Below are 56234 nucleotides of genomic sequence, written 5' to 3' on the forward strand. Positions count from 1 at the left end.
TTGAAAAAATTCGATAACTCCATGCAAAAATGTTTGCGCATAAATGGCTGTTTTTTCATGCCATGATCTATTATCTTCCTGCTCTTGTAAGTTCATTTCTTGTTTTTGCAAAGTAATTTCTTTCATCTCGTTTTTTCGAGCTGTTTCTTCTATAATCCCCTGAATCGAACTCACCCAATCCATATTCAACCGTTGTGTACTAAACGTACCACTCACAGGACTAAATCCTTTCCCGCTTTGCACTTCAGCGAGTCCGGCTGTGATGCTAGCTGCTAATTGGAGGGCGGTGCTGTAGTTGTTGCTGGATGAATGATTGAATTCATATAGACGCTCTAGTTTTTCTTCTAGTTTTTTTCTCATTGCAATTAAGACTGCAATAATTGCGTCTACTCCAGGCATTGGTGTAAGTACTTCGATTGCTTCTATACTTGCAATGGATTGATTGATTTCTTGTATTTGTTGTCTTATTTCATGTTCGATAACATCTGTTGAAGCAACTTTTGCTTGGAAATCGTTTGGGAATGCTTCGTTTTGGCGAATTAATTCTTCACATAAGCATATAATCCCTTGCGCTAATGGCCGAAATGTTTGGACAAGGTAGGCTTTTGCACTACTGTATGTTTGTCCTTGTAATACTGTGTCTATCGCAAAGGCATCAATAGATTGAATGGCTTGTTCCATACTTTGAATCGTAGCATTACATATAGCGTTCATACTTTGAGTTTGACTTTGTACTTCTCCCAAATACATGTTTAAACTCATGTATTGACCTCCCTTTGTAGTTGCTGCTGTTCATAGGAAAGGTCGTTTTCTTTCTCACTGAGATGCCGTTTTTCTTTAAGCAACGTCTCTTTTTCGTTTTCTAATTCGAATGTAAGTTTTCTTTCATACTGTCCGATCTCTTGCCGCATATTCGTAAAAAGGTGAAATGCATCTTTGTCACCATACCAAGTTTCTAGTATTCGGTTAAATAAACGATTATTTCTATTTTTCCATTCATGAAAACTAACCTCAGCTCGTTCTTGATTTTGCAGCGCGATTCGGTTTTCATTTTGTTCTTCAAATATAATTCGTAATTTTTGATTACATTGACTGATTCTCGTTTCAATTTCTTGACTCATCTTTTCTCCCTACCTTTTCCCCTTTACGTAGGTTGTTACATTATTGAAAAGTCTTTTGAAGTCCGGTATCCATTTTCTCAAATTCATTTGCTACGGAATGGATATTATCAATTGTTTGTTGAAAAGCAACGCAAAATTGTTTCGTGATCTGTAAATTTTGTTGATTTGCTTCTTGTGCTTTGAAGTTCACAGATAGTGTCGTACGCGTTGCCTTATTTATAGAGCGACTAGTAGCACTTTGCATTCTATCTGAAGCATTTCTCATTTTCGTTGCAAGTTGCGTTGCTCTATGCAAATTACTTTGAAATTCTCCCATCACTTACTCCCCTCTACCTTATATTTTCAAGAAAATTATACCATGGAAAAATATTCTAATAAACCGAATGTTCGAATTTAATAAACAATTAACCACTGTTCCTGAGGATACGAGCAACACTTACCTATCAATATAACTGGATCCAAAGTGGATTCTACTTATACAAAAAAAAGATGACCTCAGCCATTCGCTAAAGTCATCTTTTTCTACCTTATTATTTCACTAACTCTCCATTATAAGCTTTTATATCAAGAGGAGCAGTTAAATACTGTTTTGCTTTGCTAACGAAAGATGTGAAGTGTTCACTCGTATTATGACTCGCAACCGCTACTTCATCTTTCCATACTTCTACCATCGTATACACATTTTCTTTTTCTGTATCTTTATATAAATCATAAGACACATTTCCACTTTCTTCTCTTGAACTATGAATTAGCGGATGAATTTCTTCTAAAAATGATTGTTGTTTCGCTGGATCTACTTGAAATATTGCGTGAATAATAATCATGGTGTTTCCCCTCTCATATTTCACTTATTTCTTTAAAATTACTTCCACTCTGCAACTTTTTCAATTGGAAGACGTACTGATTGGTAACCACTGTCAGCCGCTTTTCCGACTGAAATTAACATAACTGGTACGTAACGTTCTTTATCTAATCCGAACGCTTCAGCGATTTGGTCTTTTTCAAAACCACCAATTGGACAAGTATCATAACCGTGAGCACGAGCTGCTAGCATAAATTGCATTGCTACAAGACCACCATCAATAAGTACAGTATCTTTCATTACTTCTGGTGTAACCATTGAGAAGTAAGCTGAAAGTTTTTTCATCTGGTCTTCTTTTACTTCTGCTGGCATGAAACCGCGCTCTACTGCTGTACCGTAAATTTCTTCTGCGTTATCAAAGTTGTTTAAATCACCAAATAAAGCGATCATTGCTGAAGATGTTTCTACTTGAGATTGATTGAATTTCGCAAGTGGCGCAAGTGTTGCTTTCGCTTCGTCACTTTCAATCACTACGAATCTCCATGGTTGCATATTTACTGAAGATGGTGCAAGTGTTGCTTCTGTAAGAATTTCTGTCATTTCTTCTTTGCTAATTTTCACTGAAGGGTCGTACTTACGAATTGAACGACGTCCTGTTAAAATTTCGTTAAAATCATTTGTTTTTACTGAGTTAGTCATAGCTGTATTCTCCCTTTTTTAAAGTTCTTTTATATTTTCTTGAATGTGAATTAACATATTTAAAAGATTATCGCGTTCTTCCTCACTTAATCCTTTAAATGCAGATGCTGCAAAACGTTCTTTTTCCTCTTGAAACGCCTGAATTTTATTTCGTCCCTCTTCAGTAAGAGAAACTAACGTAATTCTGTTATCGTCTGGATTTTTACGTCTTACAATCATTTCATTAGCCTCAAGCTGCTTTAAATGCCTCGTAATCGCCGCATTATCAATGTTCACTTCTTGCTGAAGTGCTTTTTGACTAATTTCACCTACTTCAAATAACTGAAGTATAAGCTCTAAACGAGATTGGCTCATACCCGTACACCCTTCAAACTTCGAACTTACTTCCTTGTTTAGAAAGTGTAATTTATATAAAATAATCGCTTCTTTTGAGCATGAACTTGTCAAATTACCCCTCCTTTACATCCAATTTTAAAAATCATTTGATATATCAATAGTTGATACGTCAATTAATATAATCTATATCGATTTAGAATGCAAGCATTTTGTTTTCATTTTATTTTTTCCAAATTAAGGCGCTTTGTAGCGTTACAAAAAATGTAAATTACATTATAATAGTAATAATTTAAATGACTGGAGAGTGATTGTAATGCGGCAATACACAAATAGAAATGAGGAAATGAAAATGGAAAATGAAATGAGGATATTGATATATGACAACAATAAATATAGGGATTGTCGCGCACGTAGACGCTGGCAAGACGAGTTTGACTGAACGTATTCTTTATGAAACGAATGTGATTAAAGAAATTGGCCGAGTTGATGGCGGAAGTACGCAAACAGACTCAATGGAATTAGAAAGGCAGCGCGGAATTACGATTAAAGCATCCGTCGTTTCTTTCTTTATTGATGACTTAAAAGTAAATGTCATCGATACACCGGGACACGCTGATTTTATCGCTGAAGTGGAGCGATCATTCCGCGTTTTAGACGGTGCAATCTTAGTTATTTCTGCCGTTGAAGGTGTGCAAGCACAAACGAAGATTTTAATGCGAACGTTACAGAAACTAAACATACCGACTATTTTATTTGTAAATAAAATTGATCGTCGTGGTGCAAATAGTGAAAAAGTTGTAAAGCAAATAAAAACGATTCTTTCAAATGAAGCATTCCCCTTTTACTCTGTCCTAAACGAAGGAACAAAGGAAGCTCGTATTATTGAATATAAATCATATGATGATTGTATAGAACGATTAGCACCATATAATGAATCGTTACTTGAGTCATATGTAAATAACGAAATCGTAACGGACACAATGTTAAGAGAAGAACTCATTAAACAAATAGCGCAAGCAAATGTGTATCCGATTTTCTTCGGTTCCGCAATGACGGGTATAGGAGTATCTGAACTACTTGAAAATATTTCAACCTTACTTCCAGCTAATAATCTGTCTCAAGACGAAAAATTGTCCGGTATTGTTTTTAAAATTGAACGTGAACCTTCTGGAGAAAAGATTGCATATGTAAGAGTTTTTTCTGGTAACTTACACGTTAGAAAATATGTTGATATACAGCGCGATCAGTCTCTACCACATAAGGAAAAGATTAAAAAAATGTGCATGTTTCATAATGGAGATGCTGTTCAAACTTCTACCGTTCCTAGCGGAGAATTTTGCAAAGTGTGGGGACTAAGTGATATTAAAATTGGTGATATTATCGGTGCACGGACTGATTATATAAAAGATATTCACTTTGCCGAACCACAAATGGAAGCTGCCATCGATGCAGTACCTAAAGAACGAATTCATGATTTATACGCTGCTCTTATGGAACTATGTGAAGAAGATCCACTCATTAAAGTGTGGAAAGATGATGTTCATAATGAACTATACATTCGCCTTTTCGGTCAAGTACAAAAAGAAGTAATTGAAACGACTCTTTTTGAGAAATATAATTTGCAGGTTACTTTTTCAAATACGCGAGTTGTATGTATTGAGAAGCCAATTGGCATTGGGATTTCCGTTGAAGTAATGGGCGAAAAAACGAATCCATTTTACGCAACAGTTGGATTCAAAGTCGAACGTGGTGAACTTAATTCTGGCATAACATATAAATTAGGCGTTGAACTTGGCTCACTACCTTTAGCATTTCATAAAGCGATTGAAGATACTGTATTTCAAACGTTAAAACAAGGTTTATACGGTTGGGAAGTTACGGATATTTCTGTCACGTTAACGCATACAGGTTATGCAAGCCCTGTTACAACAGCGAGTGACTTTAGAAACGTAACGCCACTCGTTTTAATGGATGCTTTAAAGAAAGCTGAAACATATGTATATGAACCAGTAAATGCGTTTGAATTAACTGTACCGGAGCAGGCAATTAGTACCGCAATGTATAAGCTCGCTGCTATTCCAGCAACTTTTAGCGAGCCGATATTCAATAATGACTCATACCATTTAACAGGATCGTTACCTGTTGCGAAAACAGAGAATTTTCAGCGAATGCTTCATTCATTCACTGAAGGAGAAGGCATATTTACAACGAAGCCAGCTGGTTTCACAAAACTGAAACCTCCCTTCCCTACTCGAAAACGTGTTGATTATAATCCGCTGAACCGGAAAGATTATTTGCTTCATGTGTTGAAGGCTTATTAAAATAAAAGAGGTGCAATTCGCACCTCTTTTTGCATGTATTGATAAGTTAGTTTTCCCTAACAATTTCTTTAAGTTTTTCTATTACTTTCGCTATCGCTTCAATTGAATTCTCTGTTTCAAATCCTCCAACATTTAAAGAATGGTTTGCGTTTTTGATGGCATCGATTTTCAAATTCGTTTTATATAACTGATCAATTTGATTTGCATTATAATGGTGATCTTTATCCCCAATAACTAAAAGCCCTTCGTGACTACTATGTAAAATAGATTCAAAAATAGATTCAAAAGTTAGTAAAGGTGTAAGTACTATCATTTTCGACTTTAAAAAATTGTCTCTTCTCATTAAATCATTTGCAATCGGAATTGTTCCGAGTGACTTCCCTAAAAACATCGTCTCGTTGTATTGCTCATCTTTTAATACTTCATTCATTATAGGATTAATATCATTCATCATTACTTTCGTTAGTTCTTCTATTGGTTTATTCATTACCTGTTCGTCGTAAGAGTAATGAATATGTACAACATCAATTTGATGTTCAAGCATAAGCATCGTCGCGTAATAAAATAACGGCTTATCGTAATTATATCCTGAACCTGAGAACATAAAGCAAACCGTACTGGAACCTTTTTCGATATGTGTGTAACGAATTACTTTGTCATTTATATGTACCTCTTTTTTAGTCCCCTTCATCGTTTCTCCCTCCGAATACATTTACTTTTGTAGTACGATATGTTCTGTGTGAACTGATACATCCTTTACTTTCTCTTTTATAAATGCAGGCTGTAAGTTATATGTATGCAGTTCTTCTACTGGCACCCATCTAAACAAATACGTTCTACCCTCTTCTTCCAAAATATATTGATCCGCTCCATTTGCAGGTAATTCATGTAGCTCTACTTCATAATAAAAACTAATCTCATGAAACTTTCGCTCAGAAAGTGTAAAGAAATTTTCTACTGACCATATTAATCTTTTCCTTTTAATAGGAACACCTATCTCTTCCGCAAGCTCTCGTTTTAATGCATCTTCTCTATTTTCTAGCATTTTCACTCTACCGCCTGGTACGTACCAAAAATCTTCACTGTCACCTTGCAGAATAAGTATTTTATTATCATGTTTACAAATTGCTCCGCCGCGGTAGTTAAAACATGTTTTCTCAACTTTGAACGTAAGATCCACAACGATTGTCCCCTATACTTCATTTAAAAATCGCTATAAAACTATTATGTATGTATCGTACAAATAAGATTACTAAATTTTTCTAGTTCGTTCAATAATTTTCGAACTTTCCAAAAATTATACACATCATTTGTCATCACAAGTATAAATACATATGTCACAATTACTGCGCACACTTTGGAAGCAGTATGGGGGACGAATGCATCTATCTCTATCAATATACAAAATTGAAGAATCAAATAATTTTCAAGAAATCATTGTAAAAGATAAAGTGAAACATCAATAAGTGGAGTTTTTATCTTTTTCCTGTTGTTTTTAAATATAGTTAAGACATTATTAAAAAGACGCAAGGTCAACTTATGTGCTAATTAATTCTTTTTCTAGAAAAAGCGTCTTTTATTGCACTTGTTACTACATTTAGGAATAATAAAATAGCCATAACTGCCGTTAGTACATTAAATTGCTTTGTTTTATAAGGAGCGAACCATTCCGTAAAGAACTCTGAATTAACGAGACGATCCCCAACTCCTCCTTCCTTGAAGTTCGGTATCCACGAATTCATGTCAAGGATGATAAAAATTAGTTGCATAACGAAAAATGCTCCAATAGTTTTCAGCCAATTTCGTATTCGACTAGGACGCTCTTTTTTTAATTTCATTTAAACCATCCTCCTTTTAGAACTTGCTATTAAAGAGCCTTGTTCTGATAGATACGAATAGATAATATCCATGAAACCCCATAGCACCCCACTGCTATGACAGCAAATAAAAGAAATAATTTCAAATCTGAAATCTCTTTTAAAAAGGTCAGTACGCCATTAGCATATTTATTTAATAAATATGGAGTATTTTTCATTAAATATATAACTCCAATAGATAAAAATATAAAAACTGGTACAAGTGTTTTCACTTTAAATGCAACAAAAAATGGGATGTAAAATGCTGTTATCAGCATGACTGCCAAGAAGCCTAGTATGTAACTTTCTATGGAAAGTTGAAATTCCATGCTGTCTAAAATGAAATATTTTCCAACTAAACAAAATGGGATGATTACTATTGTAAAAAGTAAAGTTCCAACGTATTTTGAACTTATAATTTCCTTCCTAGTATACGGTAATGAGTTTACTAAAATATTAGCATTATCTTTATCATCAGATTGATATGTGTTAATTACAAAAACGGCACTACAAATGATTATGACATATGCTACATCCATGCCGGCCCACAAATAGGTAACTAGAAATAAGAGATAAGCAGGCAAGAAAGTTTTTTGTAAAATCAAATCCTTTTTAATTAAATTAAGCATCTTGAATCCCTCTTTTTCATGAAATACATAATATCCTCTAAACTCGGTTTTTCAATCACCACATCCTTATCAAATAAATTTTCGATAGAATGTGCATTTTCAATCAATCCCTCGAAACCTGTATTTGCCTTACGTACAGAAATAAATTCACGCTCAGTATCAAACTTTAACAAATCTAGTGGTCCTTTGACTAAAACATAATCCTCTGCAATGGCATAAATATCTTTTGTGAAAATATGCTTCCCATTTTGAATAAATGTAATATAATCGGCAATGCGGTCTAAATCCGTTGTAATATGTGATGAGAAAAAGATAGTTTTCTCTCCATCCTGCATAATATTTTGTAGAACATCCAATAATTCTCTTCTGAATACAGGATCAAGTCCAGATGTAGGTTCATCCATAATAATTAGTTCAGCATGATGTGAAAGGGCAATTGCGAGAGAGGCTTTCATTTTCATTCCTTTGGAGAATGTTTTCATTTTTTTGTTTAATGGTAATTCGAACAGCTCTTTATAATATGTAAATTGGTTAAAATCCCATTTTTTATAAGCAGGTGCAATAATTTTAGTAATTTCCTTTAATGTGAGTTCATCATAAAACACATTATCGTCATAAACGAAGCCAATTCTTTCTTTAATTCGTTTCGCATCAGTCGAATAGTTCATGCCAAATAAGGAGACGTTTCCACTATCCGGGTTTATTAGATTCATAATCATTTTAATTGTTGTAGATTTACCTGATCCATTTCCTCCAATAAAACCCGTAACAAATCCTTTTTTTACTTCCATCGAAAAATTGTTTATTTGAAACCCTTTAAAAGATTTACTGACATTTTGAAGTTCTATTACGTTTTCCAAGAGTTTTCCTCCTCGTATAAAATTGTAAGCATTTCTTTTAGCTCATTTAAAGAAACATCCATTTGCTTAGCATTTTGAATCGCTTCACATAACTTTTCTTCAACTGTTTTTAATTTTTCTTCTTTCATAGTTTCAATGTTTTGTTCTGCTACAAAGGACCCTCTTCCGACAATTGAATTAATAAAACCGTCTTTTTCCAGTTCTTCATATGCTCTTTTCGTTGTAATAATACTTACTCGTAAATCTTTTGCTAACTGACGCATTGAAGGAAGAGCATCTCCTTGTTTTAAATCACCTAGTAAAATAAGCTTTTTTATTTGGGCACTAATTTGTTCATAAATAGGTTCCTTTGAAGTGTTCGTAATAGTGATTTGCATGCAAATACCTCTTTTTAAAAATATTGTATATATACTTTATATACAATATATACTATCGTACATTGTAAATCAACAGAAAATTTCCAAAATATAGTCGCAAACACAATCTAATAATAAATGTAATTCATACAACTTATTTTTACGGGTCTTCCTCGTATTTGCTCGATTTTGAGGTGGATGGATGTCTTACTGCTATCTAATGTGGTATAAAGACTACGTTGTGTTTTACGGAGAAATTGGCACAGTTGGTATTGTGAAAGCAAAAGAGTTTGAAACAGAAGAACATTCTGAGGAAGTTGATATCAAGTTAGACTGGTATGAAGATGACGAGGAAGGATTGAAAAAGATGTTTCCTATGCTATGGGAAATGTATGGAGAAAAACCGATTGAGTGGTAGATTTATATACGAAAAACGCCTTGTTTCTTTATTAACAAGGCATTTTTTCTTGATACTATGTTTAAATTGTTATCTTTCCACTCTCCCACCACACCATAAAAATCTTTAAAGAAGGCGCAACCCACGTTCTGCTATCATTTTCATGATTCCATACATATATATCATCTCTTTGCACGATTCCGTTCAAAATAGAATAACCAAACAAATCACCATTTCCGCCATCAGCAAAAAATAATAAACAGTCAAAAGGCATATATAAATCCTTGAAATCAACTATATTTCTCATATTTATATTTTCAGTTTTAATTTTTGAAGCAGACCATATAAAGTCCCCGTATTCACCTTCTACACCGTTTGTTTCCTGTAATAATTGATGTAAATCATTCGGCAACTCCACATGTAAACAGTTTTGTATATCAGTTAGTTCATCCGTCATAGCTGGTTGTTTCAAACTTAAGTTTGGTGAGATACTGTGAATGGTGTTTTTCCACATCACCTTTTCTCCTCCTTATGTGCAATCAAGTATATTCAAAGAGCTCATCTAAATTTATTGATACCACTTTTCTAACAACTCTTTCTCCCTCTCGCCTGAAATACCTGCTTTTAATTCCCATTCGTCCACACTCTTCATCCACTCATACACGTCTGTAACTGTATGTTCTAACCTTTTAAAAGTAAGCCCTTCTTTCACAGCACTATCTATACTAATAGAAAAACCACCTTTCCACGGCTTCGTTTCACCTTCTAATGAAAAAGTTTCTGGAATCCATAAAGGCATCTCTGTCCAAGGCTGCACATTATGTTCACTCATAAACGATTCGTCTACCCAAACGAATTCAGCATCACTATACGTAATCTTTTTACACGTATTTAATAGTTCTTCCATCGTCAAATCATAATTTGGACCTGTTACATTGAATATACCTGCATTTTTGTTTTCTGCCATGTTTAGTCCCCAATTTGCGACGTCTTTTATATCAACTATCTGCACTGGACGGTCTTTTCTTCCTGGAACTAACACCTTATCTCCTTTTGCTACACGCTGAATCCAATATGGAAGCCGATCTGTATAATCAAACATTCCTGAAAGAAGTCCTGCTCTTACGTGTAAAACACGCCGAGGCCAATACTTCTCTGCTTCTTTTTCACATAATACTTTCAGCGCACCGTAATACTCATAAGGAGATATTTCACCATTTTCTACAGCCTTTATTTGCTCACCCGTCGGTTCAGGTTGTAATATATAGTCTTCTTTTATATGATGCGGAATCCAATCTTTATATACGGAAAGGCTTGAGATGAATATATAGTGTTCAATATTATCTTTAAGTACTTCTCCAACATTTCTTATGTGATGTGGAGAAAATCCACATGTATCTATGACAACGTCCCATTTACGATTTTCTAAACTTGATACATCACCATTTCTGTCACCGATAAGCTGCTCCACTTCAGGAAAAATTTCTTTGTTTGTTCCGCGGTTAAATGATGTAACTTCATGCCCTCTCTGTAAAGCCTCTTCTACAAAAGCTCTCCCTAAAAAACGTGTACCACCTAGTATTAAAATTTTCATGGTTCTCCCCCATTCATCATTGAAAAATCCTTTCTTTTGTTAAACGAATTTCAGTCGTAAAAAGTTACGGTGGATTTGTTATTTAACTTTAATTCTAGAAACAAAAATAGAATCCATTTTGAAAAATCAATCAACATGGATTCTTAAATAAAAAGCAATTTTTTTGATGTATCTTAGTTTAATTGTTAACTCTGCACAATTTCCCCATCAACTAACTCAATAATTCTATTACACTTATTCGCTACTTCCATATCATGCGTTACAATAATAATTGTTCGTCCTTCTTCATTCAATTGTAATAGCAAATTCATAATTTCTTCTCCTGTTTTTCTATCTAAATTTCCGGTCGGTTCATCTGCCAATATTAATTCTGGTTCACCTACTAACGCTCTTGCAATTGCGACGCGCTGCTGTTGTCCACCTGATAGCTCGTCGGGTGTTTTATACATATGTTCTTTTAAACCTACTTTTTCTAAATAGAACTTCGCCTTATTTTCTCTTTCTCGTTGCTTTAGCTTTCTATATGTGAGTGGTAGCACTACATTATCCAGTACAGTATGTTCTTTTAACAATGCAAAATATTGAAAAATAAATCCGATCATTTCATTTCTTGTTTTATGAACTTTATTTGCTCTAATTTCAGTTAATGATTTTCCATTTAACGTATATTCACCCTCATTTGGCATATCAATTAACCCGATAACATTTAGTAATGTACTCTTCCCTGAGCCTGATCGCCCCATTACCGCTATAATTTCGCCCTTATATATCGTTAAATTTATACCGTTTAACGCGAACGTATTGTGATTCTTATTACTATACACCTTCTTAATATCTTTTAGTTCAATTAACCCCATTATTCCATCCCACCTATTAATGTTTTCGGTTCAAGCTTTCTAATAAACAAGAAGACAGTTACATTCGAGACAATGATAATCAATAATAAGAAAAGAAATACTAAAAACAATATAGGCATATCCAATTTAAAGTCTAATACCGTTGCTTCCTTTAAATCCTTCGACATTTGTAATAGAACCCCATACCTCCATGAAAAGTAAGCTATTGACATTCCTAAGCCAGTTATTGCTACAATAATGTTCTCTAAAACAATTTGAATAAACATACCAAATTTACTTTCGCCAAAAGCTATTTTTATACCAAATTCCCGCTTTCTCATCAAGATAGAAACAATGGTCGTTACTACAATTCCGACAATCGAGAATACAATGAATAAGATTCCTACTATAAGTTGAGGTATTTCAGAATAGCCGTTAAGAGTAACATCTTCATTTATTTCATCACCTAAACTTTTCAAATGAAACGTACCGCCGTTTCCTTTAAGTTGAATTGATTCTTCTAGTTTCTTTACATCTGCACCTTTTTGTAAATATAAAACTGTACTTTGATGCAGTCTTAAAAACATTGCTTCATATTTTTCAAATCTATCAAATGACATAGGCATTATCATTGCGTAATCCAACTTCAAATATGTGTTCGTCGTATTATTATTTACGATAAATTTATTTTCTGGCAAAAACCCTGTAATTGTATATTGATTATTAATTGTATCCCCAACTTGAAAATATTTCTTAAAGTAAGAACCCATTAAAACTTTTGTTTTTTCTTCACTATTTTTTTGAAAGTCATCATAGGAGAAACCTTCTTCAGGTTTTAAAGGTAAATGTAACATTTTATAGTAATTTTCATCTACAAAAATTGTTTTAATAGTAGGTCTTTCGTCGTGAAACGTTTTATGTTTCAAATCCGTAATCATACTGTTTTGAAATGGTCTATTACTTGACTCTATTTCAATAACTCGCTCCTCGTATGTACCATACGAAATCACATCTTTATTTTGATGAATTGTATTATAAACCGCTTGAATTTTCTCTTTATTAAATTGATTGCTTTGTAATCTATCTGTCGTCATTTCAAAAGTAACTAAATATGTTTTATCCCCATTTAATACCGAGCTGGATTTATCGTTTAGGTAGTTTAAATTATAAAACACATTAATTGAACTCGTTATAGTTGCTAATCCAAATGTAATCTGTATTAGAAGAAGTACGGAAAATAGAAACCTCTTTTTTAATGCTATGAACGCACTTTTTATTCTCATCGTTTTTACTCCTTTAATGCTTTAGCAGGTTCACTTTTAAGCACATATACAAATGGTATTACAGAGAGAATGAAAGCTATAGTAAGTGAAAGAAATACACACATTACAATATGAGTAGACTGTAAACTAATATTATAGCTTGTAAACTCTATAATATTTTCACTCAAAATGCTAAAAATCCATTGTATGCATATTGCACAGGCTGATGCAGTGATTGCACATAAAAATAATTGACTAAATATAAAAATAAAAAGATTTACATTACTTGCTCCCAAAGCTTTCCTTAACGACAAACTTTTTTTCTTCGTATAAATCCAATAATAACTTACTATGATACTAGTAATGAAAGCTATACATAAAAGCCTATATGGAAAACTGAGTAACTCTTCTACGGCTTCACTTGAGTTTTTTTCCTTCTCATAGTTCTCTTTTTCACTAATCACTTTAGCATTTATATCTTTATTGTTCTGTTTCATATGCTGTATGAAAGTTTCTATTTCCTTGATAGGGTTTTCGTTAGAACGAACAATCATTTGGAATGTATTATCTTTTTGTATCATCTGTTTCACTTCATCTGGCATGTCATTTAGAGAGACGTAAATTTTAATATTATACTCATATCCAGTATTTTCTCCAGCTACGCCTTTAACTGTATATTCCTTATTAAATAATTTTATTGTTTCCATATCCTTATAAATTTTCTTCCCCACTATTACACTATTTTTTTCATCTTGTCCTATCTGAGAACCTTTTAGTAAAGGTGGAGACCAATTTTTATTAAGGAGACCATTCATTATTACGTGGCCGATATCCGGAATAGTAATACGAATATCATTTGTAATCACACTAGCGTTTTTAAAATCAGATTCTACTAACGTCTGAAATTGTTCGAAATTGATTTCCCCCATATTAGTAAGTCGAACAGAATAGTAATAATTAAAATAACCATTCTTACTATCATAAAATTTCTCATCATAATAATCTCGCGTCGATATTGCAATCAGGATTGGCCATATTGTCAATACAAATCCAATAAATAACATAATGAATATTGTTTTGTTCACCACTATTTCTTTTAATACTAGATTCATATATCCTCCTCATTTTAAAAACCGTGAAAATGGTATTTATCCTTTTTCACGGTTTTTGTTGATTTTTATTTAATTACCATTTCCTTAGAAGTGTACGCACTATCCCCTACCATTCTCCATTCATGACCCGAATAACCTCTGGTCACCGGTCCTTTGGATGCAACGCTAACGTTTATACGATCTGAAGTTTTAGCATCATACAATGCTAACTCTTTAGAAGTCCCATCATCAAAGCTAGCTCTTACAGTCATCTTGTAAAAATGAGGTTCGTTCTTTTTCGCAGTATAGGCAGTTGCCTTAGCTTTTGCTCCGCTTCCTGACCACCTTGCACTATTATCCCAACTAATCGAAGCAAATGAAACGGAAGAAACCATACCTAATAAAGAAGCAGTTAGTCCTGTAACAGCTAAAGTTTTTTGAAGTAAGCTTTTCATATATCCTTAATCTCCCTTTTTAAAATATTCACTTAAATATTTAAGTATTTTTAGGCCTTGTCCTCATTATACATAAAAAAAATAACCTCATACCTATAAAACCTAATATTTACATTATTTAATATTTCTCTTACATTCCCCTGAACTTTTCGTCATAAAACAAAAAGATGGTATGAAACTCCAATTCACACCATCTTTTTACTAAAATTATTTATTTGACCGTATACAAGGAAGAATACATTTCACAATTAATTCCCATCTATCCCGTGCATTTGGTATAACTTCAGAAGCAATTACTACAACCAAATCCTGCTTCGGAATACAACAAATCACATTCCCACCATCACCCATTGCACAGTATAAAAAGATTCCATCCTCTTCTCGTAACCACCATAAGTAACCATATTGATTTTGGTTCATTGTTGTCGATTCTTTTATCCATGATTTTGATAAAATTTGTTTTCCATTATGAATACCTTCATTCAAATACATCTGTCCAAACTTAGCCATATCTTTAACTGTTAACGTTAGTCCCCAGCCGCCTGTCGAAATACCATTTGGATCATGAACCCATCCTTTTACATCTTTTCCGAATAAGTCATCAAATCCAAACGCTTTCATATTGTAGTTTGGAATTTCTCTCATGTCGAGTGGCTGAAATAGCTGTTCATTCGCAAATTCACGCGCACTTTTTCCTGTTGCACTCGTGATAATTGCTGATAGTACATGCGCTCCTGCAGATGAATATTTAAAAGTTCCAATCTCTCCGCCGTTCCCCATTCTATGAAGTGTATACTGTACCCAGTCTGGTTGTGTACATAATTCTTCTAACGGTTCCTGCCAGTCTACAAAAGGATATGGAGCTGTCATTGTAAGTAAGTGTCGCACTGTTATTTCAGATTCCTTACGTTTATATTCAGGAAAAAACTCTATTACTTTTTGATCAACGCTTTTTATATAGCCTTTATCTATACATATCCCAATTAGGGCCGAGATTATCGTTTTTGTGACTGACGCTACATGAAATGCATCATCTGGACCATGACCGTTATAATATTTTTCAAAAATAACATTACCTTTCTGCACTACTAACATACCATTCATGTTTTTATATTCTTCTTGTATAATCTGATCTAACTTTTCAGCAGTTTTCATTATCCCTTCCCCTTTAACCTATAATTAAAAAGGTTCGATAGATACATATATATCAACTATATGTTTATTTTCTGGGTGCTGCCTTGGGTCATTTTTATACATTTCAAAAGGATACGCATCTCTCGGTTTATATCCGCTATTTGGTAGCCATTCACCGTATAAAAAATCCCATGCTCCTTTATATTCATCTTGTTGTATTTCAAAATGACTTACCGCATACTTTCCAGAAGGTATTACCATTATTCCAATGTTGTTCGTTTCTACTGCGGATTCATCCGGAATTGTTATACATAAACTAGTCCTTAACTGATAGTCCTCTGTAAATTCATGATGATCGTGGTAAATGGTTAATACTTTCGTATCCTCAAATACATGATAGTTTTGCTTAGCTGCGTAATGAAATAATTTCTCTATCATTTTTGGAAAAGCTATAGTTAACTCCCTATATGTACCGATATGTCTTATGTATGCAACGTTTATATCGTCCGCTGTTACAATTTCAACATTTCCTCGAACCTTCTTACATTCATTGTATTGAGAAGTTCTTCTTACGTCTTTGCAATTCTTGCTATTATAGTTTCGATATTGAGACGGACTTACTCCGTAATAATTTTTAAATGTACGGGAGAAAACTGCCGAATCTGTGAAACCAAAATGGTAAGCGATGTCAGTAATCGTCATATCCGAACGGTATGTAAGAAGGTTTGTTGCCCTTTCCAGTTTCAATCGGTTTACATACCGAGATAATGGTTCATCTACTATCCCTTTAAAAATTCTATGAAAATGATACTTTGAAAATCCTGCTACATCGGCTAGCTCTTCAATAGATAGTGAACTATCGATGTTGGATTCTATATAATCTTGAACCTTATGTATGCGTCTTACATACTCATTTCTACTTTGTTTATTCTCCATACTTGTTATCTCCTCACAACAAAAAGGCTAACTTTGTGCTAGCCTACTTTTACACATGTTTCAAAAATAAAACTCTACTCCCGCCGTTCCCATCATAATTTGTATGTACCGATACACCCTCTACCTCATCATCCCCAGCCTCAATTCGAAAACCGATTTCTTGATGAAACTGTATCGATTTTTTATTAACTGGTGACGTAATTGCTTTTACAACTTTACGATTATTTGCACGTGCGACATCAAAGAAATACGAATACAATGTCGATGCAATTCCTCTTCTTCTATACTTCGGATTTACCCCGATAAAATGAACGTACGCTTCCTCTTTATGCGTTTGCGAAAAGAATCCGCATAAGAAACCTAACGTTTCGCCATCTTCTTCAATGATAAAACTCGTTTCTTGAAAGTGAACGAAAAACAATTTTGGCAACATGGCAGCCATGTCTCTCCCGCCCCACCAATCATTTAAAACAGAATGAATCTTTACATAATCTTCCCCTTGGATGTTTCTTACTCGCATATGTTTCTCCCTCTCACTCACTTCATTTTTTCATAAATTTTAATGACTGTTTCTACTAAAAGGATAAGTACCCATATCCCGCAAAATACAAGAACTGACTGAAATATAGAACCTAACATAACAATACTTATTAAACCTAATTCTGATCCTGAAATGGATATTTCATCAAACCCAAGATTATGTATAAATGGACCAGTTGAAAAAGCCATTAAAATAGATCCTATTAAATAAATCACACTCATTATTTTTAATATTTTTATAGAAAGATATGAAGTTTGTTTTTCTTCCACTTGTGATAATTCGATTTCTCCACTCGCAATTCCTTTTTGCAAACAGTCCTCACATAGAAATTCTTCCTTAATTTTTTTACCACCGTGCAATGTACCTGTAATTTCTTTACAGCGAGTACACTTTCGATTTATCATTTTGTTATCACTCCAATCTATTAAGATTGTACTTATATAATTCTAACCTTACCTTATTATTCCTTTTATGTATTTTATAGAGAGGTGACGTGTTTTATGATATCTAAACTTACTTTTGGTTATAAAAAGCCTACTGAGCAATATGTATTACGCCCTAGTTGTTATGCAATTATTTTTAACTCTACTTCTTCAAAAATTGCTGTTATCCAAAAAGGAGACCGTTATTTTTTACCTGGCGGCGGTATGGAAGGTAACGAAACAAAAGATGAATGTTTACATCGCGAACTACTAGAGGAATTAGGTTGGGCAATTGAAATTGATCAATATATCGGTAATGCAGCGCGATATTTTTATGCGGAAAAGGAAGATACATATTATTTAAATAATGGGTTCTTTTATATTGCGAACATGGTGCAGAAACGAACTGGAAACTGTGAGGAGGATCATGTTTTAAGGTGGATGTCTCCATTACATGCTATAGAATATTTACTTCACGATCATCAAAAATGGGCGATTGAACAAGCACTTTTATTACGAAATGAAAAATGATCTCCTTCTATATGAAAGAGATCATTTTTACTGTTAGCTTACCTTTTTCAAATTGAGAGCTGGCTTTTTGATTCCACCTTTTTTTACAACATATAGACCCACAAAGATAATAAGTCCGCCAACCAGTTGCATCATATTGATTTGCTCTCCTATTGTTACTGCCGCAAAAATAACTGCGAACAACGGTACAAGATACATATAAACCATTACTTTCGTTGAGCCTATTTGACTAATACCGACATACCACATTGCAAGTCCGAAGATGGTCGCAAAGACAATTGAATATGCTAGTGATCCCCAGCTTGGCGTATCTACTGGCCACGTTAATGTATTTACGTTGAATAAACAATATATAACGAGAGGTACAATTCCAATTAAAGTAGACCAAGATGTGACTCTCATTGCGGAGTATTTTGTAATAAGAGGTTGTGCTAATATTGGATACCATCCCCAAGCAATTGCTGCGACTAATCCAATTACATTTCCAAGCCACGCATACTCGTAAGTAGCTCCTCCTGTATGTCCTGTTAATAAAACGAATGCTGCACCAATAAACGCTACTATTGAACCAATTTGTACTTTCATCGAAAAACGTTCTTGTTTGTGTAATACTGCTAATATCCCTGTAAATATAGGTGACATCGCAATTAATAATGAGGCGTTCGTTGCTGAAGTATATTTCACAGATAGCATAAACATCGTTTGATACATTGTCGTTCCAACGATGCCGACTGCTACTAATCGTAGCCAATCTTTTCTTTCAATACGTAATGAGCGTTCCATCATAAAAGTAATAAGTAATAATACTGGTGATGCTACTAAAAATCGTAAACTATTAAATTGAATGGATGACATAAATGCCACACCATACTTTCCTATTGTATAATTTGCTCCCCATACTAATGCAACTGATACTAGGAGCCATTCCATTTGCCATCGTTTCATCCGAATCTCCCCTTCCATATTTAGCATAGTAAAATTGGCTGGATAAAACACCGTCCAATTGGCTGTTTTTTTACCCAGCCAATTTGCTATACTGGATGTATATAAGAGATACGGAGGCGTTTTTTATGGAATGGAAGCTAGATAGTGACAGTAAAATCCCTATTTATCAGCAAGTTGTTGACTTTATTGAAAAACGTATTACATACGGAGAACTTCCTCCAGGTAGCTTCCTACCTTCCGAACGGAAATTAGCTACACAGTTAAATGTAAACCGTAGTACAGTAACGACTGCTTATAATGAACTACGTGCTATGGGAATTGTAGAAAGTACGACTGGTAAAGGAACACGTGTGAGTACACATATGTGGGGCGTTTCTCCAACATTAACGCCGAACTGGAGAAATTTCGTAGAAGGCGGTACGTTCTTACCAAACTTGCCGTTACTTCGCCATATTCGGGCAGAAGTACAACAAAATGAAAACATTATTGATTTTGCAAACGGAGAACTCGGTTGTAATCTTTATCCTCACGATCAACTACAAACGATTTTACGGGAACAACCGTTAACACATTCATTAAGTTACGATCATCCGCAAGGCTATCTCCCGCTTAGACAAGCGGTAGTAAAATATATGAAAGAACATTTAAAAGTTGAAGCGACTGAGCAATCCATAATGATTACATCTGGTGCACAGCAAGCACTTCACCTTATCGTACAATGTTTATTAAATCCGGGTGATGCTGTCGCTTTCGAAAGTCCTTCACACTGTTATTCCTTACCTTTATTCCAATCAGCGGGTATTCGTATTTTCCCATTACCTGTCGATGAACACGGTATTAATCCGGATGATGTGCAAGAGCTATATAGAAAGCATCGTATTAAAATGATCTTTTTAAATCCAAATTTCCAAAATCCTACGGGCACAATGCTGCATCCAAACCGTAGAAAAAAACTATTATCGCTTTGTGCAGACTTACGAATTGCGATTGTTGAAGATGATCCGTCTAGTTTACTTACGTTAGAAAAGAAACAACCTTGCCCTACTTTGAAATCGATTGATGAAAATGGAACTGTCATTTACGTGCATTCTTTATCAAAAATGATTGCACCAGGATTACGAGTTGGTTGGCTTGTCGCTCCGCAGTCTGTAGTAGAAAGGTTATCCGATGCAAGACACCAAATGGAATTAGGGATGAGCATTTTCCCGCAGTGGCTTATGCAGCAGTTTTTTGAAACCGTACCATTTCAGTCTCATATCGTACCGTTACGAAAACAACTAGCAGAAAAAAGAGACGTTATCGTCCGCGCTCTAAACGAGCAACTTCACGATAAAATCTCTTTTTCAAATCCGACCGGTGGTATATACATATGGGGGAAATTAAAAGAACCGATCAACGAAAAACAACTCATTATGCAAAGCTTAAAACAAGAAATTGCTTTTATGCCTGGTAGTATTTTCGGCGCGAAAGATGGTTATATACGTTTATCTTATGGAAAAGTGGATATTGATCAAATTGAGGAAGGTATTTCTCGCTTGCGTGAGGCTATTTTGGTTTGTGAAAAGTAACTTTAGATACAAACCCTCGTTTGACAAAACCTAAATCTACCATTATCATCAACACGAACCTAGTTATAGGAGTGATACCAATGAAAATCTATGTTGATGCAGATGCTTGCCCTGTAAAAGATGTAATTATTTTTGAAGCTACGAAGGCAGAAATTCCTGTTACCCTCGTTACAAGCTTTTCTCATTATTCTAATGCAGAGCAACCAAAAGGCGTGGAAACAATTTATGTTGATTCTGGAGCAGATGCTGCGGATTACCGAATTATGCAGTTAGCCCAAAAAGAAGATTTAATCATAACACAAGATTACGGTCTTGCTTCGCTTGCTTTAGCAAAAGGTTGTATCGTACTACACCATAAAGGCTATAAGTATACGAATGATAACATTGAACAATTGTTACAAACACGATATTTAAGTGCAATGGTTCGAAAAAGTGGTAAACGTACAAAGGGACCGAAACCATTTACAGCAGAAGATAAAGAAAAATTTAGAGCACTCTTTAAAAGTTTTATCGCACGTTAAAAATGAACCGTCTATTTGCAAGAAAAACTTCGTAAAATAAAGAAGAGAATATCCAAATGAACATTCTCTTCTTGGGGTTTACCCGTTTAAAATGAAGGTAAATTATCTAAGTTATTTTCTTTTATTCCATCAGGTTCGCTACGTATAATATCTCTGCCATACTTATGAAATACGTCCACATGAGCTAACTTCCCTGATTTTGCTTCACTAAGAGCAGTCATATAATCTAACTCTCTCCCGCTACTTGTTTTAAAAGCAATTAAATCCCCATCATCATTTTTACGAACTGCAACTATTTGTTCTGCTCCTGTATTAACTTCATGGTCTACTTCGAATTGAGCTTGTTCTTCTCCTTGATATAAATAATCATTATACACTTTTTCAAAATCTTTTTTGTCCATTAAACTCACCTCCAACACATTTTATTAGTATGGTTGGGAGGTGCTGGTTTTATGTAATTTCCTTTTAGCAAAATGGATTTTTAATACCTACGCAAATCCTTCAAAGTTTCCAAAATATCATCTGTAAAGGCTGTACTACCCTCTGTCTCTAAAACTCTAAAATATAAACTTCTTAAGAAAGCTCTAATATTTTGTACTAAAATATCATACTGAGGATGCGGGATGTCTTCAACAATTGCTATACTATGTAACCAGTTGCTCCACTCTTCTTCTGTTAAAAGATTTTGATTACGTAACGACATAATTGGCGTTACTAATCTCTCATCCTCAAAGTGTATGTAAACATAGTCATTTAGGCGAACTTTCTGACGAACAGCTGCAAGAATCGCATATGAAAACTCACGATTTTGTATTGTACGTGCTAACGCATCGAGCGCATCTGCTGCATGTGCAGTAGAGTGTGCCCATCCTTTTCCTTCTACATAACCTCTTACATCTTCTTCTAAATATACATATTCCAGCACTTGTTCTGCTACGCTGTATAGTTGTTCTTCTGATAACAACGGTTCTCTTTCATGAACAGATAAAATAAGTGGTGGAATTAATACAGAGAATGCACGTTTAAAAACAGAGTCTGTTCCCTTTTCACCAATTTTATAAAATAAATAATCAGGACTAATTGCTTGTAGCATTAATCCCCGTAATTCTTTTTGTCTAAATACATCATTTGTAATCCATGTGTGAAGCGTACTATAAATTAAATCATCGCGTAATTCAGCATCTGGTGATCCGATATAATCTAGCATCCACTGCGCATATGGATAAGCATCTACGTCTTCTGGTACAGCATAATTATTATTTTTAATTTGTAGTAATTCTTCTTTTAATTCTAGTACTTCATTCATTCTATTTTTTCTCCCCTTTTTGCGTTTCTTATTGCCTTATCCCCCGTTTTTCACTTTCTAAAGCTAATATAATTATACGAGAATTATAACTATTAATAAAAGGCTATACATATACTTTTGATTGTGTATTTCTTCCGCTACTTCGTTTGCAAATGTTGTTTTTCCTGATGCTGTAATACCGCTTACTCCAACTCTTGTTGGGTGAGTTAAGTTTAATTTTAAAATATGATCTACAATTTCTTTAATTTGTTGTTTTCGGCTCATGATATTTCCCCCTTCATTTAGTTTACATAACAAAATTATAATTAACTTTATATGTCACTATTTGTCGGTAAGTCGATATCCTATGTCGAATCGTCGATAAATCGAAAAAATCGTTGATATATTTTAAGTTACGATAGATATATTTGAAAAATCGTTGATATATTTTGATTAGCTTACTTCCCCTTAAACCCTCGATATACAGCAGTCCGTAACTCTTGTTTGTATTCTTCAATTTCTGGCATATCGAGCTCTTCTGCCAGCCTGATAGCTAATTCAATATCGTACGGTACACGTACGAGTTGTATGGAAAAGCTCGCTGCTTCTTTTTCATTGTAAATCCCTTCGAATATTAAATAGGAAGCTTGTGTAATTTCAAGCGGATTTCCTACGCTACCAGCATTACATAACGTTTTCCCTCTGAAATTTTGAACGAATGCTTGGTGAACGTCACCGTAGCAAACGACATCTGGTTTTCTTTCTTCTTCTATATTCTCCGCGAGCTCACTGTTTTCGAACATACTAATACGCTCTTCTCTTGAAGCGTGTGGTTGTATTCTTTCATATAAACTTCTCGGTGAAGCGTGAAACATTCGAATGAGTTTTCCACTCATATAAAACTCGATTGAAAATGGCAAGCTTCTTAAATAGTCATTTTGTTCTTCCGATAGTTGTTTTTGATGCCATTTTAATGCTTCAAATTCAGTCGGCTTTGTAATAAAATCATCCCAGTTTCCCATTACGACTACTTCACATTCTTTACGAATGATTTCAATTACTTCGCTAGAATGAGGACCTTTCCCTACTAAATCTCCAAGACAAATTATGCGTTTGATTCCTCTCAATTTAATGTCTTGTAGTACAGATTCTAAAGCTGGAATATTACCATGTATATCTGAAATTACTGCTATTTTTTCCATATAAATTCCTCCGTTATTTATTAAATTCACTTGATTGATACCATTTTGGAATATAGGATGAAAATTGATTATGATCTTCTAAAATTTGGTTCAATCTTTCCTTCATATTATCTACTAAATGCGGCGTGCTTCGGTTTGTCCATACGATATCAGCTGGGAATGTCATTGCTGCATATAATGAGTACAGTTTCCAAAAATGAAGTGATGGTTCCCCTCCGCAATAACCATGGACTTGTCCAACCGCAAATGGTTTGCTTATTCTTGTAGTAAAAATCGCTACGTTATAAAAATCGTGTATAGGATCGCCAAAATCATATCCACCAAAATCGATAACGATAAATTCCTTATTATGAATCATACTATTTGCTGGATGGAAGTCATCGTGTAAAAATGTGATTGGACGATTTTTTAATAAGTCTTTATGATTGTCTACAAAGGTTAATACTGGCTTCAAATCTAGAAAATTCACTTCGTAATTGGCTAATGCCTCTATGTATCTTTCGTATTTATTCCATCTAGATGTTTTCCATTTATTACTTGCACTTTCTTTTTCTATCGAGTGAATCCTCTTTAATACTTCTCCTGCTTTTCTTCCTGCATGATACTGTTCTTCCGCCGATAGCTTACTTAAGCCCTCTTCACCATTTACACCTTGGACCCATTCAAATACTTGAACACATTTATTTAATTCCTCAAGTTTTATGAAATGAATTAACTTCGGCGTTGGAATATGTAATAACTCTAATTGTTTCATATACGTATATTCTTCTTGTTTACGTTCAAAATAAACAGCATCACATACTTTTACAAAATATGTTACTCTATTTTCTAATTTTATTTTATATTTCTCTTCATGTGAAAAACCTTTTGAAATAGCTGTACACTTTACAATACGAGGCCATTCTAGTTTTCTCTCTATCTCTCTAAGTATTTCTTCCAAAGCGTTCACCTCTATCAATATATGTACAAACTACCTAACACTTCATACTCTCGTTTATTTTCCCCTTTAAATTCTACTGCAAATGGATATTCACCATAATTCTTTATGTATTCTTGTACTAGACCTTCTCCAATCGGTTCACAAAACTGTACTTGAATGTCACCAAACGATACACTTTGACACTCCGCATTCCATTCTTCATTTTTCATGACTGGAGTTGCAGTTAGCTCCATGACTGCTTTCCATTTCCGTACTGTTTCTCGAACATTTTTCACTGCGTAATGAATCGTTTCAATTTGTTGTACTTTGTTTTTATGTTCAGTGATCGTGCCAATGTTACGTAAATCATTTCTTCTTTCTTCGTCCGTTTCATTCCACTGTATAAAGAAAGGTAATTTCGGCCCATTCTCTTCTTGCTTTACAAATAACATTTTCCATTCTAAAAGGCGGCCATCTTTTCTCATACGTTTCCCTTCAAATGGTCCTATTGTTTGTAAACCGTATTTACTAAACTTATCTGCTAATTCTTCAATGGTATCTGTTCGAATTGCGATTTGCAGCATCCCTTCACCATCTTGTAATTTCACTACCGTTTCTTGTACTAACGGATTTTCTGCTTCTTTCGCTTTTTCTTCATGTTGAACTGCTAAAAATTCTATGTATGATAAATCAAAATAACTTAAACTATTCCAAGTACCCCAAGTAGTATGCTCTCCGCCTAGTGCCGTATGAAATCCAAGTTCCTGCATTTGTTTTGCCGCTTCCTCCGGTGTGCCATGAACTGCGTGAACGAGATGATCAAATCGTAACATGTCTTTCTCCCCTTTCTCTCCATCCTTTTATTGTATATTTTATTTTTCTTTCATTCAATTCAAAAAACTTTAAAACCTAGTTGATTTATACGATTAATATGTATTATAATGAAACAAATTTCAATATTGCTGATTGGAAAAACCAAAGGCACTTTTCTCACACGGGAAAAGTGCCTTTTTCATTTACTATTACAGGGGGATTTTTTATGCAGAAATTAATTGTCTTTGCTATTATTGGATTTTTCGCTCAATTAATCGATGGAGCGCTTGGAATGGCGTACGGGGTAACGTCTACCTCACTTTTACTAATGTTTGGTATCGCACCGGCTGTAGCTTCCGCATCTGTTCATTTAGCTGAAGTTGTTACAACCGCCGCTTCTGGTGCATCTCACCTCAAATTTGGGAACGTTGATAAATACACCGTTTCCAGGCTTACATTACCAGGAGCAATTGGTGCATTTGTTGGCGCATGTTTTTTAAGTAATTTACCTGGCGATGTCATTAAACCGTACATTTCCTTATTTTTATTTACTTTAGGAGTTTATATTTTATTACGATTCATTATTCAAAAACAGATTGTTACTTCAAATAAACGTATGTCAGCTAAACAACTTGTGCCACTTGGCTTATTCGCTGGATTCGTTGATTCAACTGGTGGCGGTGGCTGGGGACCGATTACGACACCTGTTCTTCTAGCAAGAGGAAATGAAGCGAGAAAAGTTATTGGATCTGTAGATACGAGTGAATTTCCTGTTTCACTCGCTGCAACAATTGGCTTCTTCATCTCACTTGGCTGGGAACAAGTAAGCTGGGTTTGGGTATTTGCGTTAATGCTTGGTGGTATTGTCGCAGCACCAATCGCTGCGTGGTTAGTGCGCATCGTCCCTTCTCATTTACTTGGCGTATTAGTTGGTGGCCTTATTATCTTTACAAACATTCGTACACTACTTACTACATTTAAAGTGGATCCAACTATTATTTCACTTTCTTACGTGGCAATTGGTCTTGTCGTTATTATTTCTATTTTCATTGCTGTTCGCAATCATTCCAATCGTTCTAACGCATCAACAGCCCAATATCCGAATGATCAAAAACAGATGCTACCTTAATTACTAAAAACCGCTCAACTTACTTCGAGCGGTTTTTTTCTATTTTCCAATTCATCATTGTTTCTGTCGAATCTACCCTTTTCATATGTAACTTCTCTAACACACGAATCGAACCATAATTATCAAGGAGCGTCTCTGCAATAATCGTTTCTACCTCTCCTGTCTGAAAAGCCCAATCTATTAGTTCTTGTACAGCTTCTGTCGCATACCCTTTATTCCAGTATTTCTCAATAAATCCGTAACCAACTTCTACTGTATGTTCCTCATTTGGTTTCCCTTTAAAACCTATATCACCTAGAACGATGTCATCTTCTTTTCGAATGACATACCACGCGCCCCAAGGTAATACATCCTTATTTTGTTTTACATTTTCTACATGCCCTACAATATGTGGGCCACTATTATATCCTTGCTCGTTAGCAACGTGAATACTCTCTTCTGTACACGGCACTATATAGAGCCTTTCTGTTTCTAATTTCATTTTGATTTCCCCTTTTTTGCTTACACGTTACTCTAATTATATCAAAAAATATGACCTGATTATGAATGTCGAATTATATTTTCTGAATTTTCTTTTAATTTTTGAAGGGTTTTTCAATATTTTTTGCGAAACATTTGTATAACAATTTTTTCTTTGCTTATTGTTACATAATATTAGGTTCGGGTGGAGTTTTGCAAGCGTTTCCTATACAATAACCGATATTTTTTGATTTTTTCCTACAAAATATCTTGCAATATATTCAGAAACTCATTACAATTGCCATATATTAAAAATCTTAGCAATATATCAAATCCTCATCAATCCGATGAGGTAGAGGTTGCGACTTTTAAGAGTAAAACGGACGAGACACAGAGAAAGTCACCGACTCCGTTTGAAAGGAAAAGTTGCCGAAGTTTATATTTCTTCTCTGGAAATATGAGCTGGGGCTGTCTCCGAAAGGAACAGAACTGTCACGTTTACAAAATTACCGTGTAAACGTGGGGTGCTATCTTAACGGAAGGGTATGATGGGGTGGTTATTTGTGAAACGTTCCGCCAAATTCCTTTGGCGGTTTTTTGTATTTTTCTCCCCCGCTCCTTCCTATCTTACAAGAAAAGGAGTGTTGAACATGAATAGCGCAACGAATCAAGCTACCTCTAAAACAGAAGCTACAAAAGGAAAAGGTGAATTAAGACGCGGTCTAAAATCAAGGCACCTTACGATGATTTCTCTCGGCGGTACAATTGGTACCGGACTATTTCTTGCCAGCGGTGGTGTCATCCACTCAGCTGGACCTGGCGGGGCATTAATTGCATACGCCGCAATTGGAATTATGGTTTACTTCTTAATGACAAGCTTAGCTGAACTCGCTGCTTACATGCCTGTTACTGGATCTTTTAGCACGTACGCAACAAAATTTGTTGATCCATCACTTGGCTTTGCACTTGGTTGGAACTATTGGTATAACTGGGCCATTACAATTGCTGCTGAACTAGCTGCAGTAACATTAATTATGAAATTTTGGTTTCCTGATACTCCTTCCCTCATTTGGAGCGGATTATGTTTAGCTATTATTTTCCTTTTAAACTACTTATCTGTTAAAGGATTTGGTGAATCTGAATATTGGTTTGCACTTATTAAAGTAGCTACAATTATTATCTTTTTAATTGTCGGGTTCATGATGATTTTCGGAATTATGGGCGGCGAAACTGTTGGATTTAAAAACTTCACTGTTGCAGATGCACCATTTAATGGCGGCATCATGGCAATTATCGGTGTATTTATGGCAGCTGGTTTCTCATTCCAAGGTACTGAATTATTAGGTGTAGCTGCTGGTGAAACATCTGATCCAGAGCGTAATATTCCAAAAGCAATTCGTTCGATCTTTTGGCGTATCCTTTTATTCTATATCCTTGCGATTCTCGTTATCGGTTTATTAATTCCTTATACAACTGAAAGTCTTGCCGCAAGTGATGTAACAGTAAGTCCATTTACACTTATTTTTGAAAAAGCGGGCGTTGCCTTCGCTGCTTCTGTTATGAACGCTGTTATTTTAACGGCAGTACTATCTGCTGGTAACTCTGGTATGTATGCATCAACTCGTATGCTTTGGGATTTAGCTCGCCAAGGGAAAGCACCGAAGTTTCTTGGTAAATTAGATAGCCGCGGCGTACCTGTTAACGCATTAATCGTAACATCGATTGTCGGTAGTATCGCTTTCATTGCTTCTTTATTCGGTGACGGTGTTGTATACATTTGGTTATTAAATGCATCAGGAATGTCTGGCTTTATCGCATGGGTTGGAATCGCAATTAGTCATTACCGTTTCCGTAAAGCATATATCGCACAAGGAAAAGATTTAAATGACTTACCTTATAGAGCAAAATGGTTCCCATTCGGACCAATCTTCGCATTTGCACTTTGCGTCATCGTAATTTTAGGTCAAAACTACGGCGCATTTATGGGTGAATCAATCGATTGGAACGGCGTACTCGTTTCTTACATCGGTTTACCACTCTTCTTAGTACTTTGGTTAGGATACAAATTTACGAAAAAAACAAAAGTCATTCCACTTGATAAATGTGAACTGAAATAAAGGGAGACGAGCAAACAAATTTGTTTGCTCGTTTTTTATTGCAAACCTCTTTGCTTCCCTATTTCTTCTGTTTTTGCAATAATAAAGGAAATATAAATAAAGGTTGGGATACAATGAACATTCGCATTACTGATGAAGCAATAGCAGCTATACATAGATTAGAACGTGAAGATAAAAAAATCATTCGCATTAGAGGGACAATGACAAACTCTTGTAGTATTTTCGTTGATGTCGATTTAATTTGGGATACATATGTTGCAGATGATGTTGTATATGAAGATGCAGACCTTATCGTACAAATGGATTCATTTACGAAAGACTACACTGGTGATACGGTGAAGCTTGATTATAAAACGACAGGTTTTAGTATTACGACTCCGAGTGAGACTTTAGTTTATGGATTGTCGATTAAAAAATAAAAATGCTTTTAACTGACCACCGAGGTGAAAAAATGAGTAAATATGTTCCATTAAAATTTTTATTTAACGAAGAATTGGCAGAAAAAATGGCTGATTCTATTTGTAAACACGATCCTACTTTCTCTAAAAGAAACTTTGTGTCTTCCGTAACATGTAAAGTTGAAAATTTAGAGTTAAAGCAGCGTATTGAAGTAATGGCAGATGAATTACACAATGCTTTACAAAAAGATTTTAATGAAGCAATACATATATTACTGAAAACATTAGGACCAGAAAATACAACAGAAGTAGGCACATTTACAAACGGATATATGTACATGCCTATTGCAAAATACGTTGAAAAATATGGACTTAACGATTTTGAAACCTCATTCAACGCCATGTATGAAATAACGAAAAGGAATACTGCTGAATATGCCATTCGGCCTTTTCTTCAAACATACCATGAAGACACACTAAACATATTACAAAAGTGGATTCATGATGAAAACAGTCACATTAGAAGATTAGTTTCTGAAGGTACGAGACCTAGACTTCCTTGGGCTAAAAAAATAGGAGCTCTGAAAGGTGACTTTCAGTACAATTTACAGCTTCTTGAGCCTTTAATGAATGACCCTTCTAAATATGTTCAAAAATCTGTAGCCAATCATATTAACGATATTACGAAAGAAGATAAAGAATTCGTTTTTCAATGGTTGCAGCAATTACGTGATAAACAGCATCCAGTTAATCCTTGGATTATAAAACATGGGTTAAGAACGGTAATAAAAAATGATACTTTACCAAAAGATTTTTATTTTTGAGTATTTTAAACAAAAACGCGTATGCTTCAAAAATAAAGCATACGCATTTCTTTCTTTTAAATACAGCAATAACAAACGTATTTTTCCAACATTCCACTTCTTCAATGAAAGGTCTATAGCATTATTTCGATAAAGCTAAACCACCTACCATTGCTCATAAAATCTATCCCTATTCCATTTCTACTTGCTTCATATAATATTCCATCGCTTCATTAAGCCATTTTTGTTCATCTTCTGCGAAAGGCGAAGGTATCATATTTTCAAGTTCTTGCATATCCAGTTCTTCCACACTAGTATTAGCTAACTTTTGTATCAGATCCTCATTAAGAAATGAAAAAGACTCTTCAATATATTCCTTAATCATCTCTTGTACTTTCGAATCCTCGACTGGTTTACCATATAATTGCTTAACCTTTTTAGACAAGTGAATAAACGTTTTATCCAAAGCAATTTTATCTTCTTCTGATTTCTTTGATATTTCTTCCACGATATCCGTTAACTTATGGCGTTCCGTCCATTCTTTGTGTGTATGTTCAGTATTCATACCGTAAATAAGACTAAATAATACAGTACTATCTACCTCTTCTTCCTCTTCGACTAACTTCATTACTCTTTTAATTACTTGCATTGATTGCTCAATTTGTTCTTGTTCTCTTTCTAACACTTGCAAATGGAGAGACAAGCTTTCATTCAGATCAACGCTAAAGCTTGATTCATGTAACAAATTAGCGACTTTATCTAGACTATAGCCTAGAAATTTTAAACTTATAATTTTTTGTAAGGTTATAATATCTTGATATTTATAAATGCGGTGCCCTGAAGAAGGATTCTTTTCTGGTTGTAATAACCCGATTTCATCATAATAGTGCAAAGTAGGAATTGGTATTCCCGTTTTTTTCGAGAATTCTCCAATAGAAAACTTTTTATTCGTATTCATGTAAATCCCCCTATTAAAAGTATAAACCCATTTTAAAACCTAAAGTAACTAGAGGTTCAAGAGGTAATTCAAGAAAATTCAAAATGTAGAAAATGCATATAATCAATATGTATTGCGCTATCCCATTTTATGGCCCGATTATTGACCAGCAAAACTTTCCCTCACAAATTCAAAGGACTTTCACTTACTTATCCCGAATATACAAATAACCATTCTCACAAGGAGCGAATCTATATGAATCTATTCGAACACGAAACGTAAAACTGCTTCTCTTTCATAAGAGGTCCTCCCTTTTTCTTTTCTCATCATATCATTCATTTACGAAATAGGAGGACATAATTATGAAACGTGATCCATTATTTTCAACTTTATTAGAAAGTGCCAATACAAATTTTAGTGGCTGGGATTTTTCTTTCATTTCAGAAACGGGCCGAATGAAGAGCGAGCCCTTATCGTGGTCATACGGCAGCACTGCTTTCCAGCTTATGCAGCATGCAGAATCAATGCTCGATATGGGGACTGGCGGCGGAGAGTTTTTATCTATGTTACAACCTTTCCCGTCAACTATTTATGCGACTGAAGGTTATGCTCCAAATGTGCCAATTGCTCGGAAGAAATTAGAGCCTTTAGGAGTTACAGTCGTCGAAGTGATTAATGATACTGTATTACCATTTCAAGATGGGCAGTTTGATTTCATTATAAATCAACATGAATCCTATGCTGCCTCTGAGGTAAAACGAATTCTTTCTCCAAATGGAGTTTTTCTTACACAGCAAGTTGGTGGTCTTGATTGCGCGGTACTGAATGAGCAGTTCGGCTCACCACTAAATAGCGAATTTGCAAGTTGGTCGCTTGAAGCGGCATGTAGTGAGTTAGAGGAAAATGAATTTACTATCTTAGATGCAAAAGAAGAATTCCCTTTCCAACGCTTTTATGATATTGGCGCTATTGTCTATTATTTAAAAGCGATTCCGTGGCAAATTCCTGATTTTACTGTCGAAAGGTATTATGAGGAACTATATCGTATACATGAAATCATCTTGCAAAAAGGATATTTTGATGTGAAGCAACATCGATTTATCATTAAGGCGATTCACAGCTAACAAAAAGGAGGTGGCAAAGCCCCTCCTTTTTGCTCCGTTTACGTATGTTCTCTACTCTTTCATAATAAGAAAAGTTATATCATCCCACTTCTTATCTAATTGTAAAGTAGTCTTTTCAATACTAGCCCCTGTTAACAAATCATATCCTTCAATCTCAGCTACCAATTGTTTCTTTTTACTCTTTGGATTCATATCTTTGTATAAGATGTATAACTTATTACCATGTACTTGTATATCAGAAATCCCTTTGTCCTCTCTAGTGATTTTTGTATTTTTGTCACTTTGTAATGAATATGTACGTATGATGTTCAAGTTCTCATCTAGCTCTTTCACTTTTTCATCATTATTTAAAATATACACCTTATCTTCAATCACCTGCACTAGAACAGGTATGAATTGCTTTTCGTCTAATATTATTTCTTTTTCTACTACTCTAGTCTTTGTATTTACCATAATTAATTTAGGTGGTAACTTTTGATTTACATTATCACTTAGTACGAACAATAATTTATCTTTATACTTTTGAAAAATTACTTTTTGAGGAGTTGTTGCAAAATATACATTTTCATTAGGAATTTCAAATTCGTTTGTTTTTTTATTTGTGACCAAATCTATTTCTGAAATATATACTTTGTCTAGCGTTTGTGAAAATGCGTATATATGATTCTCAATAATATGCGCACCTTGAATCGTTCCCTTTAGTTCTACACTTTCTTGCCTTTTATCATTCTCTTTCCAATATACGAGTTCACTTGTATATCCTTTCTTTTCGTCTACCAGCCCAATGTTCACATCATAAAATTTATAACCTTGCTCTGCATGTATAAAATATGCCCCTGCGTTTACATCTTGTAATTGTTTCGGTCTACTGATTTCTTGCATCTTACCAGTCTTATCAATTGCATAATGATTGTTATTTCTATTTGATGAGAAGTAGTATCCCTTTTCATCTTTTGCATTGCTTATCATACTTTGACCATCTACTTCCATTTTACTAATCGTATTTCCTTTCTTATCATATGCATATATGTAACTACCGGCTTTCATGGCATTTGAATAGGATACGAGGTAATCTGCTTTTTGAATGTCTTTAAGTTCTGTATCACTTTTAGAACAGGCTACAAAAAGGAACATCGTACATATGACGATTATGGTCAATGAATTGCATTTCTGGAACATATCATCACCTCACATATTTTAATAGAGCAATCAACATAAAAATGCTGATTGCTCTATTAAAATATTCTCTACTAGATTATAAGAGTGATTGTTGTCATATTTTTTCTATTGAGAAACGAGTTGTTTTTCATACCGTTTGTTCGCATCATCTTCTGTCAAAAATGAAGTTGTGTAAGTAATAATATTCCGGTTATCATATATGAATATATGCTCTAACTTATTTTCTTCTGTTAATACTATTGGTAAGTATTTTGGTAAATTGCTCACTACACCTCTATTATCCTTATTTAATATCCAATCAATTTCTTTCCATTCTAATAATCCTTCCGCCATACTTACTGGCGTGTCCATATGTACCCCATCTGGCAGATCAGCAAGGAATACATACATTCCTTCACGCCCCTGAGACTCGTCCTTACTTTTAAAAACGACATTCCCTTTATACGTTACACTTGGAAGATCTATGCCTGTTTCTTCAAGCGTTTCTCTAATTATTCCTTCATATGGCGTTTCATTATCTTCAATTTTTCCACCAACACCATTCCACATTCCCATATTTGGCTTTTTATTTCTATTCAATAAGAGTATTTTATTTCCTTTTCTAATGAAACAAATTGTGTACTTATACATACGTTTCTTTCCTTTCTTTTTCCCCTCATCTAAAAATTTAAACAGCATTTTGATTAGACTTGCTGCATAAAAAAATTCTTATTATACAAACAACTGGTTTTTTAATGAGGTATTTTGCTCATTTTTATTCAAAAACATTCTCCTTACAATCATATCTCACATAATATATTGTACAACTTTCGTTTCCAGAAAGGAGTGTTCAAAATCGATAACATAAGCAGCGAATTTTTAAAACAATTTTACGATAGTCGCGTCTGGTTATATGATACACATTGGCTTGGAGTCCCCATTCTCAAACTTCCTTCTGATCTTTTTTTGTATCAAGAAATGATTTACGAATTAAAACCCGATTTAATTATTGAATGTGGCACTTGTTATGGTGGTAGCGCACTGTATTTAGCTTCCATTTTAGATTTAATTGGAAAAGGTCATGTTCTTACTATTGATATATTTCCACAACCAAATCGTCCATCCCATGATCGTATTACGTATTTAACAGCTTCTTCTGTTTCAGTAACCGCTGTGCAAACAATATTAAGTATGCGCAAACCTGATGATGTGATTTTAGTTATTTTAGATTCTGATCATAGTAAAGAGCATGTAGCAAAAGAATTGTTGCTTTATAAATCTATCGTTACTAAAGGCAGTTATATTATAGTAGAAGATACATCTATTAATGGAAATCCTATTTCTCCTGATTGGGGACCTGGCCCAATGGAAGCTGTTGAAGAGTTTTTAGCTACAAACAACAATTTCATAATCGATGAATCTAAGCATAAGTTTTTCATATCGTTTAACCCAAAAGGTTTTTTAAAGAAGATAAAGTGAAACGTTAATAAGTGGGGATAGAGAAACCCCCACTTATTCTATGATCTTCATTTTTGAAAAAGGATAATATACAAATTCCACTTTGCCTATTATATTATCTTCTTCAATATATCCTAAACCGTTTCGACTATCTCTACTAAGTTCACGATTATCTCCCATTACAAATAATTTATTTGGTGGGATTTTTGTCTTTTGAAAGTTATAAAACACTTGCGTATTATTGAATAAATCTTTATTTGTATACGGTTCTTCTTGTTTTTTATCATTCACATATACAGATCCATTCGTTATGTTAATTACGTCACCAGGAAGTCCTATTACTCGTTTTACATAATATTTCGATTCATCCTCTTCCTTTATAATGACAATTTCTCCATGCTCTAAATCGGAAAAATGTACTGCCGCTTTATTTACAAATACGTAGTCTTCTTCATATAAAGTCGGTTGCATCGATTTCCCTTCCACTTTACATAAAGTAAAAGAATGATAGGCTATTACCAAAACAAACACGAAGAGTATGTATTTCCCCCAACCTCTTTTAATCTCCTGTTTCATATCCATTCCCACCTTATTCAAACGCTTTTTAAATCAAAAAATATATCACTGCACCATATGTCTCAATGCAGTGATATTATTTTTACTGGGCCTTGTTCGGCTGCTCTACTGGGACTGGATTTCCACCTGCTCTTTTCGCTTTCAATTCAAAATACGCATCCAAAATCTCTTTACCAATCGCGGAATTAATTCCTGATTTGTCATCATTTACCCATGGTACAACAACTGAAAAAGCTACTTCCGGATCAGCATCATACGGCGCATAACCGGCAAGAGTTAAATTATAACATTTTTTTCGATTATTGTTTTCATCTCTTCCAATTTCACTTTCTCCACCATACACAGTTTCAGCTGTCCCTGTTTTTCCAGCTGGTTTATACGGTAATCCTTTAAACGTTGCAGTACCTGTTCCGTCATTCTCTTGAAAAACCCTTCTAAATCCTTCTTTTACATGATTAATGTATGAAGTGTTCATATCCACTCGATTTAAAATAACTGGTTCAATAGATCGAATAACTTTTCCAACATCCTCTGGTCTATGTGGTTGTTCTCTCACTTCTTGCACAATTTGCGGTTTCATTCTGTAACCACCGTTTGCAATGGTTGAAATATATTGAGCAAGTTGAAGCGGCGTATATGTATCGTACTGTCCAATCGCATAATCAAGTAAAAAACCAGGTACGTTATCCGTTCTACCCATTTGACCAATCGATTCATTCGGCAAGTCAATACCAGTCGGTACACCTAAACCAAATTGTCTAAAATAGTAGCGCATTTTATTAAATGTCTCTTGTTTAATGTCTAATGGATTGTTTGGCACATAATTTATACCTGCCATCTTTAATGCTGTATTAAACATATATACGTTTGATGAAACTTGTAAAGCTCTTAAATCATCAATATCACCAAAGTCTTTCCACGATTTCTTCGGCTTAGAGCTTCCTTTAAAATACATAGGTGCATCAAAGAAATGCGTATACGGCTTAATTGTGTCAGTTTGATAACCAGCTAATAATGTAGCCCCTTTCACAGTGGACCCTAACTCATAAGAACTTGTCATCGTTCCTAAAGCGTAGTCTTCTATTTGCATCCCGCCATCTTTATTTACAATTTTCTTTCCTGCCATCGATAAAATTTGACCGTTTTTCGGGTTCATCATTACAACGAATGCACGATCCATCATCGGCTCTGCAGAATGAAATGCTCGTAAATTCTTTTCAAGACTTTCCTCTACTTTTTTCTGTAACTCCATATCCACTGTTAACATTAAATTATTTCCACTTTTTCCTTCGGTCACTTTTTCTGTCCGGATTATATTTCCTGCTTTATCTGTAATGCTTCTAGATTGCTCTTTCGTTCCATGTAATGCGTCTTCATATTGCTTTTCGATGTAACTCTTACCAATGCGGTCATTTCGGTTATAATCACGCACTAAATAATAATCTAATTGTTCCCTTGGCAATCCTTCATTTTCAGTAGAAACGCTACCAAGAATAGAACGAAGTATTTTATCATTTGGGTATTCACGTTCCCAGTCTACTGTCGTATCTACTCCGGGCAAGCTTGCCAATCTTTCACTTACGACTGCATATTCATTTTGACTTACATCTTTTTTAACGATTTGCGGCGTCATTTTATATCCCGCATTCATTTTGCTTTTAATAGCTAGTACTTCTAGGTCTTCTTTTGAAAGTTCGCTTAATTCTTCTTGTGTAATTCTTTCCCTACGTAACTCTTCCACTTTTTTATCTAATTCTTTTCCTTCTATCTCCTGCTTCCTAAATTTATTCTCATCTTCTTTCGTTACTTTTTCTGCTGCCCGCTTTTCATTTAACTGCATCCAAAAATCCTTTTTATCTGTTTCTGTTAACTTGTCTATATCCTCTGGCGACATTTCAATTAACTGGGCTAACTGTCTTGCTACTTGTAAAACTTCTTTCGAATCTACTCCTTTCATTTTCGTATATGTAACGGTTCGTAGTGGTTTGTTATTTACAATCACCTGACCTTGTCGATCAAACATTTTCCCTCTAGGAACAGGTGTACTTACCGTTACATCTTCCTTTTTGTTCACTTCATTTCTATACGTTTCTCCATCAATGATTTGTACTTTACCTAATTGAATTATAATAGCTGAAAATAAAAGAAAGACGATAAAAAATAGTACATTTAACCGAAAAGGAATATGAGTCTTTTTCTTTTTCGATTGTTTCTTCTGCTCCTTTTTCTGTCTCATTTCGCTCCCTCGCTTCATTCTATTAACATTTCTACATGGAACCATTATGTATCAAATTTATTTATATGATATATATAGAATTTTATATTAATTATAAAAGAAATAAAAGATTTAATTTTCAGTTTTTTTATTTTATATCCTATTTATTACCATTCCCTTAATACACAATAACATGAATATTATTCTAAAAGAAAACTGGTACAAATTTATTTTTATACCATTAGTTTACATTTATTTGTATACTAAAGAAATAAATTCATAAAAGACATTACTTAAGGAGAGAACGAAAATGACAGATTCATTTACAATACATACTAATGCGCCCCATTGTTTAAACTTTATGATTTATATTCAAAATATTTATCTCAACCAAAAAGAGAAAAAGGAAAATTTAAAATTTCCTTACATAGCAAGACAATTCAATTTTTCTACTAACTTTGAAGCAAATTTCAAAGAATTATGGCATTCACTTCGCAAACAAATGGCTAATGACAAGTATGATTCGCAATTTTTTTATGATGAAAACCATATCTTTTATGAGAATCTTTTTGATAATCATTTATGTAATAAAGAATTATTCAAAGAATTAATATGTAGTTTTAAAGTATGGTGGACTAGCATAGCAGGTCAGCTTTCATTAGAATGGTCTGTAAGTGATTTTAGTAGACAACTTTACGAAGACTTAGTTTTATATATAAAACAACACCAAATAAAACCTTTACAACAGCTACATATTAGCTTACTTTATGACGATTGTGTATTCGTTAAAAATAATACTACTTCTTACTCTGCTATTTTACCTACGAAACACTTTTTTATTAATTATAGAGATGTTGTTACTACATTATCGACATGTTTTCACGCTGCTTAGTATAACGATTACTCAAATAAAAAACTGAGGCGGATACCTCAGTTTTTTCGATAACTTATTTCCTTGAAGACAATCCGTCAACAAATTCACCAATCTTATTTTGAAAAACATAATCAAAGTTATATTCTTGTCCTGTTAACTCTTCATTTACTAAAATCGTTGTTGCTCCTACTTCCCTCTTTGCGATTTGCGGGAATGAAGCAACAGGTTGTACTTTGAGTGACGTCCCCATAACGATAAGCACATCTGTTTCATATAAACGTTTGACCGCATTTTGATATTGCGGCAATGTATCTCCGTATAAAACAACGTCTGGATTTAAAATGAAATTACACTTCTGACAGCGCGGCACCTCATGATCAATCATATACTGCAAATCATATCCCGTTTTACACTTCGGACAATGTGCTGTTTGCAGTGTGCCGTGTAAATCAATAACATGTTTACTACCACCTAATTGATGTAAACCGTCAATATTTTGCGTTAAAATCGTAATATCTTTCCCTTGCTCTTCTAGCTCCGCTAAAAAGCGATGCCCACGATTTGGTTTATATTGATGAAACGTATTGATTTGAAAGATTTCTTTATAATGCTTCCAAAATTCTTTCGGACTTCGGTTATAGTACCCTCTTGATAAATACATCTCGACATTCGCATCAGCATATAATCCATTTGCTGAACGAAAATCTGGGATACCACTTTCCGTACTTGCACCAGCGCCTGTTAATACTGTCATTTTCTTCGCTTTTTCTAAAATCAAACGTACTTCTTCAAATTGTTGCACAAAAATCACCTCTATGTATATTGCTATACTTATTATACCAGTTGTTTACAGGAGGTGTCGTGCAATTCATTCTACTTAATGCGTCGTGCCACCAACCTCTACAATATCTACCTCAACGGTCGTCGTTACTTCAACTGCCAACTCTATCCCTTTACGAATAGTAGAAAGTGACATACTCGGTTGCCCTGGATAATTACTCGCTTGCTCTGGTAAAAACGGAATATGAATAAATCCGCCTTTCATTTTTGTATCATGTTTTTCTAGTTCATGCATGAGACCATAGAATAAATGATTACAAACGAACGTACCTGCTGTTTGTGAAACGGAAGCCGGTATACCTTCTTCTTGAAGTTTTTTTACAATTGCTTTCATCGGAAGTGTAGACCAATAAGCAGCTGGTCCTTCTTCTACAACCGGTACATCTACCGGTTGGTTCCCTTCATTGTCAGCAATTCTTGCATCATCAATATTAATTGCGACACGCTCTATCGTAATATCTGGTCTACCCCCAGCTTGTCCAATGCATATAATAAATTCCGGTGCTAGTTCTTCTATATACTCTTTTAATACGCTGATTGATTTATGAAATACAGTGGGTACTTGTTTACTAATAATCTTGTATTCTCCGATTGTTTTTTCATGCAAACTTTTTGCGACTTCCCCAGCTGGATTGATACTTTCTCCACCGAACGGATCAAATCCTGTTAATAATACTGTTTTCATTGTTTTCTCCTCCTAATTAGAAACGATATACTAGGCCGTACATGATAAACATATTTATGATGAAGATTGAAAGAGCAATTGGTACCTGTGCTTTAATAACGGCATTTTTATCTTTCAGTTCTAAAAGCATTGCCGGTACGATATTAAAGTTTGCTGCCATTGGCGTAAGCAGCGTTCCGCAATATCCAGCAAACATACCAAGCGCTGCCATAATCGCTGGGTTTCCGCCGTGCATTTGCACGATTAAAGGTAAACCAATTCCGCCAGTAATAACGGCAAACGCTGCGAAAGCATTTCCCATTACAACTGTGAAAAGCATCATTCCTAAACAGTACGCCATAACAGCAACGAACGGATACTCTGTCGGTAACACTTGTCCGACTAAATCAGAAACGACTTGTCCAACGCCAGATTTCGCGAAAATACCACCAAGTGCTGCTAACATTTGTGGTAAAATAACAGCCCAGCCGACAGCTTGTAATAGTCTGCTTCCTTCTTGTACAGGCGTTGTTATTTTCGATTTTGTAATACGCATTGCCGCAACGAATGCAAGTAATGCTCCTAATGCTAATGCTACTAGCGTTACTTTATCCGGATCAACAAGAGAAACATTTCCCCATTTAATTTTTCCTAACGTTAACGTACCGATAATTGTAAAAATAGGTATTAAAAGTGCAGGCATAAAAATTTTGTTTTTTAATTTCTCAGCATGTTTCACACGTTCTTGTACTGGAACTTCTTTCTCCTCTGATTTTGTTACTTTATTTAGTGAAGCTAATACAACCATAGCGAGTACAATACAGCCAACGTAAAACGAAGGGATTACATTCCCAAATAAAAATGTAACTGCAAACAACGCCCAAAATAAACTAGAACCAAATCGGTTTGGATGCTCACGATCAAACGCAATACGAACAGCGATAAAGGCAACGATTATACCTAATACATAGTAGATTGTATCCATTGTGATGATGTTCATTTTATATTGCCTCCTTCTCTTCTTTTTCTTTTGATGTCATCGTTTTTGCTATATATTTATCAAACCTTCTAAATCTGATCCAGCTCACGATAAGCGCTGATATTGCAGTTGGAATACCCCAAAGCGCCATATCCCACACACCGACATGCATACCTACCGAATCGAAGAATCCTTTCATTAATAAAATCGCACCAGTTGCGATAAAAATATCTTCTCCGAAAAACCAAGCTGTATTTTCCGCAGCCGCTGCATTTGCTTTAATCTTTTCTCTTAATTTTTCAGGGAGCTTACCGTATTTACCTTGCGCAGCCCCTTCTGCCATCGGTGCAACGAGTGGTCTTACCGTTTGCGCATGACCTCCAATATTCAGTCCAAGTGCTGCTGATGATTCTCTTATCGTAAAATATGACATTAATACTCTTCCAGTTGTTGCACCTTTTGATTTCGTTATAAGTGCTTCTGCTCTTTCTTTCAAACCGTAACGCTCTAAAATTCCGATTACCGGTAAAGTTAGTATGATAGGCATAGACATATATCTATTCTCTATGAAAAATTTACCGAACATGCTAATGACATCATAAAAGCTTAATCCTGAAACCATACCAGTAACAATACCTGCAACCATAACGACTAATAGTGTATTTAATCTAAATAAAAAGCCCACTGCAACAAGTAATATCCCGATTAATTTCACCAATTCCAACACTTCCCCTCATTATTTTATTTCGGTGTGCATATAGAAATCTCATTATTTTCGAATGTTCTGTATATTCTTCTCGCAAATTGTACAGCTTTCTCTCCATCACCGTGTAAACAAATCGTCTGCGCCTGAACGGCTACTTTCTGGCCGTTCACCGAATTTACATAGCCTTCTTTCACCATTTGAAGCACTTGCTTTATCGCTTCTTCTTCATTTTTTATAAGCGCATTTTCTTCCGTACGACTCGTTAATGTTCCATCTTGCTTATACGTACGATCTGCGAAAGCTTCTTGTACGAGAGTTATATTGTATTTTTCCGCAGCCTGTATAAACGCCTCGCTATTTGCTAATCCGTAAAGTAATAGACTTGGATTTATATGATATATTGCCTTTGCAATTGCATCTGCAATTTCCGGATTAGTTGCCGCCATATTATATAGAGCACCGTGTGGTTTCACATGATGCATCTTCCCGCCAGCTGCTTTTACAAAACCATCTAATGCACCAATTTGATATAGAACATAATCGTATACTTCACTTGCTGGAACGTTCATGTTCCTTCTACCAAATCCAATTAAATCCGGAAATCCGGGATGTGCCCCTATCGCAACGTTATGTTGCATTGCCTTTTCAACTGTTTGTCGCATAACGGACGGATCACCCGCATGAAAACCACAAGCAACGTTTATTGAGGAAACGAACGGGAGAATTTCATCATCATTCCCCATTTTATAAGCGCCAAAACTTTCTCCTAAATCACAATTTAAATCAATTGTAGTCACACTGTTTCCCTCCTAATTTCAGCTTCGTAAAGCAATGAATTTCTTTAATAGATTCATATTTACTTCTTGTTCTATGTACAATTGTTCCGCTTCTTCAAGCGAAATTTTCTCAAAAGAAACATAGTCCCCCGGCTTTAGCTGGGCAAGAAGAGGTAAATCTACTGAAATGATATTTCCCATTCTCGGATAGCCACCTGTCGTTTGCCTATCTGCCATTAATATAATCGGCTGTCCACCATTAGGAACTTGAATGGTTCCAAATGTAACAGGACTCGATAAAATCTCTTTTTCAACGGCTCTATTTAAAATTTCTCCTTCAACCCTATAACCCATACGGTCAGCGTAATTAGATACTTTATACTCTTTCGTAAAAAATGCCTTTTTGCTTTCTTCTGTAAATTGATTATATTCAAAGTCAGCTATGACACGAAGCTTAGGATGTTTCTTATACTTTGGTAGTACGCTGTTGCTAATTGCCCATTTCGTTTTTATTCTCTTATCTTTTTGTAAGTCTTGAACGAAACGATTCGCCATTTCTGGCTGTACACCAATTTGGAAGTAGTCACCCTTTTTCAACATTCTTCCTTCTATACCTCCAATCGCAGCACGTATGTAAGTACTTTTGCTTCCCATCGTACGATCAATATGGATACCACCTGCAAAAGTCACATACGTTCTGCAACCACTTTTCACTTTTCCAAAGCAAAGCATACTACCTTCTTCCGCTAAAATGGGACGCCATAATGGTATACGCTCCCCATTTAGTAACGGTTCCATATCCGCACCGCCAATCGCAAGTAACGTCGTTTTCTTTATTAACAATTTCGGTCCCATAATCGTCATTTCGAGTGCCGCTTCATTCTCTTCATTACCAACTAACATATTGATCGTCCGAAGTGCACTTTGATCCATCGCCCCGCCAACTGGCACACCGTATTGTTGATAATGAGATCGTCCTAAATCTTGGACTGTTGTAAACATCCCTGCATGCAAAACCTCTACATCCATTCTTTAGCCCCCTCAAGTGATACGTACTCTTCCTTCGTTATTGGGATAAATCGTAAATACATGCCGCTTTGAATAAAGGTTGGTGTTTCTTCTTCCGGATTAAATAAGGAGATTGGTGTTCGGCCAATAATATTCCATCCACCCGGTGTTTCAAGCGGATAAATACCTGTTTGATTTCCGCCGATTCCTACTGAACCAGGAGAGATTTGTAACCGTGGTATTTCTTTTCTAGGCGTTTCTAGTTTTTTTGATAGTCCTCCTAAATACGGGAATCCTGGTGTAAAGCCTAACATATACACAAAATACGTTGTTTCACTATGTATTCGGATCACATCTTCTACTTGTAAACCGTGATAATATGCCACCTCTTCTAAATCAGGTCCATATTCTCCCCCGTAACAAACGGGTATAGAAATATGTTTCACATCTCGTTTCAGCTCTTCCTTATACGTATCTAACATTCTAGCTATGTATTGGCATACGCAATCATATGGTCTTATCTTTCTATCATTTCCCTTCCATACTTCATACAAATTGTAGTAAACGGCTAATGAAGTAAACGACGGAACACATTCAACCATCCCTACAAACGGATGTTGCTGCAACGCTTGAAATAGTCGTTGTACTTTTTCGTATACATCCATCCCGATTTCTGCACCAAATGTAACAATAATTGCTTGATCCCCTAACGCAGAAAATTTCATCCTACTCCCTCTTTCTATGCCAAAAAGCCAAGTTCTTTCGAAATGCGATTCGCTGTCTCTTTCACCTTCGCGATAAAATATGAAATGTTACTTTCGCTGTACTCAATTGCTAATCCTGAAATGCTAATGCCTGCTACAACCGTTCCATCATTTGCGAAAATGGGCGCTGCTATAGCTGCTGTATGATTTTCTAACTCAGAATAGCTAATGGTGTGTCCTTCCTTTTTCGCCATTTGTAACACTTCTAGTAATTGTTTCTTATCTACGATTGTTCCATCTGCAAATTGTTTTAAATTCGTTTCCTCTATGTATTTCCGTTTCTTTTCCTCAGAAAAATACGATAGTAAAATTCTCGGACATGCACCAGCATAAAGTGGCGCTCTTCTTCCAACCGCCGTATACACACGTACAGGCTGAACGCCTTCCATCTTTTCCACATAAATCGCATCATTACCATCTTGAATAATTAAATTAACTGCCTGCCCTAAACTATCTCTAAGCTCTTTCATATATGGAATCGCAATATTTCTTACGGATAGTCTTTGTGAAACAAGTTGACCAAACCGTAAAAAAACGACTCCTAGACGATATTTCCCCTTCTCATTTTTTTGTAAAAATTCCATTTCTTCTAACGAACCAATTAAACGATAAACAGATGTTTTCGGCATACTTGTAAGCTGAACCATTTCTGTTAAACTTAGCTCTTCATGCTCATAAAACAACTGTAAAATATCCATTGTCTTAACTGCCGTTTTATTTATAGTCATTCTCTCTCCCTCTTATTCCGAATTTCGGAACTTAAATTCCATTTTCTGAAACAAACATATAATTAAAAATTATAAAATATTCTTTCAATTCTATCAATATATTTTTCAGCTACTTAACCTTTATGTAAGGTCAATACAAAATAAAATTTAGAAATAATGATGGTTCTCTTTCAAAAGCTCAAGTTATAGCAGAACCAAACGTTTAAATAGGCATAAAAAAAGTATGGAAGAATATATATTCCCCCATACTTTTTCTTTATAACGCTCTTACTTGTTTCAACGGCCAGAAAACAGCTTGTCCTTTTCCGACAATTTCATCTTCTGAAATAAACCCAAACATACGACCGTCTTTAGAAACTTCACGATTATCCCCTAAAACAAATACTTGGCCTTCTGGCACTTTCGTTTTTCCTGTGATTTGTTCTAACGTAAAGTCTGGAGTTAATACACGGCCTGCTGCTTTTTCTTTAAACTCTTTTAAATATGGTTCTTCCATCGCTTTTCCGTTTACATATAAAACATCATTTTTATACTCAACTGTATCACCTGGTAAACCAATTACTCGTTTTACTAAATCGTATCCTTCTTTTCCATGAAAGACGATAATATCAAAACGTTCTAATCCACTTATACTGTAACCAATCTTGTTCACGAGAACTCGTTCGTTATTTTCTAAAGTGGGCATCATCGATTCGCCTTGTACTAATGACGGTGTAAATAAAACACCGCGAATAATTGCGATTAATACAAGGGTAAATCCTATCGTTTTCGCCCATGAGAATAATTCTTTCTTCGTATTTTCCTTCATCGTTTCTCCTCTTTCTTAATTGTTTATTGTATGATTTGAACTAATTCTTGTACGAAATTAGGATCAATTTCAGCAAAACATGATTTCCCTTCTCTTACAGCTGTACCGACATGAGCTTGCGAAATTCCAGTTTCATCTAGCAATCGTTTTATATTTTCTTTCGTCACACCAGCTCCAGCTACAAGCTGAATTTGACCATCGCTTACCTTTTGCATATCTGTAAGCACCGGAATATTATCAACTATATTCCCTTGTCCACCTGAAGTTAAGACGTGAGTCACTTTATGAAACTTCTTTAACGTTCTCATTGCTTCTACTGGATTTTCCGTGTCGTCTATTGCACGATGATATGTGACATTTATCCCATCTACCACAGATAATAAATTCGCTAGTTTCTCTTCATCCACTTCATTCTTTTCATTTAATACACCTAATACAACACCAGCTACTCCTAATTTCTGAGCAACTACAATATCTTCTTTCATCATTTCAATTTCTTCTTCCGTATATGTAAAAGACTTCGCATGCGGACGAATCATAACGTGAATTGGTATATGTACTGCTTCTACCGCTTTTTTAATAAATGCATAACTCGGCGTTAAACCGCCTTCTGTATAAGATGAAATTAATTCGATTCGTTTTCCGCCAGCTCGTTCAATTCGTTTTACATCTTCTAAACATGTTGCAATAACCTCTAGCATGAGATAACCTCTTTTCGTGCTTTTTTCTTATTATACAGTAGGTGAAATAAGAAGCATAGCATTCTCCTATAAAACGATAAAAAGAAGAATGAAAAGAAAGATTTTTTCAATTGATAACGTGTATTGGTAATCTTATATTTTTCATATTCTACAAAAAAGGAGTAACCCCCTATAACGCCTAACTAGGTGTCACTCCTTTTCATTTTACAAAAACACTAAATTTCTCCGCTATATTTAGTTATTTTTCTTTGTTACTTCATTATAATAATGGCTAAATGCTTCTACTAATGCGTCTACGGAAGCATACAGTTCTTCTGGAGTATTATCTACCCCTCCCATTTCAATAAGTAATGCATTTGGAGAAAGGTCTTGATTATATACTCCATTCCCGCTTTTACGATCTTTAATAAAAATGCCTCGGCTTAAACCGTAATACTTCTCGTCTAAATATGAATTGATTGCTGTTACTATTTTTTTATTTTTTTCATAGTTAGGATTTTCTCGACCTAAAATAAAATAGAGTCGTGCATAATCCTTTCCATTAATCGTTTTCTTCGTAATATTTTTTCGTGCATCGTCCCTATGAAGATCAATGGGAAACATAATATTTTTATCTTGTGCTAATTTATCTTGTAATATTTGACGGGACCCTTTGTAAGATTGGGCCCAGTTTAAATTTTTATTTCGTAGAAAGTCCCTCATATTTGTCGTATCATGTGAAACACCTATTCCTTTTTCTTCTAACTTTTGTTTTAAATAATTTCCAACAAACGTAATATTCACTTCATTATTTGTACTAGAGGCATCATCAGGTTTAGTAGCACCTGGAATGAGAGGAATAAACGACTCCCAACTATGTGTATGATAAATAAAAACTTTATTTTCACCGTTATTTTGTGTATTTGAATTGTTTTCTTTCTCACTCTTTGGGTGTTTAACAGCAGTACCTTTATCTTGAATATTCTCTAAAGGAATGCTGGATTCTTCAGGAATGTTCGTATAATCTGTTCCTTCCCCGGCAATTAATATTTCTGAATAAAATTGATTCATATTTGGAAGTTCTCGAGTTAATAAGCTCCGGAGGTCATTTACATTAATATTTGTAGAAAGTGAAAGTAAAAAAGATTCCAAAGACGCTCGTCCTTTTTCTTTATGAAATTCTTCGGCAAAATAACGATTTTCACTGCCTATCATATACATAAGGCCTTTCGTAGAATTCGTTCCTAATAATTGATTAATATAATAAGATTTAAATACGTTCGAATTACTAGAAATGAAGAATGAAGTGAGAATACATATAATTGTGAATAAAAGACATATCATGACATACTTTATATTAAATACTTTCAGTTTCACTTTATTCATTTTATATCTCCCTTCATTTACTATATTCTTACGCATAATTTTCAATGAATATGATTACTAATTTAATAGAATCGTCTCAACTACTATTTTTTCAGCTAATCTCTTTCCGTAAAGCAAGTGAGGTTAATTTGTCGTGCGCAAATATCACTAAAGATTTTTAAAAGAAATGAAATAACCTGAGTCTACATTTGTATAGACTCAGGTTATTTCATCTCTTTATTGTCCATGTCAATGCCTAATTCGTCTTTCAAGAACTTCATACCTTTTCTTGTAAGATGGACAGCCCGATTCTTATCCGTTTTTGTAATCCATTCCTGTTCAAAAAATAGTTTTGCTATTGCAGATCCTAACCAACCAGAAATATGGTAGCGTCGTTCACTCCAATCAAGACAAGGTTTTGCAAATATTCTTCTCTTTATATTTGCCGTTTCAATATTTATTCCAAAATTCAGAAACCACCGCTTACCTTGTTCCGTTACAATGTATTCTCCTTTCTCTAAAATGATAAATTCCTTATCTAATAATTTTTCGGTTATCTCTACACCGAGTCTACCTGCAAGATGATCGTAACAAGTTCGAGCATAACGAATTTGTTTTAGTTGATCTGATTGTTTTAAAGACCGAACTTGAACTGTTGGTGCGATTGTTCCTAACTTTTCAAGAACCTCTGCTACCTCTTGATTAGCAAGTCGATAGTAACGATGTCTACCATGTTGTTCAACTGTCAGTAGATTCCCCTCTACTAATTTAGAAAGATGAGAACTAATTGTTGGATGTGACACCTTTGCCATATAAGCTAATTCGCTAGCAGGTAGTGCTTGATTATTCATTAAACAATCTAAGATGATTGCTCTTGTAGGTTCAGCAATAAGTTTAGCTATATATGAGATATTCGGATATACATTCATATTTCGATGATACCCTAACTATTAAATTGATACAATTATTTTAAATTTAACAGTAAAGGAGAATGTATTATGAATGCAATTGATCTTAGTATATTAAATTTAAAAGAAACGAGAAGGCGCTCAGAAAAATTATGGAATTCTCTTCCCGATAATTTTCTTAATTGGAAGCCTGATCACGAGGCTATGTCCTTTGGTGAAATGATTCGTCACGTATGGACCTCAACTTTTTACTATCATATGATTTTAAAAAACAACGGCTCAATAAACGACATACATATCCCGTATGATGATGATGAGCCAATTACTTGTGTTAAAAAAGAAATTGAATTAGCACAATCATGTTTTGCCGATTTCATAGAATATGTTCAATCAATAAGCATAGCAGAGCTAGATTCAAGACTTATTGATCGAAGCGATGTTGGCTATCAACGATATTTAGGCGATATGCTATTACGAATTGCCTATCATGATGCGGTCCATGCAGGTCAATTTTTACAATATTTACGAATGGTAAATTTAGAAAGACCATTGATTTGGGATTAAATTTAGTAATTATTTACAAATTTTCCAAACTGGCATTTCGATAAGAATCTTTCAACAAGAAACAATCACAAAACCATGATAACCATTTATATTAAAAACCTACATCTCCACCTGGTAAGTTCCCACACATAAAAAGCACGTGTTCGATTACTAATCAAACACGTGCTTTCAAAACAACTATATTGTACATAAACAATAAAATTCAAGTTAAAAAACCTACGATCGAAACGCCGCATCCGCAAGCATAGACAGTGTTGCATCGTCCATCGGCGGATTGTGTAATCCTGCTCTTACGTTTAAATAGTAACGATGAAGCGGATTTTTTTCTGATAAACTTTTTGCTCCTACGATGCGCATTGATTTATCCACTATCGATATCGCCGCATTTGTTACGGCGTATTTCACTGCCGCTAATTCTGCTTGCAGTGACAGTTTATCTTCTGCCTCATCGTATTTTTTCGCAATTTGATATAAAAAGACGCGAGCTTGCATAAGCTCGAGTTCTAATTCTCCAACTAATCTTCTAACATTCGGTAATAAACTAATAGAATGGTTTAAACTATTTGGTTTGTATGATCCCGCAAACTGAACTGCATAATTTCTTGCTGATTGTGCAATTCCTAAATAACATGCTGGTATATGTAGCAACCAGCCAATACCCTTTTGTTTCACTTTCCCGCCTTTTACATCCGTAAAAAAGCGGTTGTCTATCTCTACATTTTGTAAGACAAGGTCGTGGCTAGCAGTCCCTCGCATTGCAACGCTATCCCACGTTTCTTCAATGGATACACCGAGTGTATTTCTTGGAATGACAAACTCACCAACTTCTTCTTGGCCTTCCATACTTGCTGAAATAATAAAATAATCAAGTACTGGCGCCATCGTTGTAAAAGTTTTCCTTCCATTTATAACCCACTTCTCGCCTTGTTGAACCGCTATTGTTTCTGGTTTACCGCCACGCGTCGGGCTCCCTGTTTTCGGTTCTGTTGCTGCCCTGTTAAAGAGCGCTCCATTACGAACTTCTTCGCAAAACCATTTGAACATCTCATCATTCCAAGAACGATTTTCCGCCAGCTCTTTCACAATACCAAGATGCCAACCAATCGATAATGCAGTAGCTCCACAGCCTTCCGCAATTTTCTCTTGAAATAAAACGAAGTCATATAAAGAAATCGCACTACCACCAAATTCCTTCGGTAACGTTAATTTCGTATATCCGATATGTTTCAAATCATTTATATTTTCATACGGAAATGATCCTAATTCACTTAGTTGATGCTCCCTTTCCATGAACTTCGGAATCAATTTATTTATTTGTTCAATAATGAAAGATTGTTTTTCTGTTTCAACAAATGAGAGTGCCATACTATAATCTCCTTTATGTTCGATTCATAAACCGTTCATTTTGTCATTATGATTATATGAAGCTACCTCTCTATTGTTTCACTATTCCGATAAAAATACAATGTTTTTGACTAATAAGAAAAGTTCCTATTTAAAGATAGGTTCTTTTCTTATTAGTCTCCCTTCAATGCCTTTAATGGCAACGAGGTTACATATCCAATATACGAGAATAATTCTTTAAAGAAGAATGGTATTTCTGTATCTAACGTTTTATATGCTGATGTCGGCGTTGGTGAAGCATACGCTTCAATATTAATATGTTTTGCGATTCTCATTGCGCGTTTCATATGAAGTGGATCACTTACAATCGTGTATGTGCGTATTCCGTTCTCTATTCCAACTTCCTTCGCATTCTTTAAATTTTCTTCAGTGAAAAGGGATTTTGTTTCAATTAAAATATCTTCGTCTTTTACACCTTGTTTCATTGCATATACTCTTGCAGTACGCGCTTCCTCAAGCTCTGCCTCGAACTTTGTACCACCTGTAAAAATAATCTTTTTAATATTTCCGTTCTTATATAAAGAAATCGCATGATTAATTCTTTCTTTAAATACAGGAGATGGTTTTCCGTTCCAAGAAGCTGCTCCTAGTACGATACCAGCATCCGTTTTCACGCTATCATCTGTTTTAAAACGATAACTCCAAATATCGTAAGCTGCATAACTTACATATAAAATAGCAGAACAAATCATTAGTAAAAATACTTGAAAGATTCGTCTTTTCTTACTCTTCTTATTTTCTTTCATTTGTAATTGCCTCCGTACATCATCCATACTTCTATAAAAAAACATTTATATCAAATCGTTTTGTTTGAGTTTATTTAAAAGAAGGAACTTTACTTGTTATTTATGTATAAAAGGGTTTTCATTTAAAATTGAGGATTATCAATTCATTTTCATTTGCGGTTTTCATTACATGTTTTAAATTCATAAGTTTATTACCATACAACTACATTGTAACGAATTTTTTCTCAGAAGGGAACGATGAAACAAAAGGAATTAAAATAAAGTAGCATTTTGTAAGAAAAAAGGTATATTTTTCATGCCTTACGAACAATATACCTTTCAAAACACGAATTATAGCTTTTCTTTATACAACTCTAATTTTTCTAACAATTGTTCTTTCACGTCTGGCCATTCACTTGAGATAATACTGTACACAACTGCATCTCTCACATAACCATTCGGTAATTTTCTTTCATTTCTAAGCACACCCTCTTTTACTGCGCCTAACCTTTCAATTGCTCGTTGTGCTTTTTCATTTCTTGCATCCGTCTTAATTTGTACCCTGAGCATATGGAGTTTTTCAAAAGCATACTGGAGAAGCATATACTTACACTCTGTATTTATACTCGTACGCTGGACACTTGGATGATACCACGTTTGTCCTAACTCGACTGTTTTATCTTCTACCGAAATATTATATAGACGTGTACTTCCTACAATCTTATTCGTCTGTTGATCCACTACAACGAAAGGTATTTGCGTACCTTTTCCATAACCTTGTATCGCTTTTTGAACATATTGCTGCATATCTTGCACACTATCCATTTTAGAGATTAAATACGCCCAAATTTCCCGATTTCCTTCTACAATCGAAAACAAAGTTTCGACATCATTACCATCCATTAACCGTAGCTTTGCTCTTTCGTGAATGATTTCCATTTGTAAGCCCCCTTTTTCTTACTATATCACAGAAATAAACATTTAATTATATAGATATTAAAACATTAACACTAACTTTTAAATGCACTTAAAATTCAAGTTTTAATACCTTCTTACATAATAATCCGTAAAAGCCTGTAACAAATACCGTGTCCATCCCATTATATCAAGCTACATTTATATTGGTTTCATTTCATGTAAGGTTTTTCTTTTTCTAAAGGTCTAGTGTGCATTATTGAAAGATTTGCACACCAAAAACGCTATTATTTCTACAAAAAGATTATTTTTTCAATTTGGTAGTATGGATAATTTTGGATTACAACCGAAAAATACTATATAATAATAAAGTGAAAGTTTTACAGTTAATTCATATGGGGTAAATGGGAGGATATAAAAATGCTAGATCAAATTACTTGGGGAACACCAGGCAGCTTATTATGCTTAGGATTCTTTTTTGCAGGATTAGGAATTTTCTTAAGAAGTATTACGTCATATTCGAAAAACAAATAAAACATCAAAACAGTGTACATTTTAAAGTATTTACTTGATAAAAACACTAAACAAAAGAATCCTTCCTTTTATAGAAGGATTCTTTTTTATACTTTTCCCCTTTTTAAAGTAACAAATAAGCAATCGGCGTAATGATAAGCAATGTTAATATCGTTCTTTGTACGTACAGAATAATAAGTTCTGATACTTTTAACGGAATATCTGTCGATAAAATACATGGGATGGATGCTGAGAAAAACAATATAGATGATACCGAAACAACCGCAATGACAAACTTTGTCACAAGTGGTGCACTAACTACTAATAATGATGGTAAAAACATTTCCGCAATACCGACGGATGCCGCTTTAGCAGCTAAGTCTGCTTCTGGCAGTTGTAAAGCCCATGTAAAAGGATAAAAAATATAGCTGACCCAATCAAATATTGGTGTGAACTTCGCTAAGACAATACCAATTAACCCTACAGACATAATAGATGGTAAAATTCCCATCGTCATAATAAAACCATCTTTTAAGTTCACTGCAATATTTTTTATAATACTCGGTGCAGATTTCGATACTTCTAACGCGTCTTCCCAAGCGCGTTCTAACATTTTCTCCTTATAAACAGGCTCTGGGAACCCTTCTTCCGTTACATATGTATCTGGTTTTCTACTAAGGGGTGGAAGTCTTACGGTGATAGCAGTTACGATGAATGTTACAACGAGAGTCGTCCAAAAATAAACATTCCATAAATGCATAATATCTAATGTTTTTGCGATGATGATCATAAATGTTGCGGATACTGTAGAAAATCCTGTAGCGATAATGGCCGCTTCTTTTGTCGTATATTTTCCTTCTTTATATACGCGATTCGTAATTAATAAAGCCAGTGAATAACTTCCCACAAAGGACGCAACCGCATCAATTGCTGATCGTCCAGGTGTTTTCCATAACGGCCTCATAATCGGACGGCAAAACGTACCGATAAATTCAAGTAATCCATACCCGACTAATAATGCTAAAAAAGCCGAACCAATCGGAACGAGTAAACTTACCGATATTACTAGTTTCTCATACAAAAACGGCCCAACATCTGGCGCAAAGAACCAAGCTGGCCCTACTTTCAAACAATATAATACACCGAAAACGACGCCAACCACTTTTAAAATCGAAAAGCAAATATCTACGATAGATGTATTCCATTTTTTCGTATAAAACGGATAAATTGCACCCATTACCATAACGAGTAGTGCGTAATAAGGTACGGCGCTCGGGACCGAAGCTCTAATCCACGACACGATATGATCAATCATTATGGAAGAAGCACCGTTTATCGTAACCGGTACGAAAAACATAAACACCCCAACGAGACTAGCAAGTATAAACCGAAGAATGATGCTCTTCTCACTCCCTGTCTTAATTACATTCCTTTTTACTTCAATTTCACTCAAAATTCGACACCTCCTATTTATCTAAATATTCTGTATAATTATATTGAATTCCTTCTTTCATATTCAAATATGTAAACAGATTTTAGACACAGATTGTTTTATCTGAATAAATCAATTAAAATAACCATAATAAGGCTATTTCAAAGGGGCATATAAACTATGAAAAAAATAAATATTAATCATGAAAAAACATTGCTCAAAAGAAAAATTGTAAAAAAAACTCAACTGCAAGCTGCTAGAGGTCTTGGATATCTAGCTGCCCAAGTAGTTAACTTAAAAATAAATCAAGTTTTAAAAGACAGTGAGAAGAAATAAGAAAAAGCGTAGAAATCCCTACGCTTTTTCTTATTTCTTTTCAACTATATTATGCTCTTCTGAAACATACTATGTCCATGCGTACTACCGACATATTCAAAACCACATCGCTTATAGAAATCATTCAACGTAACATTATGCCCTACACAATCTAGTTTTAAAAACTCTTTGTCATGTTGTACATTCTCTTCTATCCACCGTAACATCCATTCTCCGATTCCGTTCCCCTTATACTTCCGATTCACCGCAAATCTATGAATATATAATGAATTAGAAACTTCCTCTTTACCAAAAATATATTCATCCCATTCATTTTGTTTAGGAGATACTGTGACTGTACCGATAATTTCATCTTCTTTCGTAACCACATATGTATATTTCTCTCTTATACCTTCTAATATTTCAGCCGTAGCTTCTCCTCCTAAAAGGTACTGCCACTGGTCCACTTCTTTATGTTGTAGCCATTGTGCTACTTCTTTTAATAGAGTAATAATGTTATCGCTTTCCTCTTCAGTAGCGGTTCGAATTGTATATTCTTTACTTATAGTTCTCTCCATATTGCGTTTCCCCTTTCAAATTCCTACTATACTGACAAACGTGTTCTACCGTCATTTTCGTCTGTAACATATTCTACATAAAACCCCTGATTTCGTGCGTTTTCATACATCAGTTCAATCGCTTTTTGGTCTTTCGCATAAATTTGTATGTATTGACCGTCCGCCACTAATACGACTATCTCACACTTACTTTCCATAAACTCTTCATATGTTTCAATATCTAGTACTATTTCTCCTTTGGGATATGCTTTTAAATCTGCAAAAATAAGATAATATATGTTATCTTTAACTAACCTTTTTAACTCTAATCCTTCCACTACACTTGGTTCCTCTGGAAATAATGCCTCATCCAATCCACCACGCGCTATTAAGTAGGACTCCTCATTCCCCACTCGCCAATTAAATGAAGCAATATTGATTGGCTTTAACACTTTCCAAAGTAGATTGTCATTTACATGTCCATCTAGAATATCTACCGTAATTCCTCTTTTCATTTATTTTCTCCTTTCCTCTATATTTTCGTTTTTGTGTTATACATTCATTATATAACACCATTAATTCCTACTTTTAAATATCTCTTCTATGCTACTTAGCTTACATCTAAACAAAAAAACGCTTCACTCATAGTGAAACGTTTTTATCTTTTATGCCTGTAATTCCGTTTTATGTCCCTTTACTGCACTACGTTTTAAAGCAGTCGCTAAAATAATAACGATACTTACCGCACCAAGCCAATATTTAGCTTCTTATATGGCATCTGCTCATATTGGTGTCATTCAGCAATGGTTAAATAGTGGCCAAAAAGAAACACCAGAGGAAATTGCTCGTATTTTATCAACAATCGCAGTTCATGGACCTTTTTATGCAGCTGGCTTAAAGAAG

At 34.7% G+C, this 56234-nt stretch carries 68 protein-coding genes, 1 pseudogene and 1 riboswitch (1 of these 70 running past the window's edge); of the genes and pseudogenes, 16 read left to right on the top strand and 53 right to left on the bottom strand.

What is annotated here, in order from left to right; all coding sequences use genetic code 11:
* The 6 genes from BAQ46_RS26290 to BAQ46_RS26315 form a co-directional block, all read right to left on the bottom strand.
* The coding region (locus BAQ46_RS26290; protein ID WP_249024569.1) for a T7SS effector LXG polymorphic toxin at positions 1 to 762 on the bottom strand (762 nt) is incomplete at its 3' end.
* The gene (locus BAQ46_RS26295; protein WP_061130393.1) at positions 759 to 1121 is read right to left on the bottom strand and encodes a DUF3958 family protein; all 363 of its coding nucleotides are present in this window, start codon (positions 1119 to 1121) and stop codon (positions 759 to 761) included. The genes BAQ46_RS26295 and BAQ46_RS26290, both read right to left, overlap by 4 nt.
* A gap of 40 nt (positions 1122 to 1161) precedes the next feature.
* Positions 1162 to 1437, bottom strand: coding sequence for a TIGR04197 family type VII secretion effector (locus BAQ46_RS26300; RefSeq protein ID WP_000503628.1), 276 nt, complete (start codon positions 1435 to 1437; stop codon positions 1162 to 1164).
* Between the two features lie 214 nt (positions 1438 to 1651).
* Positions 1652 to 1945 (bottom strand): putative quinol monooxygenase, encoded by a 294-nt coding sequence (locus BAQ46_RS26305; protein ID WP_000583810.1) that lies wholly within the window; start codon positions 1943 to 1945, stop codon positions 1652 to 1654.
* Positions 1946 to 1983: 38 nt separating this feature from the next.
* Positions 1984 to 2622 (bottom strand): nitroreductase family protein, encoded by a 639-nt coding sequence (locus BAQ46_RS26310; RefSeq protein ID WP_000185385.1) that lies wholly within the window; start codon positions 2620 to 2622, stop codon positions 1984 to 1986.
* Between the two features lie 18 nt (positions 2623 to 2640).
* The gene (locus BAQ46_RS26315; RefSeq protein WP_000204161.1) at positions 2641 to 3069 is read right to left on the bottom strand and encodes a MarR family winged helix-turn-helix transcriptional regulator; all 429 of its coding nucleotides are present in this window, start codon (positions 3067 to 3069) and stop codon (positions 2641 to 2643) included.
* A gap of 266 nt (positions 3070 to 3335) precedes the next feature.
* Here BAQ46_RS26315 and BAQ46_RS26325 point away from each other — a divergent pair, with 266 nt between their 5' ends.
* Positions 3336 to 5279: a GTP-binding protein gene (locus tag BAQ46_RS26325; protein ID WP_062921122.1), complete on the top strand. Its 1944-nt coding sequence runs from the start codon at positions 3336 to 3338 to the stop codon at positions 5277 to 5279.
* A 46-nt stretch (positions 5280 to 5325) separates the two neighbouring features.
* Here BAQ46_RS26325 and BAQ46_RS26330 read toward each other — a convergent pair whose 3' ends face one another.
* Positions 5326 to 5970 carry an alpha/beta hydrolase gene (locus BAQ46_RS26330; protein ID WP_071743071.1) on the bottom strand — a complete coding sequence of 215 codons (645 nt, stop codon included), beginning with the start codon at positions 5968 to 5970 and terminating at the stop codon, positions 5326 to 5328.
* A 21-nt stretch (positions 5971 to 5991) separates the two neighbouring features.
* Positions 5992 to 6459: an NUDIX hydrolase gene (locus tag BAQ46_RS26335; protein WP_000366261.1), complete on the bottom strand. Its 468-nt coding sequence runs from the start codon at positions 6457 to 6459 to the stop codon at positions 5992 to 5994.
* 154 nt (positions 6460 to 6613) lie between these two features.
* Here BAQ46_RS26335 and BAQ46_RS31470 point away from each other — a divergent pair, with 154 nt between their 5' ends.
* Entirely contained in the window at positions 6614 to 6745 is a 132-nt protein-coding gene (locus BAQ46_RS31470) for a hypothetical protein (RefSeq protein ID WP_001992524.1), read from the top strand.
* Positions 6746 to 6823: 78 nt separating this feature from the next.
* Here the strand turns inward: BAQ46_RS31470 and BAQ46_RS26340 are convergent, their stop codons facing one another.
* Genes BAQ46_RS26340 through BAQ46_RS26355 form a run of 4 tightly spaced genes read right to left on the bottom strand, consistent with a single transcriptional unit; the run spans position 6824 to position 9001 of the window.
* Positions 6824 to 7117, bottom strand: a complete 294-nt coding sequence (locus tag BAQ46_RS26340; RefSeq protein ID WP_000768433.1) for a YfzA family protein — start codon at positions 7115 to 7117, stop codon at positions 6824 to 6826.
* A 29-nt stretch (positions 7118 to 7146) separates the two neighbouring features.
* A complete protein-coding gene (locus BAQ46_RS26345; protein WP_000933347.1) occupies positions 7147 to 7764 on the bottom strand; it encodes an ABC-2 transporter permease in 618 nt (205 codons plus the stop codon).
* A complete protein-coding gene (locus BAQ46_RS26350) occupies positions 7752 to 8624 on the bottom strand; it encodes an ABC transporter ATP-binding protein (protein ID WP_071743073.1) in 873 nt (290 codons plus the stop codon). Before BAQ46_RS26350 ends, BAQ46_RS26345 begins: the two co-directional genes overlap by 13 nt.
* Positions 8612 to 9001 carry a GntR family transcriptional regulator gene (locus tag BAQ46_RS26355; RefSeq protein WP_001167463.1) on the bottom strand — a complete coding sequence of 130 codons (390 nt, stop codon included), beginning with the start codon at positions 8999 to 9001 and terminating at the stop codon, positions 8612 to 8614. The genes BAQ46_RS26350 and BAQ46_RS26355 overlap by 13 nt, the downstream gene beginning before the upstream one ends.
* Before the next feature lie 199 nt (positions 9002 to 9200).
* On the opposite strand from BAQ46_RS26355, the gene BAQ46_RS26360 reads away from it, so the two are divergent.
* The gene (locus tag BAQ46_RS26360; protein ID WP_071743074.1) at positions 9201 to 9398 is read left to right on the top strand and encodes a hypothetical protein; all 198 of its coding nucleotides are present in this window, start codon (positions 9201 to 9203) and stop codon (positions 9396 to 9398) included.
* A gap of 61 nt (positions 9399 to 9459) precedes the next feature.
* Here BAQ46_RS26360 and BAQ46_RS26365 read toward each other — a convergent pair whose 3' ends face one another.
* The 10 genes from BAQ46_RS26365 to BAQ46_RS26410 all read right to left on the bottom strand — a co-directional run bounded on the left by BAQ46_RS26365 (position 9460) and on the right by BAQ46_RS26410 (position 17630).
* Positions 9460 to 9891, bottom strand: coding sequence for an SMI1/KNR4 family protein (locus BAQ46_RS26365; protein ID WP_000265813.1), 432 nt, complete (start codon positions 9889 to 9891; stop codon positions 9460 to 9462).
* A gap of 54 nt (positions 9892 to 9945) precedes the next feature.
* The gene (locus tag BAQ46_RS26370; RefSeq protein WP_062921118.1) at positions 9946 to 10971 is read right to left on the bottom strand and encodes an SDR family oxidoreductase; all 1026 of its coding nucleotides are present in this window, start codon (positions 10969 to 10971) and stop codon (positions 9946 to 9948) included.
* Between the two features lie 185 nt (positions 10972 to 11156).
* Complete coding sequence (locus BAQ46_RS26375; RefSeq protein ID WP_000522868.1) at positions 11157 to 11828, bottom strand: ABC transporter ATP-binding protein; 672 nt, start codon at positions 11826 to 11828, stop codon at positions 11157 to 11159.
* A complete protein-coding gene (locus tag BAQ46_RS26380; protein ID WP_071743076.1) occupies positions 11828 to 13090 on the bottom strand; it encodes an ABC transporter permease in 1263 nt (420 codons plus the stop codon). Before BAQ46_RS26380 ends, BAQ46_RS26375 begins: the two co-directional genes overlap by 1 nt.
* Positions 13091 to 13095: 5 nt before the next feature.
* The gene (locus BAQ46_RS26385) at positions 13096 to 14181 is read right to left on the bottom strand and encodes an FtsX-like permease family protein (RefSeq protein ID WP_071743078.1); all 1086 of its coding nucleotides are present in this window, start codon (positions 14179 to 14181) and stop codon (positions 13096 to 13098) included.
* Between the two features lie 65 nt (positions 14182 to 14246).
* Positions 14247 to 14615 (bottom strand): hypothetical protein, encoded by a 369-nt coding sequence (locus BAQ46_RS26390; protein WP_071743080.1) that lies wholly within the window; start codon positions 14613 to 14615, stop codon positions 14247 to 14249.
* Positions 14616 to 14822: 207 nt separating this feature from the next.
* Entirely contained in the window at positions 14823 to 15770 is a 948-nt protein-coding gene (locus BAQ46_RS26395) for a serine hydrolase domain-containing protein (protein WP_071743081.1), read from the bottom strand.
* 24 nt (positions 15771 to 15794) lie between these two features.
* On the bottom strand, positions 15795 to 16685 hold the full coding sequence (locus BAQ46_RS26400) for an AraC family transcriptional regulator (RefSeq protein WP_071743084.1): 891 nt from the start codon (positions 16683 to 16685) through the stop codon (positions 15795 to 15797).
* A 49-nt stretch (positions 16686 to 16734) separates the two neighbouring features.
* The gene (locus tag BAQ46_RS26405; RefSeq protein ID WP_001266048.1) at positions 16735 to 17205 is read right to left on the bottom strand and encodes a GNAT family N-acetyltransferase; all 471 of its coding nucleotides are present in this window, start codon (positions 17203 to 17205) and stop codon (positions 16735 to 16737) included.
* Between the two features lie 17 nt (positions 17206 to 17222).
* Positions 17223 to 17630 carry a DUF3980 domain-containing protein gene (locus BAQ46_RS26410; protein WP_061130682.1) on the bottom strand — a complete coding sequence of 136 codons (408 nt, stop codon included), beginning with the start codon at positions 17628 to 17630 and terminating at the stop codon, positions 17223 to 17225.
* 96 nt (positions 17631 to 17726) lie between these two features.
* Here BAQ46_RS26410 and BAQ46_RS26415 point away from each other — a divergent pair, with 96 nt between their 5' ends.
* On the top strand, positions 17727 to 18179 hold the full coding sequence (locus BAQ46_RS26415; protein WP_061130681.1) for an NUDIX hydrolase: 453 nt from the start codon (positions 17727 to 17729) through the stop codon (positions 18177 to 18179).
* Positions 18180 to 18212: 33 nt separating this feature from the next.
* Here the strand turns inward: BAQ46_RS26415 and BAQ46_RS26420 are convergent, their stop codons facing one another.
* Positions 18213 to 19124: a DMT family transporter gene (locus BAQ46_RS26420; protein ID WP_061130680.1), complete on the bottom strand. Its 912-nt coding sequence runs from the start codon at positions 19122 to 19124 to the stop codon at positions 18213 to 18215.
* Positions 19125 to 19249: 125 nt separating this feature from the next.
* Between BAQ46_RS26420 and pdxR the strand changes: the two genes are divergently transcribed.
* Complete coding sequence (pdxR, locus tag BAQ46_RS26425; protein WP_061130679.1) at positions 19250 to 20692, top strand: MocR-like pyridoxine biosynthesis transcription factor PdxR; 1443 nt, start codon at positions 19250 to 19252, stop codon at positions 20690 to 20692.
* Positions 20693 to 20772: 80 nt separating this feature from the next.
* On the top strand, positions 20773 to 21213 hold the full coding sequence (locus BAQ46_RS26430; RefSeq protein WP_000708750.1) for a YaiI/YqxD family protein: 441 nt from the start codon (positions 20773 to 20775) through the stop codon (positions 21211 to 21213).
* 86 nt (positions 21214 to 21299) lie between these two features.
* Here BAQ46_RS26430 and BAQ46_RS26435 read toward each other — a convergent pair whose 3' ends face one another.
* From BAQ46_RS26435 to BAQ46_RS26465, 6 genes are all read right to left on the bottom strand, one after another.
* Positions 21300 to 21614, bottom strand: a complete 315-nt coding sequence (locus BAQ46_RS26435; protein WP_000358184.1) for a DUF3892 domain-containing protein — start codon at positions 21612 to 21614, stop codon at positions 21300 to 21302.
* 80 nt (positions 21615 to 21694) lie between these two features.
* Complete coding sequence (locus tag BAQ46_RS26440; RefSeq protein ID WP_001006678.1) at positions 21695 to 22519, bottom strand: DUF2785 domain-containing protein; 825 nt, start codon at positions 22517 to 22519, stop codon at positions 21695 to 21697.
* A 72-nt stretch (positions 22520 to 22591) separates the two neighbouring features.
* Complete coding sequence (locus BAQ46_RS26445) at positions 22592 to 22783, bottom strand: nucleoside/nucleotide kinase family protein (RefSeq protein WP_071743086.1); 192 nt, start codon at positions 22781 to 22783, stop codon at positions 22592 to 22594.
* 173 nt (positions 22784 to 22956) lie between these two features.
* A complete protein-coding gene (locus BAQ46_RS26455) occupies positions 22957 to 23700 on the bottom strand; it encodes a metallophosphoesterase family protein (RefSeq protein WP_071743089.1) in 744 nt (247 codons plus the stop codon).
* Between the two features lie 13 nt (positions 23701 to 23713).
* Positions 23714 to 24640 carry an aminoglycoside phosphotransferase family protein gene (locus tag BAQ46_RS26460; protein ID WP_071743091.1) on the bottom strand — a complete coding sequence of 309 codons (927 nt, stop codon included), beginning with the start codon at positions 24638 to 24640 and terminating at the stop codon, positions 23714 to 23716.
* Positions 24641 to 24654: 14 nt separating this feature from the next.
* Complete coding sequence (locus BAQ46_RS26465; protein ID WP_071743092.1) at positions 24655 to 25452, bottom strand: VOC family protein; 798 nt, start codon at positions 25450 to 25452, stop codon at positions 24655 to 24657.
* A 206-nt stretch (positions 25453 to 25658) separates the two neighbouring features.
* Here BAQ46_RS26465 and BAQ46_RS26470 point away from each other — a divergent pair, with 206 nt between their 5' ends.
* The gene (locus tag BAQ46_RS26470; protein ID WP_071743095.1) at positions 25659 to 26561 is read left to right on the top strand and encodes a sulfite exporter TauE/SafE family protein; all 903 of its coding nucleotides are present in this window, start codon (positions 25659 to 25661) and stop codon (positions 26559 to 26561) included.
* Between the two features lie 19 nt (positions 26562 to 26580).
* Here the strand turns inward: BAQ46_RS26470 and BAQ46_RS26475 are convergent, their stop codons facing one another.
* The gene (locus BAQ46_RS26475) at positions 26581 to 27042 is read right to left on the bottom strand and encodes a GNAT family N-acetyltransferase (RefSeq protein ID WP_000764625.1); all 462 of its coding nucleotides are present in this window, start codon (positions 27040 to 27042) and stop codon (positions 26581 to 26583) included.
* A gap of 323 nt (positions 27043 to 27365) precedes the next feature.
* Positions 27366 to 27558: riboswitch (Lysine riboswitch) on the top strand.
* Between the two features lie 112 nt (positions 27559 to 27670).
* On the opposite strand from BAQ46_RS26475, the gene BAQ46_RS26480 reads away from it, so the two are divergent.
* The 3 genes from BAQ46_RS26480 (at position 27671) to BAQ46_RS26490 (ending at position 30359) form a co-directional block, all read left to right on the top strand.
* The gene (locus tag BAQ46_RS26480) at positions 27671 to 29137 is read left to right on the top strand and encodes an amino acid permease (protein ID WP_001083374.1); all 1467 of its coding nucleotides are present in this window, start codon (positions 27671 to 27673) and stop codon (positions 29135 to 29137) included.
* 113 nt (positions 29138 to 29250) lie between these two features.
* The gene (locus BAQ46_RS26485; protein ID WP_001026161.1) at positions 29251 to 29556 is read left to right on the top strand and encodes an iron-sulfur cluster biosynthesis family protein; all 306 of its coding nucleotides are present in this window, start codon (positions 29251 to 29253) and stop codon (positions 29554 to 29556) included.
* 32 nt (positions 29557 to 29588) lie between these two features.
* Positions 29589 to 30359, top strand: coding sequence for a DNA alkylation repair protein (locus tag BAQ46_RS26490; RefSeq protein ID WP_071743097.1), 771 nt, complete (start codon positions 29589 to 29591; stop codon positions 30357 to 30359).
* 169 nt (positions 30360 to 30528) lie between these two features.
* Here the strand turns inward: BAQ46_RS26490 and BAQ46_RS26495 are convergent, their stop codons facing one another.
* On the bottom strand, positions 30529 to 31296 hold the full coding sequence (locus BAQ46_RS26495; RefSeq protein ID WP_071743099.1) for a MerR family transcriptional regulator: 768 nt from the start codon (positions 31294 to 31296) through the stop codon (positions 30529 to 30531).
* A 341-nt stretch (positions 31297 to 31637) separates the two neighbouring features.
* Here BAQ46_RS26495 and BAQ46_RS26500 point away from each other — a divergent pair, with 341 nt between their 5' ends.
* Positions 31638 to 32399 (top strand): class I SAM-dependent methyltransferase, encoded by a 762-nt coding sequence (locus BAQ46_RS26500; RefSeq protein WP_071743102.1) that lies wholly within the window; start codon positions 31638 to 31640, stop codon positions 32397 to 32399.
* A 51-nt stretch (positions 32400 to 32450) separates the two neighbouring features.
* Here the strand turns inward: BAQ46_RS26500 and BAQ46_RS26505 are convergent, their stop codons facing one another.
* Both BAQ46_RS26505 and BAQ46_RS26510 read right to left on the bottom strand, forming a co-directional pair.
* Complete coding sequence (locus BAQ46_RS26505; protein ID WP_071743104.1) at positions 32451 to 33578, bottom strand: hypothetical protein; 1128 nt, start codon at positions 33576 to 33578, stop codon at positions 32451 to 32453.
* Positions 33579 to 33683: 105 nt separating this feature from the next.
* Positions 33684 to 34208: an NUDIX hydrolase gene (locus tag BAQ46_RS26510; RefSeq protein WP_071743148.1), complete on the bottom strand. Its 525-nt coding sequence runs from the start codon at positions 34206 to 34208 to the stop codon at positions 33684 to 33686.
* Between the two features lie 195 nt (positions 34209 to 34403).
* Between BAQ46_RS26510 and BAQ46_RS26515 the strand changes: the two genes are divergently transcribed.
* On the top strand, positions 34404 to 35036 hold the full coding sequence (locus BAQ46_RS26515) for a CmcI family methyltransferase (protein WP_071743150.1): 633 nt from the start codon (positions 34404 to 34406) through the stop codon (positions 35034 to 35036).
* A gap of 33 nt (positions 35037 to 35069) precedes the next feature.
* On the opposite strand, the gene lepB (BAQ46_RS26520) is transcribed toward BAQ46_RS26515, so the two are convergent.
* Both lepB (BAQ46_RS26520) and BAQ46_RS26525 read right to left on the bottom strand, forming a co-directional pair.
* Positions 35070 to 35591, bottom strand: coding sequence for a signal peptidase I (gene lepB / locus BAQ46_RS26520; RefSeq protein WP_000806877.1), 522 nt, complete (start codon positions 35589 to 35591; stop codon positions 35070 to 35072).
* Between the two features lie 82 nt (positions 35592 to 35673).
* Positions 35674 to 37827: a peptidoglycan D,D-transpeptidase FtsI family protein gene (locus tag BAQ46_RS26525; protein WP_071743106.1), complete on the bottom strand. Its 2154-nt coding sequence runs from the start codon at positions 37825 to 37827 to the stop codon at positions 35674 to 35676.
* Between the two features lie 289 nt (positions 37828 to 38116).
* On the opposite strand from BAQ46_RS26525, the gene BAQ46_RS26530 reads away from it, so the two are divergent.
* On the top strand, positions 38117 to 38698 hold the full coding sequence (locus BAQ46_RS26530) for a hypothetical protein (RefSeq protein ID WP_071743108.1): 582 nt from the start codon (positions 38117 to 38119) through the stop codon (positions 38696 to 38698).
* Positions 38699 to 38753: 55 nt separating this feature from the next.
* On the opposite strand, the gene BAQ46_RS26535 is transcribed toward BAQ46_RS26530, so the two are convergent.
* The 12 genes from BAQ46_RS26535 to BAQ46_RS26590 form a co-directional block, all read right to left on the bottom strand.
* A complete protein-coding gene (locus tag BAQ46_RS26535) occupies positions 38754 to 39482 on the bottom strand; it encodes an NAD-dependent protein deacylase (protein WP_061130667.1) in 729 nt (242 codons plus the stop codon).
* Between the two features lie 75 nt (positions 39483 to 39557).
* Complete coding sequence (pcp, locus tag BAQ46_RS26540; RefSeq protein WP_061130666.1) at positions 39558 to 40205, bottom strand: pyroglutamyl-peptidase I; 648 nt, start codon at positions 40203 to 40205, stop codon at positions 39558 to 39560.
* A gap of 16 nt (positions 40206 to 40221) precedes the next feature.
* Positions 40222 to 41184, bottom strand: coding sequence for a DUF979 domain-containing protein (locus tag BAQ46_RS26545; RefSeq protein WP_001021658.1), 963 nt, complete (start codon positions 41182 to 41184; stop codon positions 40222 to 40224).
* Between the two features lies 1 nt (position 41185).
* Positions 41186 to 41881 carry a DUF969 domain-containing protein gene (locus tag BAQ46_RS26550; RefSeq protein WP_000239804.1) on the bottom strand — a complete coding sequence of 232 codons (696 nt, stop codon included), beginning with the start codon at positions 41879 to 41881 and terminating at the stop codon, positions 41186 to 41188.
* Positions 41882 to 41904: 23 nt separating this feature from the next.
* Entirely contained in the window at positions 41905 to 42666 is a 762-nt protein-coding gene (gene pxpA / locus BAQ46_RS26555) for a 5-oxoprolinase subunit PxpA (protein ID WP_000207335.1), read from the bottom strand.
* An 18-nt stretch (positions 42667 to 42684) separates the two neighbouring features.
* Entirely contained in the window at positions 42685 to 43674 is a 990-nt protein-coding gene (locus BAQ46_RS26560; RefSeq protein ID WP_061130664.1) for a 5-oxoprolinase subunit C family protein, read from the bottom strand.
* The gene (gene pxpB, locus BAQ46_RS26565) at positions 43665 to 44378 is read right to left on the bottom strand and encodes a 5-oxoprolinase subunit PxpB (RefSeq protein ID WP_071743110.1); all 714 of its coding nucleotides are present in this window, start codon (positions 44376 to 44378) and stop codon (positions 43665 to 43667) included. The genes BAQ46_RS26560 and pxpB overlap by 10 nt, the downstream gene beginning before the upstream one ends.
* 14 nt (positions 44379 to 44392) lie before the next feature.
* Positions 44393 to 45145 (bottom strand): IclR family transcriptional regulator, encoded by a 753-nt coding sequence (locus tag BAQ46_RS26570; RefSeq protein ID WP_061130662.1) that lies wholly within the window; start codon positions 45143 to 45145, stop codon positions 44393 to 44395.
* A 256-nt stretch (positions 45146 to 45401) separates the two neighbouring features.
* Complete coding sequence (gene lepB, locus BAQ46_RS26575) at positions 45402 to 45953, bottom strand: signal peptidase I (RefSeq protein WP_000662493.1); 552 nt, start codon at positions 45951 to 45953, stop codon at positions 45402 to 45404.
* A gap of 23 nt (positions 45954 to 45976) precedes the next feature.
* Positions 45977 to 46654, bottom strand: a complete 678-nt coding sequence (locus tag BAQ46_RS26580; RefSeq protein WP_061130661.1) for a copper homeostasis protein CutC — start codon at positions 46652 to 46654, stop codon at positions 45977 to 45979.
* A gap of 234 nt (positions 46655 to 46888) precedes the next feature.
* Positions 46889 to 48019, bottom strand: a complete 1131-nt coding sequence (spoIIP, locus tag BAQ46_RS26585; RefSeq protein WP_001045276.1) for a stage II sporulation protein P — start codon at positions 48017 to 48019, stop codon at positions 46889 to 46891.
* A 203-nt stretch (positions 48020 to 48222) separates the two neighbouring features.
* The gene (locus tag BAQ46_RS26590) at positions 48223 to 48927 is read right to left on the bottom strand and encodes an ArsR/SmtB family transcription factor (RefSeq protein ID WP_071743112.1); all 705 of its coding nucleotides are present in this window, start codon (positions 48925 to 48927) and stop codon (positions 48223 to 48225) included.
* 69 nt (positions 48928 to 48996) lie between these two features.
* Here BAQ46_RS26590 and BAQ46_RS26595 point away from each other — a divergent pair, with 69 nt between their 5' ends.
* Positions 48997 to 49470 carry a DinB family protein gene (locus BAQ46_RS26595; protein WP_071743114.1) on the top strand — a complete coding sequence of 158 codons (474 nt, stop codon included), beginning with the start codon at positions 48997 to 48999 and terminating at the stop codon, positions 49468 to 49470.
* A gap of 216 nt (positions 49471 to 49686) precedes the next feature.
* Here the strand turns inward: BAQ46_RS26595 and BAQ46_RS26600 are convergent, their stop codons facing one another.
* The 4 genes from BAQ46_RS26600 to BAQ46_RS26615 form a co-directional block, all read right to left on the bottom strand.
* On the bottom strand, positions 49687 to 50835 hold the full coding sequence (locus BAQ46_RS26600) for an acyl-CoA dehydrogenase family protein (RefSeq protein ID WP_001218398.1): 1149 nt from the start codon (positions 50833 to 50835) through the stop codon (positions 49687 to 49689).
* Positions 50836 to 50987: 152 nt separating this feature from the next.
* Positions 50988 to 51620 (bottom strand): YdcF family protein, encoded by a 633-nt coding sequence (locus BAQ46_RS26605; RefSeq protein WP_016717896.1) that lies wholly within the window; start codon positions 51618 to 51620, stop codon positions 50988 to 50990.
* Positions 51621 to 51950: 330 nt separating this feature from the next.
* The gene (locus BAQ46_RS26610; protein WP_000402574.1) at positions 51951 to 52538 is read right to left on the bottom strand and encodes a GNAT family N-acetyltransferase; all 588 of its coding nucleotides are present in this window, start codon (positions 52536 to 52538) and stop codon (positions 51951 to 51953) included.
* Between the two features lie 613 nt (positions 52539 to 53151).
* Positions 53152 to 54480: a YjiH family protein gene (locus BAQ46_RS26615; RefSeq protein WP_061130660.1), complete on the bottom strand. Its 1329-nt coding sequence runs from the start codon at positions 54478 to 54480 to the stop codon at positions 53152 to 53154.
* A gap of 159 nt (positions 54481 to 54639) precedes the next feature.
* Here BAQ46_RS26615 and BAQ46_RS30470 point away from each other — a divergent pair, with 159 nt between their 5' ends.
* A complete protein-coding gene (locus BAQ46_RS30470; protein ID WP_161491004.1) occupies positions 54640 to 54795 on the top strand; it encodes a hypothetical protein in 156 nt (51 codons plus the stop codon).
* A gap of 44 nt (positions 54796 to 54839) precedes the next feature.
* Here BAQ46_RS30470 and BAQ46_RS26620 read toward each other — a convergent pair whose 3' ends face one another.
* Positions 54840 to 55352, bottom strand: a complete 513-nt coding sequence (locus BAQ46_RS26620; RefSeq protein WP_071743115.1) for a GNAT family N-acetyltransferase — start codon at positions 55350 to 55352, stop codon at positions 54840 to 54842.
* 26 nt (positions 55353 to 55378) lie between these two features.
* Positions 55379 to 55846 carry a DUF2691 family protein gene (locus BAQ46_RS26625; protein WP_071743117.1) on the bottom strand — a complete coding sequence of 156 codons (468 nt, stop codon included), beginning with the start codon at positions 55844 to 55846 and terminating at the stop codon, positions 55379 to 55381.
* A gap of 223 nt (positions 55847 to 56069) precedes the next feature.
* Here BAQ46_RS26625 and BAQ46_RS26630 point away from each other — a divergent pair.
* Positions 56070 to 56234 (top strand): annotated as a pseudogene (locus tag BAQ46_RS26630) (TetR-like C-terminal domain-containing protein) (its annotated part continues 3 nt past the right edge of the window); the annotation flags it as partial.

It is taken from the genome of Bacillus paranthracis, from assembly GCF_001883995.1.
GTDB lineage: Bacteria > Bacillota > Bacilli > Bacillales > Bacillaceae_G > Bacillus_A > Bacillus_A paranthracis.

What these genes read in the sequence shown, in the direction of transcription:
- BAQ46_RS26545 (WP_001021658.1), bottom strand. Translation starts at nt 41,184, where the DNA reads ATGAACATCATCACAATGGATACAATCTACTATGTATTAGGTATAATC.
- BAQ46_RS26470 (WP_071743095.1), top strand. Translation starts at nt 25,659, where the DNA reads ATGCAGAAATTAATTGTCTTTGCTATTATTGGATTTTTCGCTCAATTA.
- lepB (WP_000806877.1), bottom strand. Translation starts at nt 35,591, where the DNA reads ATGAAACAGGAGATTAAAAGAGGTTGGGGGAAATACATACTCTTCGTG.
- BAQ46_RS26465 (WP_071743092.1), bottom strand. Translation starts at nt 25,452, where the DNA reads ATGTTACGATTTGATCATCTCGTTCACGCAGTTCATGGCACACCGGAG.
- BAQ46_RS26385 (WP_071743078.1), bottom strand. Translation starts at nt 14,181, where the DNA reads ATGAATCTAGTATTAAAAGAAATAGTGGTGAACAAAACAATATTCATT.
- BAQ46_RS26345 (WP_000933347.1), bottom strand. Translation starts at nt 7,764, where the DNA reads ATGCTTAATTTAATTAAAAAGGATTTGATTTTACAAAAAACTTTCTTG.
- BAQ46_RS26405 (WP_001266048.1), bottom strand. Translation starts at nt 17,205, where the DNA reads ATGCGAGTAAGAAACATCCAAGGGGAAGATTATGTAAAGATTCATTCT.
- BAQ46_RS26475 (WP_000764625.1), bottom strand. Translation starts at nt 27,042, where the DNA reads ATGAAATTAGAAACAGAAAGGCTCTATATAGTGCCGTGTACAGAAGAG.
- pdxR (WP_061130679.1), top strand. Translation starts at nt 19,250, where the DNA reads ATGGAATGGAAGCTAGATAGTGACAGTAAAATCCCTATTTATCAGCAA.
- BAQ46_RS26570 (WP_061130662.1), bottom strand. Translation starts at nt 45,145, where the DNA reads ATGACTATAAATAAAACGGCAGTTAAGACAATGGATATTTTACAGTTG.
- BAQ46_RS26410 (WP_061130682.1), bottom strand. Translation starts at nt 17,630, where the DNA reads ATGATAAATCGAAAGTGTACTCGCTGTAAAGAAATTACAGGTACATTG.
- BAQ46_RS26595 (WP_071743114.1), top strand. Translation starts at nt 48,997, where the DNA reads ATGAATGCAATTGATCTTAGTATATTAAATTTAAAAGAAACGAGAAGG.
- BAQ46_RS26445 (WP_071743086.1), bottom strand. Translation starts at nt 22,783, where the DNA reads ATGAGCCGAAAACAACAAATTAAAGAAATTGTAGATCATATTTTAAAA.
- BAQ46_RS26610 (WP_000402574.1), bottom strand. Translation starts at nt 52,538, where the DNA reads ATGGAAATCATTCACGAAAGAGCAAAGCTACGGTTAATGGATGGTAAT.
- BAQ46_RS26420 (WP_061130680.1), bottom strand. Translation starts at nt 19,124, where the DNA reads ATGAAACGATGGCAAATGGAATGGCTCCTAGTATCAGTTGCATTAGTA.
- BAQ46_RS26310 (WP_000185385.1), bottom strand. Translation starts at nt 2,622, where the DNA reads ATGACTAACTCAGTAAAAACAAATGATTTTAACGAAATTTTAACAGGA.
- BAQ46_RS26435 (WP_000358184.1), bottom strand. Translation starts at nt 21,614, where the DNA reads ATGGACAAAAAAGATTTTGAAAAAGTGTATAATGATTATTTATATCAA.
- BAQ46_RS26400 (WP_071743084.1), bottom strand. Translation starts at nt 16,685, where the DNA reads ATGGAGAATAAACAAAGTAGAAATGAGTATGTAAGACGCATACATAAG.
- BAQ46_RS26340 (WP_000768433.1), bottom strand. Translation starts at nt 7,117, where the DNA reads ATGAAATTAAAAAAAGAGCGTCCTAGTCGAATACGAAATTGGCTGAAA.
- BAQ46_RS26430 (WP_000708750.1), top strand. Translation starts at nt 20,773, where the DNA reads ATGAAAATCTATGTTGATGCAGATGCTTGCCCTGTAAAAGATGTAATT.
- spoIIP (WP_001045276.1), bottom strand. Translation starts at nt 48,019, where the DNA reads ATGAATAAAGTGAAACTGAAAGTATTTAATATAAAGTATGTCATGATA.
- BAQ46_RS26495 (WP_071743099.1), bottom strand. Translation starts at nt 31,296, where the DNA reads ATGAATACGAATAAAAAGTTTTCTATTGGAGAATTCTCGAAAAAAACG.
- BAQ46_RS26365 (WP_000265813.1), bottom strand. Translation starts at nt 9,891, where the DNA reads ATGTGGAAAAACACCATTCACAGTATCTCACCAAACTTAAGTTTGAAA.
- BAQ46_RS26370 (WP_062921118.1), bottom strand. Translation starts at nt 10,971, where the DNA reads ATGAAAATTTTAATACTAGGTGGTACACGTTTTTTAGGGAGAGCTTTT.
- lepB (WP_000662493.1), bottom strand. Translation starts at nt 45,953, where the DNA reads ATGAAGGAAAATACGAAGAAAGAATTATTCTCATGGGCGAAAACGATA.
- BAQ46_RS26300 (WP_000503628.1), bottom strand. Translation starts at nt 1,437, where the DNA reads ATGGGAGAATTTCAAAGTAATTTGCATAGAGCAACGCAACTTGCAACG.
- BAQ46_RS26600 (WP_001218398.1), bottom strand. Translation starts at nt 50,835, where the DNA reads ATGGCACTCTCATTTGTTGAAACAGAAAAACAATCTTTCATTATTGAA.
- BAQ46_RS26455 (WP_071743089.1), bottom strand. Translation starts at nt 23,700, where the DNA reads ATGGAAAAAATAGCAGTAATTTCAGATATACATGGTAATATTCCAGCT.
- pcp (WP_061130666.1), bottom strand. Translation starts at nt 40,205, where the DNA reads ATGAAAACAGTATTATTAACAGGATTTGATCCGTTCGGTGGAGAAAGT.
- BAQ46_RS26625 (WP_071743117.1), bottom strand. Translation starts at nt 55,846, where the DNA reads ATGAAAAGAGGAATTACGGTAGATATTCTAGATGGACATGTAAATGAC.
- BAQ46_RS26560 (WP_061130664.1), bottom strand. Translation starts at nt 43,674, where the DNA reads ATGGATGTAGAGGTTTTGCATGCAGGGATGTTTACAACAGTCCAAGAT.
- BAQ46_RS26500 (WP_071743102.1), top strand. Translation starts at nt 31,638, where the DNA reads ATGAAACGTGATCCATTATTTTCAACTTTATTAGAAAGTGCCAATACA.
- BAQ46_RS26295 (WP_061130393.1), bottom strand. Translation starts at nt 1,121, where the DNA reads ATGAGTCAAGAAATTGAAACGAGAATCAGTCAATGTAATCAAAAATTA.
- BAQ46_RS26415 (WP_061130681.1), top strand. Translation starts at nt 17,727, where the DNA reads ATGATATCTAAACTTACTTTTGGTTATAAAAAGCCTACTGAGCAATAT.
- BAQ46_RS26330 (WP_071743071.1), bottom strand. Translation starts at nt 5,970, where the DNA reads ATGAAGGGGACTAAAAAAGAGGTACATATAAATGACAAAGTAATTCGT.
- BAQ46_RS26305 (WP_000583810.1), bottom strand. Translation starts at nt 1,945, where the DNA reads ATGATTATTATTCACGCAATATTTCAAGTAGATCCAGCGAAACAACAA.
- BAQ46_RS26505 (WP_071743104.1), bottom strand. Translation starts at nt 33,578, where the DNA reads ATGTTCCAGAAATGCAATTCATTGACCATAATCGTCATATGTACGATG.
- BAQ46_RS26525 (WP_071743106.1), bottom strand. Translation starts at nt 37,827, where the DNA reads ATGAGACAGAAAAAGGAGCAGAAGAAACAATCGAAAAAGAAAAAGACT.
- BAQ46_RS26530 (WP_071743108.1), top strand. Translation starts at nt 38,117, where the DNA reads ATGACAGATTCATTTACAATACATACTAATGCGCCCCATTGTTTAAAC.
- BAQ46_RS26360 (WP_071743074.1), top strand. Translation starts at nt 9,201, where the DNA reads ATGTGGTATAAAGACTACGTTGTGTTTTACGGAGAAATTGGCACAGTT.
- BAQ46_RS26395 (WP_071743081.1), bottom strand. Translation starts at nt 15,770, where the DNA reads ATGAAAACTGCTGAAAAGTTAGATCAGATTATACAAGAAGAATATAAA.
- BAQ46_RS26375 (WP_000522868.1), bottom strand. Translation starts at nt 11,828, where the DNA reads ATGGGGTTAATTGAACTAAAAGATATTAAGAAGGTGTATAGTAATAAG.
- BAQ46_RS26325 (WP_062921122.1), top strand. Translation starts at nt 3,336, where the DNA reads ATGACAACAATAAATATAGGGATTGTCGCGCACGTAGACGCTGGCAAG.
- BAQ46_RS26485 (WP_001026161.1), top strand. Translation starts at nt 29,251, where the DNA reads ATGAACATTCGCATTACTGATGAAGCAATAGCAGCTATACATAGATTA.
- BAQ46_RS26440 (WP_001006678.1), bottom strand. Translation starts at nt 22,519, where the DNA reads ATGAATGAAGTACTAGAATTAAAAGAAGAATTACTACAAATTAAAAAT.
- BAQ46_RS26480 (WP_001083374.1), top strand. Translation starts at nt 27,671, where the DNA reads ATGAATAGCGCAACGAATCAAGCTACCTCTAAAACAGAAGCTACAAAA.
- BAQ46_RS26390 (WP_071743080.1), bottom strand. Translation starts at nt 14,615, where the DNA reads ATGAAAAGCTTACTTCAAAAAACTTTAGCTGTTACAGGACTAACTGCT.
- BAQ46_RS30470 (WP_161491004.1), top strand. Translation starts at nt 54,640, where the DNA reads ATGAAAAAAATAAATATTAATCATGAAAAAACATTGCTCAAAAGAAAA.
- BAQ46_RS26605 (WP_016717896.1), bottom strand. Translation starts at nt 51,620, where the DNA reads ATGAAAGAAAATAAGAAGAGTAAGAAAAGACGAATCTTTCAAGTATTT.
- BAQ46_RS26620 (WP_071743115.1), bottom strand. Translation starts at nt 55,352, where the DNA reads ATGGAGAGAACTATAAGTAAAGAATATACAATTCGAACCGCTACTGAA.
- pxpB (WP_071743110.1), bottom strand. Translation starts at nt 44,378, where the DNA reads ATGAAATTTTCTGCGTTAGGGGATCAAGCAATTATTGTTACATTTGGT.
- BAQ46_RS26380 (WP_071743076.1), bottom strand. Translation starts at nt 13,090, where the DNA reads ATGAGAATAAAAAGTGCGTTCATAGCATTAAAAAAGAGGTTTCTATTT.
- BAQ46_RS31470 (WP_001992524.1), top strand. Translation starts at nt 6,614, where the DNA reads ATGTCACAATTACTGCGCACACTTTGGAAGCAGTATGGGGGACGAATG.
- BAQ46_RS26590 (WP_071743112.1), bottom strand. Translation starts at nt 48,927, where the DNA reads ATGAATGTATATCCGAATATCTCATATATAGCTAAACTTATTGCTGAA.
- BAQ46_RS26355 (WP_001167463.1), bottom strand. Translation starts at nt 9,001, where the DNA reads ATGCAAATCACTATTACGAACACTTCAAAGGAACCTATTTATGAACAA.
- BAQ46_RS26580 (WP_061130661.1), bottom strand. Translation starts at nt 46,654, where the DNA reads ATGCTAGAGGTTATTGCAACATGTTTAGAAGATGTAAAACGAATTGAA.
- BAQ46_RS26490 (WP_071743097.1), top strand. Translation starts at nt 29,589, where the DNA reads ATGAGTAAATATGTTCCATTAAAATTTTTATTTAACGAAGAATTGGCA.
- BAQ46_RS26510 (WP_071743148.1), bottom strand. Translation starts at nt 34,208, where the DNA reads ATGTATAAGTACACAATTTGTTTCATTAGAAAAGGAAATAAAATACTC.